The 50,325-nt window shown below is 71.8% G+C and carries 48 protein-coding genes and 1 riboswitch; of the genes, 23 read left to right on the top strand and 25 right to left on the bottom strand.

Going from position 1 to position 50,325, the window contains the following annotated elements; translation table 11 throughout:
• From RR3_RS11310 to RR3_RS11325, 4 genes are all read left to right on the top strand, one after another.
• Nucleotides 1-243: 4-hydroxyphenylacetate 3-hydroxylase C-terminal domain-containing protein (locus RR3_RS11310; protein WP_304363083.1), on the top strand; the 243-nt coding region annotated here is incomplete at its 5' end.
• A 19-nt stretch (nt 244-262) separates the two neighbouring features.
• Nucleotides 263-1,111 (top strand): catechol 1,2-dioxygenase, encoded by an 849-nt coding sequence (gene catA, locus RR3_RS11315; RefSeq protein WP_064066341.1) that lies wholly within the window; start codon nt 263-265, stop codon nt 1,109-1,111.
• Between the two features lie 84 nt (nt 1,112-1,195).
• Nucleotides 1,196-3,280: a phosphate acetyltransferase gene (pta, locus tag RR3_RS11320; protein WP_017681275.1), complete on the top strand. Its 2,085-nt coding sequence runs from the start codon at nt 1,196-1,198 to the stop codon at nt 3,278-3,280.
• Nucleotides 3,277-4,476, top strand: a complete 1,200-nt coding sequence (locus RR3_RS11325) for an acetate kinase (RefSeq protein ID WP_017681276.1) — start codon at nt 3,277-3,279, stop codon at nt 4,474-4,476. Before pta ends, RR3_RS11325 begins: the two co-directional genes overlap by 4 nt.
• 83 nt (nt 4,477-4,559) lie before the next feature.
• Here the strand turns inward: RR3_RS11325 and RR3_RS11330 are convergent, their stop codons facing one another.
• From RR3_RS11330 to RR3_RS11345, 4 genes are all read right to left on the bottom strand, one after another.
• Entirely contained in the window at nt 4,560-5,429 is an 870-nt protein-coding gene (locus RR3_RS11330) for an endonuclease domain-containing protein (protein WP_017681277.1), read from the bottom strand.
• 163 nt (nt 5,430-5,592) lie between these two features.
• The gene (locus tag RR3_RS11335) at nt 5,593-8,001 is read right to left on the bottom strand and encodes a serine/threonine-protein kinase (protein WP_072786421.1); all 2,409 of its coding nucleotides are present in this window, start codon (nt 7,999-8,001) and stop codon (nt 5,593-5,595) included.
• Nucleotides 8,002-8,010: 9 nt separating this feature from the next.
• Nucleotides 8,011-8,976 (bottom strand): glutamate ABC transporter substrate-binding protein, encoded by a 966-nt coding sequence (locus RR3_RS11340; RefSeq protein ID WP_010592245.1) that lies wholly within the window; start codon nt 8,974-8,976, stop codon nt 8,011-8,013.
• On the bottom strand, nt 8,973-10,331 hold the full coding sequence (locus RR3_RS11345; protein ID WP_010592244.1) for a GlnX family signal transduction membrane protein: 1,359 nt from the start codon (nt 10,329-10,331) through the stop codon (nt 8,973-8,975). The genes RR3_RS11340 and RR3_RS11345 overlap by 4 nt, the downstream gene beginning before the upstream one ends.
• A gap of 128 nt (nt 10,332-10,459) precedes the next feature.
• Between RR3_RS11345 and RR3_RS11350 the strand changes: the two genes are divergently transcribed.
• On the top strand, nt 10,460-11,311 hold the full coding sequence (locus RR3_RS11350) for an NUDIX hydrolase (RefSeq protein ID WP_010592243.1): 852 nt from the start codon (nt 10,460-10,462) through the stop codon (nt 11,309-11,311).
• A gap of 66 nt (nt 11,312-11,377) precedes the next feature.
• Here RR3_RS11350 and thiE read toward each other — a convergent pair whose 3' ends face one another.
• Complete coding sequence (gene thiE / locus RR3_RS11355) at nt 11,378-12,067, bottom strand: thiamine phosphate synthase (RefSeq protein WP_010592242.1); 690 nt, start codon at nt 12,065-12,067, stop codon at nt 11,378-11,380.
• A gap of 26 nt (nt 12,068-12,093) precedes the next feature.
• A riboswitch (TPP riboswitch) is annotated at nt 12,094-12,206 on the top strand.
• On the opposite strand from thiE, the gene thiO reads away from it, so the two are divergent.
• The 8 genes from thiO to RR3_RS11395 all read left to right on the top strand — a co-directional run bounded on the left by thiO (nt 12,204) and on the right by RR3_RS11395 (nt 19,454).
• A complete protein-coding gene (thiO, locus tag RR3_RS11360; protein WP_225222524.1) occupies nt 12,204-13,262 on the top strand; it encodes a glycine oxidase ThiO in 1,059 nt (352 codons plus the stop codon). It overlaps the preceding riboswitch by 3 nt.
• A gap of 5 nt (nt 13,263-13,267) precedes the next feature.
• Nucleotides 13,268-13,483, top strand: coding sequence for a sulfur carrier protein ThiS (gene thiS / locus RR3_RS11365; RefSeq protein WP_010592240.1), 216 nt, complete (start codon nt 13,268-13,270; stop codon nt 13,481-13,483).
• Nucleotides 13,476-14,270 carry a thiazole synthase gene (locus RR3_RS11370; protein WP_010592239.1) on the top strand — a complete coding sequence of 265 codons (795 nt, stop codon included), beginning with the start codon at nt 13,476-13,478 and terminating at the stop codon, nt 14,268-14,270. Before thiS ends, RR3_RS11370 begins: the two co-directional genes overlap by 8 nt.
• Nucleotides 14,271-14,561: 291 nt before the next feature.
• Nucleotides 14,562-15,191: an antibiotic biosynthesis monooxygenase gene (locus RR3_RS11375; protein ID WP_017681282.1), complete on the top strand. Its 630-nt coding sequence runs from the start codon at nt 14,562-14,564 to the stop codon at nt 15,189-15,191.
• A 221-nt stretch (nt 15,192-15,412) separates the two neighbouring features.
• Nucleotides 15,413-16,357 (top strand): ABC transporter ATP-binding protein, encoded by a 945-nt coding sequence (locus RR3_RS11380; protein WP_026137892.1) that lies wholly within the window; start codon nt 15,413-15,415, stop codon nt 16,355-16,357.
• Nucleotides 16,354-17,163, top strand: coding sequence for an ABC transporter permease (locus tag RR3_RS11385; RefSeq protein WP_064066344.1), 810 nt, complete (start codon nt 16,354-16,356; stop codon nt 17,161-17,163). The genes RR3_RS11380 and RR3_RS11385 overlap by 4 nt, the downstream gene beginning before the upstream one ends.
• Before the next feature lie 13 nt (nt 17,164-17,176).
• A complete protein-coding gene (locus tag RR3_RS11390; RefSeq protein ID WP_199915380.1) occupies nt 17,177-18,637 on the top strand; it encodes a M20/M25/M40 family metallo-hydrolase in 1,461 nt (486 codons plus the stop codon).
• The gene (locus tag RR3_RS11395) at nt 18,630-19,454 is read left to right on the top strand and encodes an adenylate/guanylate cyclase domain-containing protein (RefSeq protein ID WP_064066346.1); all 825 of its coding nucleotides are present in this window, start codon (nt 18,630-18,632) and stop codon (nt 19,452-19,454) included. The genes RR3_RS11390 and RR3_RS11395 overlap by 8 nt, the downstream gene beginning before the upstream one ends.
• Here the strand turns inward: RR3_RS11395 and thiD are convergent.
• A complete protein-coding gene (gene thiD / locus RR3_RS11400) occupies nt 19,426-20,268 on the bottom strand; it encodes a bifunctional hydroxymethylpyrimidine kinase/phosphomethylpyrimidine kinase (protein WP_010592233.1) in 843 nt (280 codons plus the stop codon). The two genes, RR3_RS11395 and thiD, sit on opposite strands and share 29 nt — an antisense overlap.
• A gap of 211 nt (nt 20,269-20,479) precedes the next feature.
• On the opposite strand from thiD, the gene RR3_RS11405 reads away from it, so the two are divergent.
• Nucleotides 20,480-20,830: a GNAT family N-acetyltransferase gene (locus RR3_RS11405; RefSeq protein WP_010592232.1), complete on the top strand. Its 351-nt coding sequence runs from the start codon at nt 20,480-20,482 to the stop codon at nt 20,828-20,830.
• Nucleotides 20,831-20,855: 25 nt separating this feature from the next.
• Here RR3_RS11405 and RR3_RS11410 read toward each other — a convergent pair whose 3' ends face one another.
• Genes RR3_RS11410 through RR3_RS11420 form a run of 3 tightly spaced genes read right to left on the bottom strand, consistent with a single transcriptional unit; the run spans nt 20,856 to nt 23,241 of the window.
• Nucleotides 20,856-21,659 carry an exodeoxyribonuclease III gene (locus RR3_RS11410; RefSeq protein WP_010592231.1) on the bottom strand — a complete coding sequence of 268 codons (804 nt, stop codon included), beginning with the start codon at nt 21,657-21,659 and terminating at the stop codon, nt 20,856-20,858.
• Between the two features lie 9 nt (nt 21,660-21,668).
• Nucleotides 21,669-22,637 (bottom strand): N-acetylglutamate synthase, CG3035 family, encoded by a 969-nt coding sequence (locus RR3_RS11415; protein ID WP_017681287.1) that lies wholly within the window; start codon nt 22,635-22,637, stop codon nt 21,669-21,671.
• A 7-nt stretch (nt 22,638-22,644) separates the two neighbouring features.
• Nucleotides 22,645-23,241 carry a peptide deformylase gene (locus RR3_RS11420; protein ID WP_010592228.1) on the bottom strand — a complete coding sequence of 199 codons (597 nt, stop codon included), beginning with the start codon at nt 23,239-23,241 and terminating at the stop codon, nt 22,645-22,647.
• A gap of 134 nt (nt 23,242-23,375) precedes the next feature.
• Between RR3_RS11420 and napA the strand changes: the two genes are divergently transcribed.
• The 5 genes from napA to RR3_RS11445 all read left to right on the top strand — a co-directional run bounded on the left by napA (nt 23,376) and on the right by RR3_RS11445 (nt 27,630).
• A complete protein-coding gene (gene napA, locus RR3_RS11425; protein WP_017681288.1) occupies nt 23,376-23,735 on the top strand; it encodes a nucleoid-associated protein NapA in 360 nt (119 codons plus the stop codon).
• Nucleotides 23,736-23,783: 48 nt separating this feature from the next.
• Nucleotides 23,784-24,323, top strand: a complete 540-nt coding sequence (locus tag RR3_RS11430) for a LytR C-terminal domain-containing protein (RefSeq protein ID WP_010592226.1) — start codon at nt 23,784-23,786, stop codon at nt 24,321-24,323.
• A gap of 59 nt (nt 24,324-24,382) precedes the next feature.
• The gene (locus RR3_RS11435) at nt 24,383-25,033 is read left to right on the top strand and encodes a superoxide dismutase family protein (RefSeq protein WP_010592225.1); all 651 of its coding nucleotides are present in this window, start codon (nt 24,383-24,385) and stop codon (nt 25,031-25,033) included.
• A 79-nt stretch (nt 25,034-25,112) separates the two neighbouring features.
• The gene (locus RR3_RS11440) at nt 25,113-26,234 is read left to right on the top strand and encodes a glutamate--cysteine ligase (protein WP_064066347.1); all 1,122 of its coding nucleotides are present in this window, start codon (nt 25,113-25,115) and stop codon (nt 26,232-26,234) included.
• 64 nt (nt 26,235-26,298) lie between these two features.
• Complete coding sequence (locus tag RR3_RS11445; protein WP_064066348.1) at nt 26,299-27,630, top strand: phosphatase PAP2 family protein; 1,332 nt, start codon at nt 26,299-26,301, stop codon at nt 27,628-27,630.
• 31 nt (nt 27,631-27,661) lie between these two features.
• Here the strand turns inward: RR3_RS11445 and mnhG are convergent, their stop codons facing one another.
• From mnhG to RR3_RS11475, 6 genes are read right to left on the bottom strand one after another with little or no spacing between them, the layout of a single operon-like run.
• Nucleotides 27,662-27,994 carry a monovalent cation/H(+) antiporter subunit G gene (gene mnhG, locus RR3_RS11450; RefSeq protein ID WP_010592222.1) on the bottom strand — a complete coding sequence of 111 codons (333 nt, stop codon included), beginning with the start codon at nt 27,992-27,994 and terminating at the stop codon, nt 27,662-27,664.
• Nucleotides 27,991-28,248 carry a monovalent cation/H+ antiporter complex subunit F gene (locus tag RR3_RS11455; RefSeq protein ID WP_064066349.1) on the bottom strand — a complete coding sequence of 86 codons (258 nt, stop codon included), beginning with the start codon at nt 28,246-28,248 and terminating at the stop codon, nt 27,991-27,993. The genes mnhG and RR3_RS11455 overlap by 4 nt, the downstream gene beginning before the upstream one ends.
• Nucleotides 28,245-28,811, bottom strand: coding sequence for a Na+/H+ antiporter subunit E (locus tag RR3_RS11460; RefSeq protein ID WP_010592220.1), 567 nt, complete (start codon nt 28,809-28,811; stop codon nt 28,245-28,247). The genes RR3_RS11455 and RR3_RS11460 overlap by 4 nt, the downstream gene beginning before the upstream one ends.
• Nucleotides 28,808-30,397, bottom strand: coding sequence for a Na+/H+ antiporter subunit D (locus RR3_RS11465; protein WP_010592219.1), 1,590 nt, complete (start codon nt 30,395-30,397; stop codon nt 28,808-28,810). Before RR3_RS11465 ends, RR3_RS11460 begins: the two co-directional genes overlap by 4 nt.
• Nucleotides 30,394-31,002, bottom strand: coding sequence for a Na(+)/H(+) antiporter subunit C (locus RR3_RS11470; protein ID WP_010592218.1), 609 nt, complete (start codon nt 31,000-31,002; stop codon nt 30,394-30,396). Before RR3_RS11470 ends, RR3_RS11465 begins: the two co-directional genes overlap by 4 nt.
• Nucleotides 30,999-33,830: a Na+/H+ antiporter subunit A gene (locus RR3_RS11475; protein WP_017681293.1), complete on the bottom strand. Its 2,832-nt coding sequence runs from the start codon at nt 33,828-33,830 to the stop codon at nt 30,999-31,001. The genes RR3_RS11470 and RR3_RS11475 overlap by 4 nt, the downstream gene beginning before the upstream one ends.
• 231 nt (nt 33,831-34,061) lie before the next feature.
• On the opposite strand from RR3_RS11475, the gene RR3_RS11480 reads away from it, so the two are divergent.
• Nucleotides 34,062-34,484, top strand: coding sequence for an NUDIX hydrolase (locus RR3_RS11480; RefSeq protein ID WP_010592216.1), 423 nt, complete (start codon nt 34,062-34,064; stop codon nt 34,482-34,484).
• A gap of 11 nt (nt 34,485-34,495) precedes the next feature.
• Here the strand turns inward: RR3_RS11480 and RR3_RS11485 are convergent, their stop codons facing one another.
• From RR3_RS11485 to RR3_RS11510, 6 genes are all read right to left on the bottom strand, one after another.
• Entirely contained in the window at nt 34,496-35,662 is a 1,167-nt protein-coding gene (locus RR3_RS11485; RefSeq protein ID WP_072786423.1) for a hypothetical protein, read from the bottom strand.
• 2 nt (nt 35,663-35,664) lie between these two features.
• Nucleotides 35,665-37,842: an AAA family ATPase gene (locus RR3_RS11490; RefSeq protein WP_040270749.1), complete on the bottom strand. Its 2,178-nt coding sequence runs from the start codon at nt 37,840-37,842 to the stop codon at nt 35,665-35,667.
• 21 nt (nt 37,843-37,863) lie between these two features.
• Nucleotides 37,864-38,715 (bottom strand): CDP-alcohol phosphatidyltransferase family protein, encoded by an 852-nt coding sequence (locus tag RR3_RS11495; protein WP_003937424.1) that lies wholly within the window; start codon nt 38,713-38,715, stop codon nt 37,864-37,866.
• Nucleotides 38,716-38,774: 59 nt separating this feature from the next.
• A complete protein-coding gene (locus RR3_RS11500; protein ID WP_010592213.1) occupies nt 38,775-39,488 on the bottom strand; it encodes a phosphatidylserine decarboxylase in 714 nt (237 codons plus the stop codon).
• Between the two features lie 74 nt (nt 39,489-39,562).
• Complete coding sequence (locus RR3_RS11505; RefSeq protein WP_048772203.1) at nt 39,563-40,030, bottom strand: SRPBCC family protein; 468 nt, start codon at nt 40,028-40,030, stop codon at nt 39,563-39,565.
• Between the two features lie 54 nt (nt 40,031-40,084).
• Nucleotides 40,085-40,597: a DUF1707 SHOCT-like domain-containing protein gene (locus RR3_RS11510; protein WP_048772206.1), complete on the bottom strand. Its 513-nt coding sequence runs from the start codon at nt 40,595-40,597 to the stop codon at nt 40,085-40,087.
• Nucleotides 40,598-40,720: 123 nt separating this feature from the next.
• Between RR3_RS11510 and RR3_RS11515 the strand changes: the two genes are divergently transcribed.
• Both RR3_RS11515 and hutH read left to right on the top strand, forming a co-directional pair.
• Entirely contained in the window at nt 40,721-41,341 is a 621-nt protein-coding gene (locus RR3_RS11515; protein ID WP_225222509.1) for a PadR family transcriptional regulator, read from the top strand.
• A gap of 150 nt (nt 41,342-41,491) precedes the next feature.
• Nucleotides 41,492-43,039 carry a histidine ammonia-lyase gene (gene hutH / locus RR3_RS11520; RefSeq protein WP_064066786.1) on the top strand — a complete coding sequence of 516 codons (1,548 nt, stop codon included), beginning with the start codon at nt 41,492-41,494 and terminating at the stop codon, nt 43,037-43,039.
• A gap of 3 nt (nt 43,040-43,042) precedes the next feature.
• Here hutH and RR3_RS11525 read toward each other — a convergent pair whose 3' ends face one another.
• From RR3_RS11525 to hutU, 4 genes are read right to left on the bottom strand one after another with little or no spacing between them, the layout of a single operon-like run.
• Nucleotides 43,043-44,281 (bottom strand): NAD(P)/FAD-dependent oxidoreductase, encoded by a 1,239-nt coding sequence (locus tag RR3_RS11525; protein ID WP_040270761.1) that lies wholly within the window; start codon nt 44,279-44,281, stop codon nt 43,043-43,045.
• A gap of 37 nt (nt 44,282-44,318) precedes the next feature.
• Entirely contained in the window at nt 44,319-45,314 is a 996-nt protein-coding gene (gene hutG, locus RR3_RS11530; protein ID WP_064066787.1) for a formimidoylglutamase, read from the bottom strand.
• Nucleotides 45,311-46,495: an imidazolonepropionase gene (gene hutI, locus RR3_RS11535; RefSeq protein ID WP_064066788.1), complete on the bottom strand. Its 1,185-nt coding sequence runs from the start codon at nt 46,493-46,495 to the stop codon at nt 45,311-45,313. Before hutI ends, hutG begins: the two co-directional genes overlap by 4 nt.
• A 4-nt stretch (nt 46,496-46,499) precedes the next feature.
• The gene (gene hutU, locus RR3_RS11540; protein ID WP_048772219.1) at nt 46,500-48,182 is read right to left on the bottom strand and encodes a urocanate hydratase; all 1,683 of its coding nucleotides are present in this window, start codon (nt 48,180-48,182) and stop codon (nt 46,500-46,502) included.
• A 198-nt stretch (nt 48,183-48,380) separates the two neighbouring features.
• Between hutU and htpG the strand changes: the two genes are divergently transcribed.
• Entirely contained in the window at nt 48,381-50,312 is a 1,932-nt protein-coding gene (gene htpG / locus RR3_RS11545; RefSeq protein ID WP_010592203.1) for a molecular chaperone HtpG, read from the top strand.
• The last annotated feature ends 13 nt before the right edge of the window (nt 50,313-50,325 follow it).

Consider the following 50,325-nt stretch of genomic DNA (forward strand, 5'->3'; position numbering starts at 1 on the left):
ATGAAGGCGCTGTGGGACTCGATCGGCTCCGAATTCGGCGGCCGACACGAGCTCTACGAGCGCAACTACGCCGGCAACCACGAGAACGTCAAGGCCGAGCTGCTCTTCGCGGCGGAAGGCCGCGGGGACGTGTCCTCGATGAAGGGCCTGGCCGAGCAGTTCATGAGCGAGTACGACCTCGACGGCTGGACCGTGCCCGACCTCGTCGGCAACGACGACGTGTCCCACTTCCGCCGCGCCTGACCACTTCCCGGGAGACACCATGACCATCACCGAAAGCCCCACCGCCGTCGCCTCCGGCAACGCCGCCACCGACAAGTTCAAGGGCGAACGCTTCACCGCCGACACCTCACCGGAGCGGTTGTCCGCCATCGCGACCGAAGCCCTCGCGGGATTCAGCGCGCTGATCCAGAAGCATGCCGTCACCTACGACGAGTACCGCGTGCTCAAGCAGTGGCTCATCGACGTCGGCGAGGGCGGCGAGTGGCCCCTGCTGCTCGACGTGTTCGTCGAGCACGAGATCGAGGACGTCAACTCCCGGCGATTCCGCGGCACCAAGGGCAGCATCGAGGGGCCGTACTACGTTCCGGGCGCCCCCGAACTACCCGCACAGTGCACCCTCCCGATGCGCGACAAGGATCGCGTCCATGCCCCGCTGGTCCTGCGCGGGCAGGTCACCGACCTCGACGGTCGGGGCCTCGACGGCGCACGTATCGAGATCTGGCACGCCGACGACGAGGGCTACTACTCGCAGTTCGCCCCGCACCTGCCGCAGTGGAATCTACGTGGCACCGTCGTCGCCGACACCGAGGGCCGTTACGCGATCACCACCATCGAACCGGCCCCGTACCAGATCCCGACGGACGGGCCCACCGGCCGGTTCATCGAGGCGGCCGGCTGGCACCCGTGGCGCCCCGCCCACCTGCACCTGCGGGTGACCGCGCCCGGCCGGCACCCGATCGTCACCCAGCTGTACTTCGCCGGCGGTGAGTGGCTCGACGACGACGTCGCGACGGCGACGAAGCCGGAACTCGTCCTCGACCCCCAGGCCGACGACACCGGGCGCAGGGTCGCCACGTACGACTTCGCGCTCGACCCGCTCGCCGACTGACACCGCCCCGCCGCCGGTGTGTCTTTCGGGTTGCTCCCGCAGCCCAAAGGACGCACCGGCGGCGAGCGGCCTATCGTGTGAGCCATGAGCGCCGCCGCCGAGTCCGTGTCGAGCATCTACATCGCCGCCCCGGAGGGCGACACCGGCAAGTCCACCGTCGCGCTCGGCCTGCTCCAGGCGCTGTGCGCCTCCGCCGCGCGGGTCGGTGTCTTCCGCCCCATCGCCCGCTCCGACGGCGACCGCGACTACATCCTCGAACTGCTCCTCGAACGCATCACCGTCGACCTCGACTACGACGAGTGTGTCGGCGCCACCTACGACGACGTGCACGCCGACCCCGAGGCCGCCCTCAGCGAGATCGTCGTCAAGTACCACGCCGTCGCGGACCGCTGCGACGCCGTCGTCATCGTCGGCAGCGACTACACGGAGATCGCCAACCCCAGCGAACTCGGTTACAACGCCCGCATCGCCGCGAATCTCGACGCGCCCGTCCTGCTCGTCCTGCGTGGCTCGCGGCGCACCCCCGACGAGGTGGCGCAACTGACCGGCGTGTGCACCGCCGAACTCGCCGCCCAGCACGCCCACCTGACCGGCATCGTCGTCAACCGCTGTCCCGCCGACCGGCTCGACGAGATCGCTGCGGCCGTCGGCGACCGGGGGGTGCCGCTGTGGACGCTGCCGGAGGTGCCGATCCTCGTCGCGCCGACCATGGGGGAACTGCTCACCGCGGTCGACGGCGAACTCTACAGCGGTGACCCGGAACTGCTGCACCGCGAAGCGCTGCGCGTCATGGTCGGCGGCATGACCGCCGAGCACATCCTCGAACGCCTCACCGAGAGCGTCGTGGTCATCGCTCCCGCCGACCGCTCCGACGTGCTCCTCGCCCTCGTCAATGCCAATGCGGCCGAGGGGTTTCCGTCGCTGGCCGGGATCATCATGAACGGCGGGCTCCTGCCGCACCCGGCGGTGGCGCAGCTCGTCGCCGGGCTCAAGCCCAGCCTGCCGATCCTGACGACGAGCCTCGGAACCTTCGACACCGCGTCGGCGGCCGACCGGACGCGTGGCCGCATGGCTCTCGGCGCGCACCGCAAGATCGACACCGCCGTCGCGCTGATGGAACAGCACGTGGACACCGATCAGCTGTTGAGCCGCCTCGACGTGCCCCGTCCGTCCGTCACGACCCCGCAGATGTTCGAGTACCAGCTCATCGACTGGGCACGCCGCCGGCGCCGGCACATCGTGCTGCCCGAGGGCGACGACGATCGGATCCTGCGCGCGGCGGGCCGTGTCCTGCAACGCCGGATCGCCGACCTGACGATCCTCGGCGACGAGACCCAGGTGCGGCGCCGGGCCACCGAACTCGGCGTCGACCTGAGCGCCGCGGAAGTGCTCGATCCCAGATCGTCCGACCTCGCCGAGCAGTTCGCCGAGGAATACGCCCGGCTGCGTGCCCACAAGGGAATGACGATCGAACGCGCCCGCGAAATCATGAGCGACATCTCGTATTTCGGCACGATGATGGTCCATCTCGGCATTGCCGACGGCATGGTCTCCGGTGCCGCGCACACCACCGCCCACACCATCCGGCCGTCCTTCGAGATCGTCAAGACCGAACCCGGCGTGTCCACGGTGTCGAGCATCTTCCTCATGTGCCTGTCGGACCGGGTGCTCGCCTACGGCGACTGCGCGGTGGTCCCCGACCCCACCACCGAACAGCTCGCCGACATCGCGATCTCCTCCGCCGCCACCGCCGCCCGTTTCGGCATCGAACCGCGCATCGCGATGCTGTCCTACTCGACCGGCGAATCCGGGTCGGGCGCCGACGTCGACAAGGTCCGCGCCGCCACCGCCCTGGTGCGCGAACGCCGGCCGGATCTGCCGGTGGAAGGACCGATCCAGTACGACGCCGCGATCGAACCGTCCGTCGCCAGCGCCAAACTGCCCGGCTCGGAGGTCGCCGGCCGGGCGACCGTGTTCATCTTCCCGGACCTCAACACCGGCAACAACACCTACAAGGCCGTGCAGCGCAGCGCCGGAGCCGTCGCCGTCGGGCCGGTACTGCAGGGCCTGCGCAAGCCCGTCAACGACCTGTCGCGGGGGGCGCTGATCCAGGACATCGTGAACACGGTGGCGATCACCGCCATCCAGGCGCAGGAGGCCGACGAATGAGCGCCCGGACGGAAGGCACCGTGCTGGTGCTCAACTCGGGCTCGTCGTCGATCAAGTTCCAGCTCGTCCACCCCGGGACCGGGGAGTCGGTGGCGCACGGTCTCATCGAGCGGATCGGCGAGCCGGAGGGCCGGGTCGTGTTCCACCACACCACCGGAACCGAGGAACACGTCGGTCCGATCGAGGACCACCGGGCCGGACTGCGGATCGTCCTCGACTGGGTGGAGGGACTGGGCCGGCCCCTGCGCGAGGCCGGCATCATCGCCGTCGGCCACCGGCTCGTCCACGGCGGTGAGGTGTTCCACGAGCCCACCCTCGTCGACGACGACGTGGTGCGCACCGTCGAGGAACTGTCCGTTCTTGCGCCGCTGCACAATCCCGCGAACGTCATCGGCATGGAGGTCGCGCGCGAGGAACTGCCCGACATTCCGCACGTCGGGGTGTTCGACACGGCGTTCTTCCACGCCCTGCCCGCCGCAGCCGCGACCTACGCGATCGACCGGGACGTCGCCCGGGCACACGGAATCCGGCGGTACGGGTTCCACGGCACGTCGCACCAGTACGTGTCCGAACGTGCGGCGCGGTTCCTCGGACGCGAGCTGTCGGAGCTGAACCAGATCGTGCTGCATCTCGGCAACGGTGCGTCGGCCTCCGCGATCGCCGGCGGCCGGCCCGTCGACACGTCCATGGGACTGACCCCTCTCGAAGGTCTGGTGATGGGAACCCGGTGCGGTGACATCGATCCCGGCGTGCTGCTGCATCTGAATCGCAGCGCGGGGATGGACGTCGACACCATCGACGGCCTGCTCAACCGGCGCTCCGGGCTCAAGGGCCTGTCGGGTGTCAACGACTTCCGGGCGCTGCTGCGGCTCGTCGCCGAGGGTTCCGAGGACGCGAAGCTGGCCTACGACGTCTACGTGCACCGGCTGCGCAAGTACCTCGGCGCATATCTCGTCGAACTCGGCGGCGTCGACGTCGTCGTGTTCACCGGCGGGGTGGGCGAGAACAACGTCGACGTCCGCCGCGACGCCCTCGCCGGCCTCGAACGCCTCGGCATCGTCGTCGAAGACGCACGCAACGTCGCGCCGGAGCGCGGCGAGCGACGCATCTCGGCGGACACGTCGCAGGTGGAGGTCCTCGTGATCCCCACCGACGAGGAGCTCGCGATCGCGCGGGCGGCCGCGGCGCTGGTGTAGGCGAGAGGGACGTTTCCGCGCCGAGCGGGAGGTTGTCGTCGAGGCCACTCGGCCGATACCGCGAGATCCTCCCGCTCGCTTCCTCACCACCGGGCGCCGGCCGCCCGCAACGCCGCCCGTACTCGCTCGAGCACGACGTCCGGGCGCTCGGCGAGCAGTCGAGCGTCGACTCGGACGACCCGCCGTCCCGCGGACTCGAGCAGCGCGTACCGGTCGATGTCCCGGGTGCGCTGGGCGGGGTCCGTCCAGTGGTGTCCGCCGTCGTACTCGACGAGAACCCGCCAGGATCGCCACCCCAGGTCGGCGCGGGCGAGCAGTCGTCCGTCCGCGGCACGGACGTGGATCTGGGTCTCGGGAACAGGAAGCCCGCCGCGCACGAGCAGCAGGCGCGTCCGTGTCTCGGGCGGGGACTCGGCGCCGCCGTCGACGAACTCGAGCACCTGACGCAATGCGGACACCCCACGCGCTCCCGCGTGCCGGCAGGCGAGCTCGCGGATCTCCGCAGGCTTCACGCCGGTGGCGTGACACAAGGCGTCGAGGAGTTCGACAGCACGGTCCCCTTTCGCAGTGCGGCCGAGGTCGAACCCCGTCCGCGCCGGACTTGTCACCGTCATTCCGTCCACGCGGCACAATTCGTCGTCGTCCGGGATGCCTTGCCGGACGACGATGCCGGAGGGCGCACGCACGTGACCGGCCCGAAGCAGCTCCGCCGGGGCGGAGCCGTCGATCCACTTCGTCCCGTGCAGCGCCGCGGCCGACAGTCCGGCGAGCGTTCCCCTGCCCGCCGACCACAACCACGCCGCCCGGGCCCTGTTGCGTGCCGTAGGCGCGACACCTCGCCGCACGTAAACAGCGCGGTGCAGGCGGACGAATCCGTGCCGCAACTCGTAGGCGGTCAGCGCACCGGACGCGATAGCCTCGGTGCCCCGGAAGGGAGCGTCGAAGGAATGCACGGACGCACACGATGCAGGGCGTCCGGCCGTTGCGGAACCCACCTCGCCGGACTGTGGACAACTTCGGAGTTGTCCACAGGGACGGTGAGCGGGCGACCCCCGCGCCGAGCGGGAGGTTGTCGTCGAGGCCACTCGGTCGATGCCGCGCGATCCGCCCGCTCGCTCACAGCAGGCTGCGGGGGCGGATGGCGTTGGCAAGGTCGACGAGCGTGAAGCGGTGGGCGCGCGTCGGCGCGTTGCGGGCCAGGTCCCGCAGACCGGTCTCGGTACCGCTGCGAAGACCCCTCTCGTCGAACGGGACGTCGAGAATCGGGTCCGATTCGCGCCGTGCCGAGTGCCCGGCGCGGACCCAGTCGAGAGCGATCGAGAGCACCAGGGTGCGCATCTGCAGAAGCCGTCCCTCCTCGGGCGACAACGTCGCCACCCGCCGCGCGGCCTCGCGCAGGTCGGCCTCCTCGATCTCCTCGACCGGACGGTCGTGCAGCAGGATCAGCACGGTCGTCATCCGGGCGACGGCGTGGTGCCGGGAACTCGGCGGCACCTGGTCGAGAGCGGCGATCGCGGCTGCCCGCTCGCCGCGGAGGGTGAGTTGCCGCGCCAGACCGAACGCGGCACTCACCACGTTGTGGTCGGTGCGCCACACGGCGCGGTAGTAGTTCTCGCAGAACGCGCGCCAGGCACCGGGATCGTCGCTCTCCCAATGCTGCAGGATGAGTTCGGCCGTGGCCGCCAGGGCGAGCTTGGGTGCGGCCTCGCCGGGCGTCGCGGCGAGCACCTTCTCGAATCTGCCGAAGGCGGACTCGTATTCGCCGTTGATCAACTCGGCGAGACCGGCGTACCAGTCGATGCGCCAGTCCGCTCCCAGGTCACGTTCGAGCTTGCCCAGGATCTCGGTGGCGCGCACGCCGTGCCCGAGGTCGAGATGGGCGCGGACCTCGGCGAGGGTGATCTCCCGGGAGAACGAGACGTCGGCCGTGCCGACGACGCGCTCGATGCCGTTGTCGCGCGCGTGGCGCAGCGCGTCGAGGGTCTGCTGAGGTTCGCTGTGCACCGCCGCCGCCAACAGTGCCGCGCTCGGATCGAGCGGGTCGAGCAGCGGAACGGGCAACGCCGCCGCCACATCACGCGCCGCGAGGTTCTCGTCCCGTTCGACACCGTCGACGATCGAATCCGTGCGCCCGACGGCCTCGTCCGTGCCGAACGTCGTCCGCTGCCGGCTGAACACCGACGACAGCCCCGGATGCTCCTCGCCGGTCTGCTGCGACAGGATCTCGCGCAGGACACCGGTCAGCTGGCTCGCCATCTCGTCGGCCGACTCGAACCGCCGCTGCGGATCGGAATCGGTGGCCCGCAGCAGCAGCCGGTGGTAGGACTCGTACTCCGCCAGCAGCGGCGCCTCGGCCGGCGTGGGGAGGCCGTCGGCCGGACGCCCCTGCTTCCACGGCATGTCGAGGGTCAGCACGGCGAGGGTCCGGCCGACGGTGTAGATGTCGGACGCCACGGTCGGGCCGGTGCGCACGATCTCCGGGGCCTGGTAGCCCGGCGTGCCGTACAGGTAGCCGTAGTCCTCGATTCCGGTGACGGCACCGAGATCGATGAGCTTGAGTTGCTCCTCGGTGACCATGATGTTCTCGGGCTTGAGGTCGTTGTAGACGAGCCCGACCGAATGCAGATAGCTCAGCGCCGGCATGATCTCGAGGACGTACGCGACGGCCTGCTCGACGGGCATCCGCGCGGGCTTGGGGCAGGTGTCGAGCACCTCGCGCAGCGAGTGCCCGCCGACGTATTCCATGACGATGTAGCCCATCGGGCTGCCGTCGGGGCGAGGGTGTTCGACGAAGTTGAAGATCTTGACGATGCTCGGATGCGTCACCTCGGCGAGGAACTGCTTCTCGGCCAGCGCGACGGCCTGCGCCTCGGCGTCTCCCGAGTGCAGCAGACCCTTCAGGACCACCCAGCGATCGCTGACGTTCCGGTCGATCGCCAGGTAGATCCAGCCGAGACCACCATGGGCGAGACAGCCCTGCACGACGTACTGTCCGCCGACGACGTCGCCGACCGCGAGCATCGGAGTGAACTCGAACGGGGTTCCGCACGAAGGGCATCGGCCCGACGTCGCGCCCGGTCCGTTGGGGGTGCTGCGGCCGACCGGCTTGCCGCACTTCCAGCAGAACCGTTTGCCCTCGGCGACATGCGGGTCGCGCAGGACGACGGACTCGGGATCGACGGGGGTCGGGACGGGGATGTCGACCATACCTGCGAGACGTCGCCGCGACGGCAGCCGCGACCGGGAGCGGCGCGAGGACGACCGCTGCGACGGCACGCTCGCCTGGCGGCTGCGCTGTGTTTCCGGACCGATGCTCGGTGCTGTTTCCGGACCGATGCTCGGTGCTGTTTCCGGACCGGCGCTCGGTGCCGTTCCCGGACCGGCGCTCGGTGCTGTTCCCGGACCGGCGCTCGGTGCGGTCGCCGGACCGGACTCCGGGGGGGCCGCCGGTGCAGTGGCCGGACCGGAATCCGGGGGTGCCGCGGGCGCTGTCGCCGGTCCGGTGTCGTCGTCGGTGTCGGACATGCGTTCTCTCTAGTCCACGTACGTCGGGGGCGGCGGCGCCGGGGCGGGCCCCAGGACGGTGAGCCAGCGGTTGTAGATCTGCGTCCACGTGCCGTCCCGACGGATCCGCTCCAGGGTGCCGTTGACGAACCGCACCAGATCCTCACGGCCCTGCGCGATCCCGATGCCGTAGGGCTCGGTTCCGATCGGCGCCCCCACCAGTTCCAGGTACGGGTCCTGGGAGGCGAGCCCGGCGAGGATCGTGTCGTCGGTACTGACCGCGTCGACCTGGCGCTGCTGCAGCACGACGAGACAGTCCGCCCACGACGGGACCGTCAGGATCGCCGCGGACGGCTGCAGTTGCCGCAGACGCATCAGCGACGTCGTGCCGCGCACGACACACACCCGCCGGCCGGCGAGATCGGCGACGTCCCGGACGTCGGAGCCCTGGACCACCAGGACACGCTGCTGGGCGACGAAGTACACCGTGGAGAAGTCGACGCGTTCACGTCGGGCGCACGTGATCGTCATCGTCTTCGCGACGATGTCGACGGTGGAATCCTGCAGGGCCTGCTCCCGGTCCGCGGAGTTCAGGATCCGGAAGTCGAGCAGGTCCGGGCTGCCGAGCAGATCCCGGGCGATCTCGCGGGCGATGTCCACGTCGAACCCGGCGATCCGGCCGGTCGAGGGGTCGCGGAAACTCATCAGGTTGCTGCCGGTGTCGAGCCCGACGACGAGGCGCCCGCGCGCCCGGATCGCATCGAGGGCGGGCCCGGTCGTCGCCCCGTCGGGACGCAGCCCGGCGGTCGGGTCGCCGCAGTCCGGCTCCGGGGGGATCGGCACGTCGGTAGGCGCGAGTGCGGCGCGCTCCGGCAGCGGCGGCTCGGTGTAGGACACGTCGGGGCCGACGACGATCTCCGGCTGCGACGTCGCGCACCCACCGGTGAGGACGGCCGCGGCGACGACGGCGGCGAGGAGGGCGTTGCGGATGTTCACAGGTACTCCCGGATCCGTGGCGCCAGTCCTCCCACGACGCCGATCCCCGCGAGCACGGTCAGCACCCACGCGGCCGGTGCGAGCGCGGACAGCGTGTCCGCGGCGCGGACTTCGTTGCCGCGGAGTTCGGCGCGCGCGAGGTCGATGCCCCGTTCGAGGGCGCGGTCGACGGCGTGGAACTGGGCCGCCGCCTCGTCGGGCCCGGGGCCGGTGGCGAGGATCGCGGCAGCCGGGTAGTCGCCCCGGTCGAGCGCCGCCTGCACGCGGTCGTGCGATGCCAGCCAGGCCGTGCGCGCTTCGGCGGCGCGGCCGGCGGGTTCGGCCTGGGTCTCCACGTCGGCCGCCGCGGAGCCGGTGAGCAACTCGTCGAGACGGTCCATGCTGCCGTCGAACATCGCGTCGTATTCGCCGGTGACGTCCCGCCGGACCAGCTGCAGCGTCTCGGCGGTCCGGGCCTGCTGGGCGAGGATCCGGCTGTCGGTGAAGACCCCGAGCGGTTCGCCGCCGCGCTCGACGGCGTTCCGGGTGGCGCTCGACGAGATCAGTCCCGCAACGAGGAGCCAGCACAGCAGGATCCCCGTCGAGGCGATGGCCGCGAGCAGACCGAGGTTCAGGGTGCGGCGGCTGATCCGCGAGACGATCACGTGCACGCCGGTCAGCGCGACGACCGTCACCAGCAGCATCCCGATCGACGTCCACGGCGGCTGCACGGCCGCACGCTGGGTGGACGTGACGGCGGACGAGCTGCGTTCGTACAGTTCCTGCGCCATCGGCAGCAGTTCGGACTGCATCAGGTGCGAGGCCTCGCCCAGGTAGGCGGCGCCCACGGGGTTTCCGACGCGGTTGTTCGCACGAGCCGTCTCCACCAGGCCGGTGTAGACGGTGAGCCGACCGGCGATGTCCGCCACCAACCGGGCGCCCACCCTGTCGTCCGCGGCGATTCCGCCGGCCGCGGCGACGAGCTGGGTGGACGCCTCGCCGACGGCCTGGGTGTAGCGTTCCCGCACCTCCTCGGGTTCGATACCGCCCGCGATGAAGCCGGTGGCGGCGGCCGCGTCCGCGACGGACAGGGCACTGTAGAGACTCTGGGCGGCGTCGGCGAGGGGTTCGACGGAGGTGAGCAGCCGACTGTGCGTGGCCTGCCGGCTCGTCACGGTCTGACCTGCGACGATGCCGGAGACGATGAGGAGGATCAGCAGCAGGGCGCCGAGCGTGAAGAGTGCGACGGGGGTGGATCGGAGCAGGGCGCGCCAGTCGTCGGCGCGGCGGTCGTGGTCGACGACGGGACCGGACACGTCGCCGCGCTGGAGGCGACCCCCGACCGCGCCGAGCGTGGGGGTCACGCGCACGTCCACGAGAGCACCCCTTCCGATGTGGCACTGTGTGTGGCGAGCATATAAGCAGTACTGGGATGTTGTTGCCGTCCGAGGACGGTGGACGCCCGGCTCGCGGCCTGCGACCGGGCGGCAGGGAGGCGGACGCGATGCGAGGTGACGGGGACGGCTGGGCCGTCGGACCCGACGGTGGTCGCCGGTGGGGCAGATTCGGCGCGGCCGGGCTGCTGCTGCGTGCACCGCTGCCCGACGGCACCCCGGCCGTGTTGCTGCAGCACCGCGCGGCGTGGAGCCACCAGGGCGGCACGTGGGCGCTGCCCGGCGGCGCCCGCGACAGCGACGAGAGTCCCGTCGTCGCGGCTGTACGGGAAGCCGAGGAGGAGACCGGGATCGACCCGGCTGCCGTGAGCGTGCGCACCGAGCGGGTCACCTCCGGCGTCGACGGAGGATGGACGTACACCACGGTCGTCGCGGACACCCCGAGCCCGATGGAGACGACCCTCAACGGGGAGAGCACCGAACTGCGCTGGGTGCCGGAGGCGGACGTCGAGACCATGCCCCTGCACTCCGGGTTCGCGGCCGCCTGGCCGGACCTGCGGACCCGGGCGGTGCGGATGCTGCTCGACACGGCCAACGTCCTCGGCGCGCGGCCGAACGGCTGGTGGCGTGACCGGCCGGGCGCCACCGCGCGACTGCTCGCGGAGCTGGCGGAGTCGGTGCCCCGCACCGTCGAGCTGCCCGGCGGCTCGTTCGGCTGGGTGAGCCGCATCGAGGCGGTCCTCGAGGGGCAGGCCCGCGCGGCGGTGATCGACGACGACCGCACGCTGGTGCACACCGCCGCCGGCAGCGGAGACGACGAACTGGCCGTCCTGGCGAAGGGCACGTCGGCGGTCCTGGACCAGGTGCTCACCGTGGTGGTGACGGCCGACCGGGGACTGCGCGCCCGGCTGCCCGGGGATGTGCCGACCCTGGCGCCGTCGACGGTGCTCGACTGGCTGTGACGGACCGTCAGCGGGCGGCGCCGCCAGTGCGGCCGCCGCGGGTGCGCGGCCGGCTGTGACGGACCGTCAGCGGGGCAGCGCGGCCCTCAGCGCGGCCGCCGCGGTCCGCGGATTCGGTGCCGCGGTGATGGCGCGGACCACCGCGATGCGGGTGGCGCCGGCGTCGAGCACCTCGGGCAGCCGCTCGGCATCGATGCCGCCGATGGCGAACCACGGCCGCCGCGGCTGCGACCGGGCCACCTCCCGCAGCACTTCGAGGCCCGCTGCGGTGCGGCCCGGCTTGGTGGGGGTCTCCCACACCGGTCCGTTGGCGAAATAGTCGACGCCGTCCTCGATGTCGGCCAGGCTGGCCTGGGCCCGGCTGGCGGTGGAGCGGCCGATCACCACGTCGTCGCCGAGGACCTGCCGGGCGTACCGCACGGGCAGGTCGCCCTGCCCGAGGTGCAGGATGTCGGCGCCGGCGGCCAGGGCGATGTCGGCGCGGTCGTTGACGGCCAGCAGGGCCCCGTGCCGGTGGCAGGCGGCGGCGAGCACCTCGAGCGCCTCGAGCTCCTCGCGGGCCTCGAGCGGGCCGAACTTCTTCTCGCCTGCCGAGCCCTTGTCGCGGAGCTGGACGATGTCGACACCGCCCGCGAGTGCCTCCTCGACGAATCGGGCCAGGTCGCCGGTGTCGCGACGGGCGTCGGTGCACAGGTAGAGCCGGGCCTGCGCGAGGCGTTCCCGGGGGGCGGGACGGTTGCCGCGGTAGGTAGTCACGGCGGAGACGGTAGTCTCTGCTCTGAACGAATCGACACGGGAGTCCCGGGGATCGCGGGGCTGAGAGGGGGCCTGCCGGCCCCGACCGTCAGCACCTGAACCGGATCATGCCGGCGCAGGGAGTGAGGTGGACGAACTGTTGGGAACCGTATCCGTCGTCGGCGGAGGCGTGATCGGGCTGTCGATCGCCTGGCGCACGGCCCGGGCCGGCTGGACCGTGACCGTGCACGACCCGTCCCCGGGAGCGGGGGCGTCGTGGGTGGCCGGGGGGATGCTCGCACCGTTGTCGGAGGGCTGGCCGGGTGAGGAACACGTCCTCGAGCTGGGTGCCGCGTCGCTGGCCCGCTGGCCGGCGTTCGGTGCCGAACTGCTCCGGGAGACCGGCCTCGACCTGTTCACCTCCACCGCCTCGCTGACCGTCGCGCTGGACGCGGCCGACGCCGCCGACCTGCGCACGATCGCCGAGTGGGTGTCGGCGCAGGGGCACGAGATGCGCGTGCTCGGCCGCGCCGAGGTGCGCGAACTCGAGCCGTCGCTGGGGCCGCGCATCCGTCTGGGTCTGCTGGCCCCGGACGAGCTGGCCGTGGACAACCGGGTCCTCGTCGACGCGCTGCGACGGGCTGCCGCCGGGGCCGGGGTCAGCTTCGTCGACGAGCCGGTGCGTGACGTCACCGAACTGGACGCCGACCGGGTCGTGCTCGCGGCCGGTGCCGCCTCGGCGCGGTTGTGGCCGGGCCTGCCGGTGCGGCCGGTCAAGGGGGAGATCCTGCGGCTGCGGACCCGGCCGGGCGCGGCTCCCGCCCCGCACCGGACGGTCCGCGGCAGCGTGCACGGCCGGCCCGCGTACCTGGTGCCGCGCGCGGACGGACTCGTCGTCGGCGCAACCCAGTACGAGGCCGACGACACGCAGGTCACCGTCGCGGGGGTGCGGGATCTCATCGCCGACGCCGAGGCGCTGTTCCCGGCGATCGGCGAGTACGAGCTGTACGAGGCGAGTGCGGGGCTGCGACCCGTGAGCCCGGACAACCTGCCGCTGATCGGCCGGCTGTCCGAGCGGGTGATCGCCGCGACCGGGCACGGCCGCAACGGCGTGCTGCTGACCCCGGTCACGGCGGACGCGGTGGTCGCGGAGCTCGCGGACGAACCACTTGCTGTGGCGAAATATGCTGATCCGCAACGATTTACCGAGGAGTGAGTGTGATGAACGGTGCGCCGACGGTGGGAGTCACGGTCAATGGGGAGGAGCGCTGGTTCGCCCAGGCGCCGACGATGGCCGAGCTGCTGAGCGGACTCGGCCTCCCCGACCGGGGGGTCGCCGTCGCCGTGGACGGTGCCCTCTTCCCCCGGGGACGGTGGTCCGAGCGCGTCGAGAAGGGCTGGCAGATCGAGGTGCTGACGGCGGTGCAGGGTGGCTGAGCGCAACCCCGGCCACGACCCCGGCCACGACCTGCCGCCCCTGACGATCGCCGGACGCAGCTTCGCCTCGCGGCTGATCACCGGCACCGGTGGGGCCGCGAATCTCGCCGTGCTCGAGGAGGCCCTCGTCGCCTCCGGCACCGAACTGACCACCGTGGCGATGCGCCGGGTGGACGCGGCGTCCGGGACCGGCGTGCTCGATCTGCTGCGCCGCCTCGACATCGCGCCGCTGCCCAACACCGCCGGCTGCCGCGGCGCCGCCGAGGCGGTGCTCACCGCGCAACTCGGTCGCGAGGCGCTCGGGACGGACTGGGTCAAGCTCGAGGTCGTCGCCGACGAACGCACGCTGCTGCCCGACGCGATCGAACTCGTCTCGGCCGCCGAACAACTCGTCGACGACGGGTTCGTCGTGCTGCCCTACACCAACGACGATCCGGTGCTGGCGCGACGGCTCGAGGACGTCGGCTGTGCCGCCGTGATGCCGCTCGGCTCGCCCATCGGCACGGGGCTGGGCATCTCCAACCCGCACCACATCGAGATGATCGTCGAGGCCGCCGGGGTGCCGGTGATCCTCGACGCGGGCATCGGTACCGCGTCCGACGCCGCGCTCGCGATGGAACTCGGGTGCGACGCGGTGCTGCTGGCGACCGCGGTGACCCGGGCGAAGGACCCGGCGCTCATGGCGTCCGCGATGCGCCACGCCGTCGAGGCGGGCTTCCGGGCCCGGCACGCGGGCCGCATCCCGAAGCGGTTCTGGGCGCAGGCCTCGTCGCCGCTCGAACCCTGAGGCGACCGGATGTGAGGCGGTGACGGTCGGTTTCTCGACGGACCCGGGGGTGCCGCACGCGTCGCGGCACCCCCGGCCTCGTCGAGGGCGGAGAACGGTCGTGCACGGGGGGCACTGCCCGCGCTCGCAGGGCGGCAGCGGCGGCGGACGAAGGTCGTGCGAAACCGGTCGCCGCGCAATGCCGGCGCCCGCCGCCCGCCTATTGCCTCCAGCGGATCGGGGGAGCAAGGTGAAACCCGGGGGGACGACAACGACCGGCGGCGCCGCGTCGGCACCGCCCTGAGGAGAAGGGTGCCGATCGTGTTCGCACGCTCGACCACAATTCACGCGCATCCGTCGTACATCGACGCCGGGATCCGGCACGTACGCGACACCGTGATGCCCACGCTGGCAGACATCGAGGGCTGCCTCGGCATGTCCCTGCTCATCGATCGCGGCACGGGCCGGTGCATCGCGACCAGTTCGTGGCGGGACGAGGACTCGATGCGCGCCAGCGAGGACCCGGTGCGCATGCTCCGTGACGACGCGGCCAGGATCTTCCACGGCACCACGGAGGTGTCGCGGTGGGAGATCGCCGTCGTGCATCGCGACCACCGTTCGGATCGCGGGGCCTGGTGCCGGGTCACGTGGGTCGAGACCGATCCGGCGCACATGGACCGCGGCGTCGACCTGTGGAAGATGGGCGCACTGCCCGAGCTGGAGGAACTCGACGGGTTCTGCAGCGCCAGCCTGATGATCGACCGCGCATCCGGCCGCGGGGTGTCGTCGGTGACGTTCGACAGCGCCGAGGCGATCGAACCCCACAGGGAACGCCTCGACGGTATCCGGGCCGCAGTGACTCGCGAGGCGGGCGCGGAGATACTCGACACCTGCGAATTCGAGCTCGCCATCGCGCACCTGCACGTCCCCGAGACGGTGTGAACCGCAGGCTCGGGACCGGTCGTCCTCGATCCGGCGAAGTCTCGTCGCCGGCCGAAATGTCGCCCTGGCCGGAGTGAGCGCGGTGCGGGGTCTTCGGTCCGGACGGACCTGCGCGGTCGCGGGTGGGACTCGCGCCTGCTGAACCGTGGCGGTGGGTGAGTGTCGGGGCGGAGGACGACCCCGCGCGGCGCGATCCGGCCGAATCGGGCAGGCTGTGGGTCATGATCGAAGTGACCGGACTGACGAAGACCTTCGGTTCCACCGTCGCCGTCGACGACGTGACGTTCACCGTCCGGCCGGGGATCGTCACCGGATTCCTCGGCCCCAACGGTGCCGGGAAATCCACGACGATGCGGATGATCCTCGGCCTCGACCGGCCCACCGCCGGGACCGCGCTGATCGGCGGCGTCCCCTACCGCCAGCTGAAGCGGCCGCTGCGGACCGTCGGTGCCTTGCTGGATGCGCGCTGGGTGCACCCGAACCGGTCGGCGCGGGCCCACCTGCGCTGGCTCGCCGCATCCAACGGGCTGCCGAACTCGCGGGTCGAGGAGGTGCTCGCGCTCGTCGGCCTGACCGAGGTGGCCGACAAGCGCGCGGGCGGCTTCTCGCTCGGCATGTCGCAGCGGCTGGGACTGGCCGGCGCGCTGCTCGGGGATCCGAAGGTGCTGTTGTTCGACGAGCCCGTCAACGGCCTCGACCCCGAGGGCATCGTGTGGATCCGCCGATTCATGCAGGCCCTCGCGGCGGAGGGGCGCACCGTGCTCGTGTCGAGCCACCTGCTGTCGGAGATGGCGCAGACCGCGGATCATCTGCTGGTGATCGGCCGGGGCCGGCTCATCGCGGACACGTCCGTCGCGGAGTTCGTCGAGCGGGCGTCGGAGGCGACGGTGCGGGTGCGCAGCCCGCAGCTCGACACCCTCCGCACGGCACTGGCCGGGCAGGGCCACGCCGTCCGGGACGACGACGGCGCGCTGATCGTCAGCGGCGTCACCACCGCGCAGGTCGGGGAGCTCGCCGCCACGCACTCGGTCGTGCTGCACGAGCTGGCGAGCCGGAACGCATCGCTCGAGGAGGCGTTCATGAAACTGACCGGAGACGACGTGGAGTACCAGGGAGCCGTGGCCGGAGACCCGGCCGTGCAGCCGATGAAGGGGGAGCTGCGATGAGCGTGGCCGTCGACAACACCGGGGCGGCGAGCGTGGCCGTGGACACCGTCAAGGCGGAACGGATCAAACTCACCTCCACCCAGTCGCCGTGGTGGTGCACCGTCGTGATCGTCGCGCTCGGCCTGGGCCTCGCCGCGATCCTCGGCGCCGCCTCCAAGGCGAGCATGTCCGTCGACGACGAGATGGGCCGGTTCTACCCGACCGTGGACGTCGCGGTCAGCGGCGTCGCCGGCTTCGGCGTGCTCGTGCTGATGATCCTCGCGGCGCTGTCGGTGACGAGCGAGTACCGGTTCGGGGTCATCCGCACCACGTTCCAGGCGATGCCGAACCGCAGCGTCGTGCTCGTCGTCAAGGCGCTGCTGATCGGGCTGTTCGGCGCGGTGCTCACCGGCGTGCTGGCGCTCGCGTCGTTCGCCCTCGCCAAGGCCCTCGCGGGCCCGGAGGCCGGGCGGGAACTCGTCCTCGAGGGCGACCAGGCCTGGCGGTCGATCTACGGCGTCTCGATCTACGCGCTGCTGTGCGCAGTGCTCGCCGTCGCCGTCGGGGCGCTGCTGCGCCAGTCCGCCGGCACCATCGCGCTGCTGTTGCTGTGGCCGCTGCTGATCGAGTCGCTGTTCGCCTTGTTCGGTTCGTTCGGCCGGCAGGTGCAGCCCTTCCTGCCGTTCGCCAATGCCAACCACTTCCTCGGCAGCGATCAGGGCATCGACTTCCACTGGGGACCGTGGGGTTCGCTGGTGTACTTCGCGGTGTTCGTCGCCGTGGTGTTCGCGGCCGCGCTGCTCGTGGTGAACCGGCGCGACGCGTGAGTATCCTCGGCGGATGAACCGGGGAGCGCGGGTACGGGCCGGGGGCGTCGCCGCAGCGATCGTGCTGCTGGCGGCGGCATGTTCGGAGGAGCCACCGCCACCACCACCGGTGGATCCGGCCGCGCTGGCGCAGGCCGTGGGAATCGATGCGGTGGTCGGGCATCTCACCGAACTCGACCGCATCGCCACCGAGCACGACGGCAACCGCGCCGTGGGCACCGCCGGCTACGACGCGAGCGTGGACTACGTCGCCGGCCGGCTGCGCGAGGCCGGATTCGACGTGCAGACCCCGGAGTTCGACGTCCGCAGTTTCGACGTCGAGGTCGAGACCCTGACCGTCGCCGGCGCGCCGGTGCCGGTCCGGGCCCTCGAGTTCTCGCCGTCGACCGGTCCGGACGGGCTCACCGCCCGCCTCGTGCCGGTGCCCGCCGACGACACGCCCGGGTGCGAGGCCTCCGACTACGAGGGGCTCGACGTCTCCGGTGCCGTCGTGCTCGTCACCCGCGGGGTGTGCCCGTTCTCCGTCAAGCAGCAGGTCGCTGCGGAACGGGGGGCGGCGGCGCTCCTCGTCGCCAACAACGAGGACGGTGCGCTCACCGGCGCGACGCTCGGCGAGGAGGGCGACGACCGCGTGCCCGCCGCGGGGATCAGCGGCGCCGACGGCCGCGCGCTCGCCGCTGCCCCCGCCACCGTGACCCTCCTCCTCGACACCCGCATCGAGAGCGTGCGCTCGCGCAACGTGCTCGCGCAGACCGCCACGGGCTCGACCGACGACGTGGTCGTCGTCGGCGCCCACCTCGACAGCGTCCCGGAGGGCCCGGGCGTCAACGACAACGGCACCGGCGTCGCTGCGGTGCTCGAGACGGCGCTGCAACTCGGCAGCGAACCGGGCGTCACCAACGCGGTGCGGTTCGCGTTCTGGGGCGCCGAGGAGGTCGGGCTGGTCGGCTCCACCGACTACGTGGCCTCCCTGGACGACGCCGGCCGCGAGGACATCGCCCTGTACCTGAACTTCGACATGCTCGGCTCGCCCAATCCGGGATACCTCGTCTACGACGGCGACGACTCCGACGCGGTGGGCACCGGTCCGGGACCGGAGGGCTCGGCGGGCATCGAGCGCACGTTCCTGGCCTACCTGACCTCGCGCGGCATCGCCGCCGACGGCACCGATTTCGACGGGCGCTCCGACTACGGGCCGTTCGTGGACGCGGGCATCCCCGCGGGCGGTGTGTTCTCCGGTGCCGACGACCGCAAGACCCCGGAGCAGGCGCAGAAGTGGGGCGGCACGGGCGAGGAACCGTTCGACCCGAACTACCACAGCCCGCAGGACACGCTCGCGAACATCGACCGGGCGGCACTCGCCGTCGCCGCCTCGGCCGTCGGATACGGGGTCGGCACGTATGCGCGGGCCGTCACGGGACCGGACGGGGTTCCGGTCGGACCGCAACGCACCGAGGTCCGATCCGATGGATGAGACACCGGGGTTCGGTCGTCGCCTCGTGGACCGATTCGCGGCCGTCGACCGGCGGCCCGAACTGGTCCGGCTGGCCCGGCGGCTGCGACGCACCCTGCCCGGCGACCCCGGCTTCGGCGATCCGTTGTCCACGGCGGGGACCAGCGGGCCGCAGGCGGTCGCGCGGCTGGCCGGGAGGTGGCGAGACGTCGACGAGCCGAGCGCGGTGCACGAACTCGGCTTCGGCGTGCTGCAGGCGTGGCAGGCGCTGCTCGAACGCACCGGCGCCGGGCGCGGCGACCGGGAGGTCACCGTGGTCTTCACCGACCTCGTGGGATTCTCGACGTGGTCCCTCGCCGCGGGCGACGTCGCCACCCTCGACCTGCTGCGGCGCGTCGCCTGGGCACTGGAGCCGGCGTTCACCGACCGTGGCGGCACCATCGTCAAACGGCTCGGCGACGGTCTGATGGTGGTGTTCGACCGGCCGGAACGGGCGCTGGAAGCGATCTTCGCGGCCCGCGCCGCCCTGACCGAGGTGACCGGGGGCGGCTACCGGCCGCGGATCCGGGTGGGCGCGCACACCGGCCTGCCCCGGCGGATCGGCAGCGACTGGCTGGGCGTCGACGTCACCGTCGCGGCCCGCATGATGGAGCTCGCCGGGAACGGGCACGTGGTGGTGTCGTCCGCGACGCTCGACGCCTTGCCGCCCGGCGCGGTCGACGCGCTCGGTCTCGAGGTGCGCCCGCATCGGCGTGGGCTGTTCACCTCGGCCCCCAAGGGTGTGCCGCCCGAACTCGGGATCTGGCGGGTCAGGACTGCAGTCGCCACAGGGGGTTGACCGGGCCGTGCCCGGCGCCGAGGTCGTACGACCACTCGAGGCACCGGGTGACCCACTCCTTGCCGAACGCGACGGCGTCGGGCACCGACCACCCGTGGGCCAGGGCCGACGCGATCGCCGCGGCGAGCGTGTCGCCGCCGCCGTGGTCGTTGCCGGTGTCGATGCGGGGACTGGTGAACTCGAGAAAACGATCCCCGTCGAACAGCAGGTCGGTGCTGACCTCGGAGGTGCGCAGGTGCCCGCCCTTGACGACGGCCCACTGGGCGCCGAGGTCGTGCAGCGCCTCGGCGGCGCGCCGCGCGGAAGCGTCGTCGACGACCTCGATACCGGTGATCAGCCGCACCTCGTCGAGGTTCGGCGTGACCACGGTGGCCTGCGGGATCAGGGTGTGCCGCACCGCGTCGAGGGCCTCCGCGTGCAGCAGGGGATCGCCGTGCATCGACGCGCACACCGGGTCGACCACGAGCGGTACCGGCCGGTCCCGGCCGATGCCGACCTCGGTGCACACCGCGGCGACCGCCTCGATGATCCCGGTGGAGGCGAGCATGCCGGTCTTGGCGCCCGAGACCCCGATGTCCTCCACCACGCAGCGCACCTGCGCGGCCACCGTCTCGGGCGGGATCTCGTGAAAGCCGCTGACGCCCACGGAGTTCTGCACGGTCACGGCCGCGACGGCGACGCAGGCGTGCACGCCGCACATCGCCATGGTGCGCGAGTCGGCCTGGATCCCGGCCCCACCCCCCGAATCGGTGCCGGCGATGGTGAGGGCACGGACCGGGGTTCGGCCCTTCGGGGGCAGGGGCAGCAGCTTCACGGCTGCGACCCTACCGATCCGGTCCGATTGCCGGCCCGGCCCCCCGGCTCGGATCCCGGCCGCGCGTGCGGCCGCCGATGTGCGCTGCCACACCGGCGCGGCACCGTCCCGGGGCAACGTCCAGTTTTGTCTCACACGTCTCGGCAGATGCACCCTGCATGCTCTATAGTGGCGTAGGTCACAGTTCGGTTACGGCACCACGGAGGGGATCATGCTCGTCAACTCGCCGCGCACCGAGGTGACCGACAACAAGGATCAGAACCGCTTCGAGCTACGCCTGAACGGGGATCTTGTCGGGATCCTCGGGTATTTCGACACGGATCGTCCCTCCGGCGTGCCCGGACGCAACCATCCCGTCGTCGATTTCCTGCACACCGTCATCGTCGAGGACTTCGGGCACCGTGGGCTCGCGGGCGTTCTCGTGGGCCGCTCCCTGGATCTCGCGCGCGAGCGGGGCTGGCGGGTCCGTCCCGTGTGCACCTATGTGCAGCGCTTCCTCACCGCCCACCCCGAGTATCGGGACGTCGTGCTGCCCCTCGAGCCGGCCGCCGGTCGTCGCTGACGCGCCGGGCCGGGGACCGGACGTCTCAGTCCGCGAGGTCGACGACGACCGGCGCGTGGTCGCTCGCCCCCTTGCCCTTGCGCTCGTTGCGGTCGATCTCCGCGCCGGCCACACGCGCCGCGAGCGCCGGGGAACCGAGGACGAAGTCGATCCGCATGCCCTGACGCTTCGGGAATCGGAGCTGGGTGTAGTCCCAGTAGGTGTACACCCCCGGGCCCGGGGCGTGCGGGCGCACCACATCGGTGAAGCCGCTGTCGAGGAACGCGCGGAACGCCTCCCGTTCCGGCTCCGACGTGTGGGTCTTCCCCTCGAAGAACGCCGGATCCCACACATCCTCGTCGGTGGGCGCGATGTTCCAGTCGCCGACGAGCGCGATCTGCGTCTGCGGGTCGGCGGCGAGCCAGGCCTGGGCGTCGGCGCGCAGCTTCGCGAGCCACTCGAGCTTGTAGACGTAGTGGGGATCGGCCAGTTCGCGGCCGTTGGGCACGTACAGGCTCCACACCCGCACCCCGCCGCACGTCGCGCCGATCGCCCGGGCCTCCTGCGCCGGGTCGGCGTCCGGGTCCTTGGTGAATCCGGGCTGGTCCTCGAACCCGATCTGCACGTCGTCGAGACCGATGCGGGAGGCGATGGCCACGCCGTTCCACTGGGAGAGCCCGACGTGTGCGACCCGGTAGCCGAGCTCTTCGAACCGCTCGTACGGAAACTGCTCGTCCTTGCACTTGGTCTCCTGCATGGCGAGCACATCGGTGCCCGACCGCTGCAACCAGTCGAGGATCCGGTCGGCACGGGCACGGACGGAGTTCACGTTCCAGGTAGCAAGACGCACGGTCCCACTCTAGGCGAGCGGGCGGACAGGTTCCGTCGCGTACCGGTAGCGATGGTGCTCGACGAATCCGAGCGCCCGGTACAGGCCCCGGGCGGCGTCGTTGTCCGCTGCGACCTGCAGGTATGCGTGGGTGGCGCCGTGGTCGCGTCCCCACTGCAGCAGGGCGCCGCACACGAGCGTGCCGAGGCCGCGCCGGCGGTGTGCGGCGGCCACCTCCACGGCGGTCAGCCCCACCCAGCGCCGCCCGTCGGGGGCATCGGTGACCGCGGCACGGGCGATCGCCAGGGTCGCGGTGTCGCTGCCGATACGGCCGAACCCCAGCGCGCCGCCCAGGACGGACTCGACGACCGCCCGGCCCTCGGCGGGCACCGGAGCACCGCGATACCGGTACAGCGACAGCCAGCCGGCGTCCGGGCGGGGGCTCACGGCCACGGGAGTGGTGACACCGGGCAGTGGCACGTTGTCGAGGTCGGCGGCCAGCACCTGCACCTCGTCGCTCGGGGTCCATCCGTGCGGGATGCGCGCGAGCCGGTCCGGCAGCAGGAGCCGCAGCGGCAGGCCCCGTTCCGCGAACCACCCGCGCATCCGGGCGTGCACGTCCGGGTCGAGGGGGTCCGCGACCGTGCCCGGGTCGCCCAGCGGCGTGGCGGAGTTCGCACGACCGGTGAAGCCGGCGCCGGCCCGCAGGAGCCAACCGTCGATCCACCCCTGCTCGAGCCCGGGCCAGGCGGCGGCTGCGGCGTTCTCGAGGGCGCGGATCTCGCCGGTGCGGATCGGGCGGGCGCCGAGTGCCTTGAGCGCCACCACGGCGTCGGGCGCGACCTGCACGAGACGGCTGTCGGCGGTGCGGACCACCACCGCCGGGTCGAGGGCGACCAGTTCCCCGATCACGTCGGTCATCGGGTGGCTGTACCCGGCGGGCAGCCGGTAGCGCAGCACCACCCGGGTGCCGACGGGCACGGGCTGCTCGGTCGTCACCGGGGCGTCAGTCCTCGTCGTCGTGGCCGAACGGGTCCTCGACCGTTCCCGGCACCCAGCTCAGGCCGGGCACGCCCCATCCGGCCCGCTTGATGGTCTTCTTCGCGGCCCGGGCGTTGCGACCGATGAGCTTGTCGACGTACAGGTAGCCGTCGAGGTGGCCGACCTCGTGCTGCAGCATCCGGGCGAAGAAGCCGTGGCCCTCGATCTCGACCGGGTCGCCCTGGGCGTCGGTGCCGGTGACCTTCGCCCACTCGGCGCGCCCGGTGGGGAACTGCTCGCCGGGGACCGACAGGCATCCCTCGACGTCGTCGTCGGGGTCGGGCATGGTCTCGGGGATCTCCGACGTCTCGAGCACCGGGTTGATCACCTCGCCGCGGCGGCGGACCACGGTGCCGGACTCGTCCAGGTCGGGGCAGTCGTAGACGAACAGCCGCAGGTCGACTCCGACCTGGTTGGCGGCAAGGCCGACGCCGTTCGCCGCGTCCATCGTCTCGTACATGTCGGCGATCAGCTGGGCCAGTTCGGCCGGCGACTGGGTGACCGGTTTCGTCGGGTGATGCAGGACGGGGTCACCGACGATCCGGATCGGAAGTATTGCCATGGTGCAAGAGGATAGTGGGCGGGACTCGCCCGTCCGTTGAGCCGGTACCTGTCGTACCACCGTGGTTGAATTGCCCTCGGAAACACCCGGGTCCGATCGGATGCCGGTGTGATTCGAGGCAGTCGAGGAGTGAGATGGACGGCGCAGCAGCGCATATCGGTAACGAATCCGAGCAGGTTTCCGACCGGAGCAACCACGCCGAGAACAACCCCGCCGTCGTGGATCCGGCGGGCACGGACGGTCTGTCTCGCCGCGAACGCGACATCCTCGCTTTCGAACGGCAATGGTGGAAGTACGCGGGTGCCAAGGAAGAGGCGATCAAGGAGCTCTTCGGTCTGTCCGCGACCCGTTACTACCAGGTCCTCAACGCCCTGGTGGACCGACCGGAGGCCCTGGCGGCGGACCCCATGCTCGTCAAGCGGTTGCGGCGCCTGCGCGCGAGCCGGCAGAAGGCCCGGGCCGCCCGCCGGCTCGGGTTCGAGATCACCACGTAGTGCGAGTACGACGGTGCTCCGGCGGACGCGGCAACTAAGGTCGACAGCGTGAGCACAACCTCGGAATCGTCGGGTCCGCCGCTGCGAGCGCTCGCGATGGTGCTGATCTCTCTCGCCATCCTCTTCGCGGGCCTCGGCCTGGCCTCGCTCGGAAGCTCCGATTCCGAGGGCTCTGCTCCCGAGCCTGCGACCGAACCGGCCGCCGCGCCGGCGACCACCTCCGTGACGTCGGCGCCGTTCGCCGCGACCTCGGCGCGGACGACGACCGCCGGCGCGACGACGACGGTCTCCGCCACCACCTCCCCCGGGACTGCCGCCGCACCGGTACGGGTGTTCAACAACAGCAACGTCTCCGGGCTCGCCGCCCAGACGGCCGGCCTGCTCGAGGACGAGGGATTCACCGTCTCGGAGACGGGCAACTACAGCGACGGCGTGATCGAATCCACGTCCGTGTACTACGGCACGGGTCCGGGGGAGCGGCAGACCGCCGAGGCGGTGGCCGAGGCGCTGGGGGTGACGGCGCAGCCGCGCTTCGCCGGGATCGAGGACTCCGCGCCCGGGGTCATCGTCATCGTCACCTCGCCGTGAGGGCGTCCGCCGCCCGGTTATGATCGGGTGACTTTTCGCCACTTCGAAGGAGCGGTTTGATGGCCTCGAGTTCCACCCGTCGCATGTCCTGGCGTGCCCTGGCCCCGATCGTCGCGATCGCTGCGGTGGGCCTGAGCGCGTGCTCGAACAGCGAGGAGCCGAGCGACACCCCCGGCACCACCCCGCCGGTGTGGACGGGTTCCCCCGCCCCGGAGGGTGCCGACGAGGCCCACGGCGGCGGCGCCGTCCCGGGCGAGGCCACGGCGGGCGCATCGGGTAGCCACGGCGGCGGCGCGGACAACTCCGCCGAACTGCGGACCCCGGCCGGCGAGGCCGCCGGCACGGTCACCTTCACCGAGGTCGACGGGGGTATCGAGGTCACGGTCGACCTCGAGGGCATGCCGGCCGGCTACCGCGGCGTCCACGTCCACGAGGTCGGCAAGTGCGAGACCAACTCCACCGCACCGACCGGAGGCGAGCCCGGCAACTACCTGTCCGCGGGCGGGCATCTGCAGGCCGGCGGCAACACCAGCGTCCCCGAGAGCGGGGACCTCGGCGCGGTCGTGGTGCGCGAGGACGGCACCGGGTCGCTGACCGTCACCACCGAGGAGTTCACCCTCGACGACCTGCAGGGCGGGGACGGCACCGCCGTCGTCGTCCACCAGGAAACCGCCGCGGGCGAGCGTCTCGCCTGCGGCGTCGTCTCCTGACGGCGACCTCCCGACACTGCTATCCACAGGGCCCCGGCGACCGGCGACGGTCACCGGGGCCCTGTGGTTGGATCGACTCGTGCCCGTACCGTTTCCCGGTTCGCCCCGCCCGACCCTCGGCGTCGAGTGGGAGATCGCGCTGGTGGACAAGAAGACCCGCGACCTGTCCAACACCGCCGCCGTCGTCTTCGACGCGGTCGAGCGGCGTGCCGGTCAGACCCCGCGGCTCACCAAGGAGTTCCTCCGCAACACCGTCGAGCTCGTCACCGATGTGCACGGCACCGTCGCCGAGGCCGTCGACGACCTCGCCGAGTCCCTCGACCTGTTGCGCACGGCTGCCGATCCTGCGGGTGTGGATCTGATCTGCGCCGGCACCCACCCGTTCGGGCAGTGGACCGACCAGGTCGTCACCCGGTCCCCGGACTACGACGAGATGATCGAGCGCACCCGCTGGTGGGGCCGGCAGATGCTCATCTGGGGGGTGCACGTCCACGTCGGTGTCTCCTCCGCCGAGAAGGTCATCCCGATCCTCAACGCGCTGCTGGTGAAGTACCCGCACATGCTGGCGCTGTCGGCGTCCTCGCCGATCTGGGCGGGCGTGGACACCGGTTACGCGAGCAACCGTGCCCTGATGTTCCAGCAGCTGCCGACGGCCGGGCTGCCCTACCACTTCGAGAGCTGGGCACAGTACGAGAGCTTCATCGAGGATCAGCTCAAGTCCGGTGTCATCACGAAACCGGGCGGCATGCACTGGGACATCCGTCCGTCGCCGAGGTGGGGCACCATCGAGATCCGGGTGTTCGACGGCATCACCAACAAGGCCGAGCTGGCCGCCCTCGTCGCGCTCGTGCACTCGCTCGTCGTGTACTACGACGAACGGCTCGAGCAGGGCGAGCAGCTGCCCACCCTGCAGCCGTGGCACGTCAAGGAGAACAAGTGGCGTGCCGCCCGCTACGGCCTCGAGGCCGAGGTGATCCTCGACCCGGTGTGCCACGAACGGCTCGTCACCGACGACCTGAACGATCTGCTCGAACAGCTCACCCCCACGGCTGCGCGGCTCGGCTGCGCGGACGAACTCGCCCAGGTGGCGCAGATCCCCGTGCGGGGGGCCTCCTACCAGCGGCAACGCCGGATCGCGGAGCAGACCGGCGGCGACCTCGTCGCCGTGGTGGATTCACTGGTGGAGGAACTGCGGGCCTGACCCGGCGGCCGCGTTCCCGCGCAGTTCACGCGCTGTTTACCATGTGTCGGTGTCGATCCGAGAGGTGGAGCGCCCGAAGGCGCAGCCGGCGCATGTGCCGCAACTGTTCGTTCCCCTCGCTCTGATCGGCGCGATTCTCGGGGTCCTCGTGGCCGAGGCGGTCGCGCGGTACAGCGGGTTCCCCGGGCCCATCCCGGGACTCGTCGGTGACGTCGTCGGCGTCCCGACGTCGGCGTCCGTGCCGTGGGCCGGTCTCGCGCTGGCGATGGTGGGGCTGACCACGCGCCTGCGGGTCGTCTCCCTCACTGCCGCGGTGCTGCTCGACGCGGCGTTCGCGGCCGAACGGTACCTCACCGGTGGACCCCTGACGGCGGGGAACGGGCCGACGATCGTGCTCGTGCTGCTCGCCGGATACGCCGCGGTCGCGTTGCAGGGCGGCCCCCGGCGAGGTGCGCTGCGCGGCATCGCCCTCGGTGTGCTGCTCGTGCTCTCCGTCAAGATCGGCGACACCTGGCTCGAGCTGACCGCGCGGACCCGGCCGGAGGTGCTCGACGAGTACGTCCAGCTCGCCGACCACGCGCTGGGCAATCCGTCGTGGCTGGCCGGTCAGGTCCTCGAATGGCTCGGACCCGGGGTGTACGCCGTGCTGCACTGGGTGTACATCGAACTGCCCGTCGCGGCGATCGTCGTCGCCGTCTACCAGCTCCGCCACGTCGGCGGGGGCCGCCCCTGGCCCGCGCACCACCTGGTGCGCACCTTCCTGCTCATCGGCCTGGTGGGCCCACTGATCTACATGCTGTTCCCGGTGGTGGGCCCGATCTTCGCATTCGGCGACCACGGTGAGGGCTGGCAGGTGGGGACCTTCTGGCCGGGTGCGGTGCCGTGGAATCCCGACCCGCAGCCGATCCCGTTCGACACGATCACCCCGCGCAACTGCATGCCGAGCCTGCACACCGCGTGGGCGCTGGCGCTGTTCCTGCACACCCGCGGCGGCCCCGGCTGGCTGCGGCTCCTCGGCACCGGATGGCTCGGGTGCACGCTCGCCGCCACGCTGGGCTTCGGCTACCACTACGGCGTGGACCTCGTCTCCGGCGCGGTGCTGTGCCTGACACTCGAGGCGGCGCTGCGCGACCCCGACCGCGGATGGGGCTGGTTCCGCATCAGGCTCGTCGCGGGCGGTACGGCGGTGCTGGCCGCGCAGCTGGCGGCCTACCGGTACCTGCCGCACCTCATGGCGGAGCACGCGCTGCTCGCCGGGCCCCTGCTGATCGGTTCGCTGGTGGTGATGGCGGTGGCCTTCCACGTCACGTTCGCAGGCACCGGCGCGTACCCCGAGGGCGCTCGATCCGGATCCGATGCACCGTCCCGGGCGGACAAGACGAACGAGGCCGCGTGACGTCGGCGTCGACCCGAGGGCCGGGTGGGCGTCACTCCGAGGGCAGTTCCTCCGGCATCGGGAGGCCGTCGCGACCGAGTTGCTCCCGGTAGGCCACCCGGCCCACCCGGTGCGCGACGACCGGTGCGGTCAGCACCATGAACATCGACGCGAGCACCAGCATCCAGATGTCGACGCTCCCGCGCAGGTTGAGGATGGCCCCGCTCAGCACGAGCAGGACGCCCACCACCTGCGGCATCGTGGCGGGGTGCATGCGTGCCAGGGTGTCGCGGAAGCGCACGACGCCGATCGCCCCGGCCAGGCAGACCGCCGAGCCGAGGAGGATGAGGATGTGTCCGACCACTTCCAGGATGTCTGTGATCATTCGTCACGCACCCGGAAGCGAGCGATGGACACCGAACTGATGAAGCCCACCAGGGAGAAGGCCACGAGCGCAGGAACGATGCTGGTGTCGCGGCTGTAGACGGCCCACACCGCGATCCCGCACAGCGTGAGGGCCAGGACACAGTCCATGGCCACCAGCCGATCGAGGGAACTCGGTCCGGCCAGAGCCCGGAAGATCAGCAGCGCGGCTGCCGACGCCAGCAGCACGCCGGACAATGCCAGTAGCACGGTCATGCGATGTCCTCCACGTTCGCCGAGGTCCGGTCCCGGTACCAGGGACTGGGTTGCCATTCGGAGTTCCGTTCGAACGTCGAGATCAGCAACCGCTCGATCCGGCGCGCCGACCGGTAGAACTCGGCCACCGCCCGGTCGCTGCTCAGGTCGAGGACGTGCACGTAGACGATCCGTCGCACCCGGTCGATCTCGAGCACCATGGTTCCCGGGATGTTGTTCATGATGTCGGTCCACAGGGTGAGGACCAGGTCCGACTTGATGATCAGCCGGCAGCGCAGGACCCCGGTCAGTGGACCGGGTCCCGGCCTGATGCTCAGCCAGGCCACCGACGCGGTGCTCCTGATCGTGTCGCCGAAGATGACGAGCGCCAGTTTGAGCAACGAGAACAGGTGGACCCGGCCCTCGACGGGCACCCTCGGCAGCGGCAGCAGGAACATGATCGCCAACGCGACGACGAGGCCGCTGAGGGCGTTCGCGACGGAGAAGGTGCCCCACAGCAGCACCCAGACCAGGACCATCCAGGCAAGGACGAGGAATCGGAGCAGCGATGCGCGACTGGTCATTCGGGGACTCCTCCCAGGACCGCCTCGACGTAGACGGAGCGGTCGCGTAGGTTCTCCGCGGCACGATCGCTGATGTCGATCAGCGGCCCGGCGAAGACGGTGAGACCGAGGCCGACGAGCGCGAGACCCACCGTCGGGACGAGCATCGCGGGGGGCATGCGTCCCACGTCCGCCCGGTCGCCGAAGGCGATGTCCTCCTCGGAGCGGTCGAGCAGGGCGGACGGCGCCGTGTCGGCGAGGTCGCCCTCGGGTGCGTCGGCACGCGCGCGCCAGAACGCCTTCGTCCACACGCGGGCCACCACGTAGAGGGTGAGCAGACTGGTGGCGGTGCCACCGGCCACGAGCACCCACGCCAGTACGGAGCCCTCGGATGCGCCGGCCTGCAGGAGAGCGACCTTCCCGATGAATCCGGAGAACGGCGGGATGCCGCCCAGGTTCAGGGCCGGGACCAGGAACACGATCGCCAGCAGCGGGCTCGCCAGGGCCAGCCCGCCGAGACGACGCAGGGACGCCGATCCGGCCTGGCGTTCGATCAGCCCCACCACCAGGAAGAGGGTGGTCTGGACGAGGATGTGGTGCGCGACGTAGTACACCGCGCCGGACAGCCCGGCCTGTGTCGACAGGGCGATGCCGAACACCATGTAACCGATGTGACTGACGAGGGTGAACGACAGCAGGCGCTTGATGTCGTTCTGCGCGATGGCCCCGAAGATGCCGACGAGCATCGTGAGCAGGCCGGCGATCAGCAGGACGTCGTCGAGTTCCCCGCCCGGGAACAGGAGGGTGTGCGTGCGGATGATCGCGTACACACCGACCTTGGTGAGCAGGCCGGCGAACACGGCCGTGACCGGTGCCGGGGCGGTGGGGTAGGAGTCGGGCAACCACGAGGACAGGGGGAAGACGGCGGCCTTGATACCGAATGCGACGAGGAGGACTCCGAAGATCGCCGCCCGCGTGCCGGCGGGCACGTCGTCGAGACGCAGGGACATCTGAGCCAGGTTCAACGTGCCGGTGGCGGCGTAGGCGAGCGCGATCCCCGCGAGGAAGATCAGCGACGAGACCATCGACACCATCACGTACGAGACGCCGGCGCGCACCCTGTCGGCGCTCGCCCCCAAGGTGAGCAGCACGAACGACGCGGCGAGGAGGACCTCGAACCCGACGAACAGGTTGAACAGGTCTCCCGCCAGGAACGCGTTGCACACGCCTGCCGTCAGCGCCAGGTACGTCGGCAGGAAGATGGACACGGGTTGCTGCTCGGTGCCGTCGTGGATGCCCTGACCGACCGCGTACAGCATGACGGCGAGCAGCACGATCGCCGACACCACGAGCATGAGGGCGGACAGACGGTCCACGACCAGCGTGATCCCGATGGGCGCCTCCCACCCGCCGACCTGCAACGTCGCGATGCCGTCCCGATCCGCGAGATACAGCAGCAGGCCCGCCACGACGAGCACCGCGACGAGGGATACGACCGTGACGGCACGCTGGGCACGCGGCCGGCGCCCGAGGATCAGGGTGGTGGCCGCCGCGAGCATCGGAATGAGGACGGGCAGCGGTATGAGGGCGGCTGCGGACAGGGTCATCGGGTCCCTCCTCGCGGGGACGGCGCATCGTCTCCGCGTGCCGGCTCACCGTCGCTGTAGGCGGAGTCGGTCTCGTCGTCGAAGTCCCCGTCGTGCAGGTCCTCGTAGCACTCGAGATCCTCGATGTTGGTCAGCTCCTCGAGGGGGATGGGGTTGCCGGCGGAATCGAAGGCGTCGCCGATCTTGCTCGGCTCGCCCGTGACCGGATCGTCCGAGCGGTCCCGGTCCGGGGCGTCGGCGCGCGTCCGGCGCTGGGACACCTTGGTGTCCTCGGGGTCGTTCTCGACCTCGTCGCGCGCGCTGAGCGTGAAGGACCGGTACGTCAGGGCGAGCACGAACGCCGCGACACCCATCGTGATGACGATGGCGGTCAGGATCATCGCCTGCGCGAGCGGATCGGCCATCTCCTCGTGGAGTTCGTTGCCGAATCCGATGATCGGCGGTTCGCCGGCGGGACCGGCGAGCCCGATGATCAGCAGGTTGATGCCGTTGCCGATCAGCAGGAGCCCGAGCAGCATCTTGATGATGCTGCGCTCGAGCAGGAGGTACACCCCGGAGGCGACGAGCACCCCGGTGGCGATGAGCAGCGTCAGGTTGACGGTCATCGGCGTTCACCGACGATCTCGGCGTCGAGCCGGGCCCCGAGGCTGCGGAGCACATCGACCACCAGGCCGACCACGATCAGATACACACCGAGATCGAAGAACAGGGCGGTCACCATCTTGACGTCTCCCAGTAGGGGCAGAGTGAGTTCGAGTGTCGCCGAGGAGAGCGCGGGCGCCCCGAGGAACAACGAGACGAGCGCGGTGCCCGCCGAGAAGGTCAGGCCCAGGCCCAGGATCTTGCCCGCGTCGATCGGGACGGCCTCGCCGAGTTCGTAGCGACCACCGGCGAGATAGCGCAGCACCAGAGCCAGGCCGGCGGTGAGCCCACCGGCGAAGCCGCCGCCCGGGGCGTTGTGGCCCGCGAAGAAGAAGTACACCGACAACACCATCATCGTGGGGAAGACCAGCCGGGTCGTGACCTCGAGGATCAGCGACCGGTGTCGCGGATCGATCAGGTCCCCACCCCGGAGCCAGGTCGTCTCGGTGCTGGCGGCCACGGCATCGAGTTGCGCGGCGGGGGCGTCGGCGACCCGGGGGGCCGCTCCGAACCGCCGGGTACGGAAGACCAGGCTCGCCACGCCCGTCGCGGCCACGAGCAGCACCGAGATCTCCCCGAGGGTGTCCCACGCCCGGATGTCGACGAGCAGGACGTTGACGACGTTCTTGCCGTCGCCCAACTCGTAGGCGGCCTGCGGGAGGAGCAGGGCGATCGGTTCGGTGCTGCGGGCCGCGACGGCGAAGGCCCCGATTCCGGTGACCGTCGCGCCGACGGCCACCCCGAGGAGGGCTCGGCGGAGGCGGTTCCCGGCGACGTGCCGGTTCTCGGCCGGCAGCTTGCGCAGCACCAGCACGAAGATCACCAGCGTCAGGGTTTCCACCAGCGCCTGCGTCAACGCGAGGTCCGGGGCGCCGTGGAAGGCGAAGAGCAGGCCGCAGCCGTATCCGGTGAGGCCGACGACGAGCACGCCGGCGATCCGGTTGCGCATGATCGCGGCGGCGAGGGCACCGCCGATGATCGCGAGCACCACCACGAACTCGAACGGGCTGTCCCACCAGCGCAGCCGGGGACGTTCCGCGACACCGAACACGAACAGCAGGATCGTGGGGAGCAGGACCAGCGTCACCAGGATCGTCGCCTGGGTCAACGGCAGCGATCCCCGCTGGAGGAAGCCGGTCAGACGCATCGACACGGTGTCCATGAGCCGCAACGTCTCGTCGTACATGCGGTCGGCGTTGCCGAGCATCGGACGTTCGAACTTCAGGCGCGAGATGGTGCGGTGTGCGAGGTACAGCGTGGTTCCTCCGACCACGACGACGGCAGTCAGCACGAGGGGGAGTCCGACGCCGTGCCACAGCGCGAGGTGGTACGGCTTGTCCAGGGTGCTGGGCAGCGTGTCCGCGTAGGGGGAGAGCAGCGTGTCGATCCACGGCGCGGCGAGTCCGGCGGCCAGCCCGCCGAACGCCAGGACGGTCGGAGAGAACAGCAGCAGTGGCCCCGGCTCGTGGAAGCTCTGCACGGCCGGACTCGGGCGCTTGAGTTGCTTGCGTCCGAAGGCGCCCCACACGAAACGGATGCTGTATGCCAGGGTGAGGATCGATCCGACGACGATCGCGGTGAGGACCGCGATCCGCGCGCCCGGACTCAGCAGGGTCGTCACCTGCACGGCCTCGAGGGCGGCCTCCTTGCCGACGAACCCGATGAACACGGGCAACCCGCCCATGCTCATCGCGGCGACGGCCGCGACGGCCGCGAGGAACGGCGTCCGTTTCCCGAGGTGCGCGAGCTTGCGGATGTCGCGGGTGCCTGCGCCGTGGTCGACGATGCCCACCACCATGAACAGGCAGGCCTTGAACATCGCGTGGGCCACGACCATGGCCATGCCCGCCAGCGCTGCCTCCCGGCTGCCGATCCCGACGAGCGCGATGAGGAAGCCGAGCTGGCTGACGGTGCCGAAGGCCAGGATCAGCTTCAGGTCGAAGGCCCGGAACGCGCGCCAGCCGGCGAGCAGCATCGAGGCCAGGCCGAGGGTGACGACGATGGGCCGCCAGGGCGCCGCATCGGCGAACGCCGGAGCCAGCCGCGCGACCAGGTAGATGCCCGCCTTCACCATCGCGGCGGCGTGCAGATACGCGGAGACGGGCGTCGGGGCCGCCATCGCCCCGGGCAGCCAGAAGTGCAGCGGTACCACCGCGGATTTCGACAGGGCGCCGACCAGCACCAGGGCGATGCCCACCCCGGCCAGCCAGCCGCTCGGGGCGGCCGCGATCACGTCGGAGAGGTTGTAGCTGCCCACCAGTTGCCCGAGCACGATGACGCCGACGAGCATGGCGAGGCCACCGGCGGTGGTGACGAGCAGGGCCTGGGTGGCCGCGCGGCGGCTCGACGCCCGCTCCGCGTAGTGGCCGACGAGCAGGAACGACAGGACCGTCGTCAGTTCCCAGAAGATGTAGAGAACCAGCATGTTGTCGCTGGTCACGAGACCGAACATGGCCCCGGCGAAGGCGACCATCTGGGCGGCGAAGATCCCCAGGCGGGGCTCGTCGTCGGTGAAGTACCGGGCGCAGTAGAGCAGAATGAGCGCGCCGATGCCCAGCACCAGCGCCGACATGATCGCTGCGAGGGAGTCGAAGCGCATGTCGATGTTCATCGACAGACCCGGAGCCCAGGCGATCTGCAGGGTGCGTTCGGTGCTCCAGTTGCCGATCACCCAGCCGAGACTCGCCAGCGGCACCAGCGCGAGCGGCAGGAACGCATTTCTCCCCATGACTCTGACCAGAGGCGGCGCGACGAGCGTGGCGACCGCGTGAGCGATGAGTATGGCGAGCAAAAGGCACTCCGTCGGGGTCGGGCCTGGCGGCGGGGTGTAACAGGCTTGCAATTGGTGGGCCCCGCCCGCAGGGGACGATGCCCGAACTGCGCGGAACCGGGAAAGCCCCGGCACACGCGCTGCCGTGCAAATGGACAAATCGGATTGGCCCGAAGTCTACCGGCATCGTTCGCAACGTTGCGAACGGACCGTCGACGCCCAGGCGTCCGCCTCCCATCGTAGAGTCCCTCCATGCCCGACACCGGCTCGATCCGTACCGCCGCGCTCGCGTACGTCCGTGACGGACGCCTCTTGCAGACCCGTTCCGTCGGCAAGACCACCTTCTACATGGCGGGCGGCAAGATCGACCCCGGCGAGACGCCCGAGCAGGCCCTGCACCGGGAGATCCGCGAGGAACTCGGCGTCGACCTCGTCGACGGCACCGTGGCCGAGGTGGGGATTTTCGAGGCCGATGCGTTCGGCCATCCGCCCGGCACCCGACTGCACATGACCTGCTTCACGGCCGAACTCGCCGGCGAACCGCGTCCGGCGGCGGAGATCGCCGAGCTCGGCTGGTTCACGGTCGCCGACTACGCCGCCCTCCCCGAGGTCGCGCCGGGCTCGATGCTCGTGTTCGAGCACCTGCACGCCCTCGGTCTCGTCCGGGCCCGGTGAGAGCGGCGACGTCAACCCCGGCAGCGCCAGGCACACACCGCGCCGGTTGCGACCAGCGCACCGGTGAGCATCCGCTGGTCGGCGGGTAGGGCCGCCACCGCGGCGACCGTGGCCGCCGTGAACGGCAGCGCCAGACCCATCGCGGCGACCGGCGCCGCCCGCGGCAGCGCCGCCCCCAGCGCGAGACCGGTACCCGCGGCGACCAGTGCGACGCGCACCAGCAGCTGCGGGCCGTCCGCCCCGACGCCCGGCCACAGCGCAACGGTCAGCGTGACGATCAGGGCCACCCCCAGTCCCAGGTCGACCCGCGGCACCCGCCACGCCAGCGCCGCTCCCGCCGCGACGGCCAGCAGCCCGGTCGCGGGCACCCACGCGGACACTTCCGTCCCGGCGAGATCGTCGACGAGCGGGTACGCCGCGGCCGTCGCCCCGAGCGCGGCGACGGGGAACCGGCCGTCCGCGAAGGGCAGGACACGCGCGACGGCCTCGACGCCGAGCACCGTCGCGGCGAGCGCGCCGACGGCGACCGGCCACATCCACGCCCCTGCCGCGTGCTCGCCCACCCAGCCTCCGAGCACGTGCAGACCGACGACGAGCACCGCGGTCGCTCCGACCGCGACGATCGGCAGCCGGGCATCCGGCCGCTGCACCCGGGCTCCGGGCCCCGCGACGAGCGCGGCGAGCACCACGGCTCCGGCCCCGACGGCGAGCGGCCACTGCAGCGGCGACGGCAGCGCCGACGACTGCAGCGACGTCCCCGTCGGACCGGCGACGAGGAACACCGCCCACGTCCCGGCGACCACCGCCCACTGCCCGATCGGTTCCCCCCACGCCGCGGCGACCGCCGCCCCCAGCAGGATCCCGGCCGCCCCCGCCCCGGTCAGGGCCAGCGCGGTGAGGGTGTCGACGTCGGCGGCCGGCACCGCGAAGCGCACCGTTGCGAGCACCACCGTGCAGCCGGTCGCCAGCAGCCACGCCGTGCGGCGCGAGCCGGAGCGTTGCAGCCCCGCGACCGCCAGCACCGCCGCCACCGCGAACACGATCGGTGCCGCCGCGCTGCCGGTGCCGGCGGGGAGCGCCACCACGTCCGCCGACACGGCGAAGCCGGCGAGAGCGCCCGCACACAACGCCGCGAGCCCCGCGACGGGTTCGTCCACCCGCACCGTCACCGCCGGCATCGTCAGCGTCCCTCGGCGTAGGCGCGCAGGTGTTCGACCTGTGCGGGGTCCAGCGAGGGGCGCACCGCCTTCCGTGCCGTCGCCACATCGTCGGCGGTGACCGCCGCGGCGTCCACACTGCGGCGCATCGCCGCGAGCGCCGCCTCCCGCAGCAGCGCCGCACAGTCCGCCGCGGAGTACCCGTCGAGGTCGGCGGCGAGGGCGCCGAGGTCCACGTCGTCGGCCAGCGGCACCGACCGGCCCGCGGTGCGCAGCACCGCCGCGCGGGCCTCGGCGTCCGGCGGCGGCACGAACACCAGCCGCTCGAGCCGGCCGGGGCGCAGCAGAGCCGGATCGATCAGGTCGGGCCGGTTGGTGGCGCCGAGCACCACGACGTCGCGTAGGGGTTCGACCCCGTCGAGTTCGGTGAGCAGCGCGGCCACCACCCGGTCGGTGACCCCGGAGTCGGAGCTCTGCCCGCGCCTGGGGGCGAGCGCGTCGATCTCGTCGAGGAACACCAGTGCCGGTGCGGAGTTGCGGGCCCGCTGGAACAGCTCCCGCACGGCCTTCTCCGAGGCACCCACCCACTTGTCCATCAGCTCGGCGCCCTTGACGGCGTGCACGCTGAGCTGTCCCGAGCTGGCCAGTGCCCGCACCAGGAAGGTCTTGCCGCACCCCGGGGGCCCGTAGAGGAGCACACCGCGTGGCGGCTCGACGCCGAGGCGCGCGAAGGAGTCGGGGTGCTGCAACGGCCACAGCACCGCCTCCGTGAGCGACTGTTTGGTGTCGACCATGTCGCCGACGTCGTCCAGAGTGACGCTGCCGATGGCCAGCTCCTCGGTGCCCGACCGCGACAGGGGGCGGATCACCTCGAGGGCACCGAGCAGGTCGTCCTGGGTCAGCTTCGGCTCGGTGTCGTCGCGACTCGCCCGCGCCGCCGCCCGCAGGGCCGCCTCCCGGCACAGGGCGGCCAGGTCGGCGACGACGAAGCCGGGTGCGCGGGCGGCGACGGCGTCGAGGGCGAGGTCGCCGGTGGGCACCCGGCGCAGCAGCACGTCGAGGAGGGCGCGGCGGGTGGCGCCGTCGGGCAGCGGCAGGGCCAGTTCCCGGTCGCAGATCTCGGGGGACCGGACCCGCGCATCCACCTCGGTGGGGTGGGCCGTGGTCGCGACGAGCGCAACCCCGACGGTGTCGACGGCGCGGCGCAACTGGTCGAGGATCAGCGCCGACACCGGTTCGGGGTCCGCGGGCAGCAGGGCATCGATGTCGGTGACCAGCAGGACCCCGCCGGCGGCCAGGTCGGCGACGGCGGCCGTGACCCGGCGCAGCCGGTCGTCGGCGGCGGTGGCGCCCACCCCGGGCCCGTCGAGTTCGACGACGCGACGGGAGGCGAGCACCGCGCGGGCGAGGGTGGCCTTGCCGACCCCGGCGGGCCCGGTGATCAGCACCCCGAGGTGGGGGGAGGCGCCGAGGGTGCGCAGCAGTTCGGGCTCGTCGAGGGCCAGCTTCAGCCACTCGGAGAGCTTGCCGGCCTGGGTCTGCACGCCGACGAGGTCCTCCACCGGTGGCGGCGGCGGTGCGGGAGCCGGGGCCCGGACCGACCGCACGGCGTCCGGGGCCTCGGCGACGAGTCGTCCGGCCGGGGCGCTGCCCCAGCGCACCGCGGTGTTCGGCTGCACGCTCACCGGTGCACCGGGGTCGACGGCGGTGACGGTGAGCAGTTCCGTGGTCCAGGCGATCCCGAACGTGCGGGACAGCGTGCGGGTGGTGGGGGCGGTGCTCGTGCCCGGTCCGAGGTCGCGGGGCAGCAGGGACACCGCGTCGCCGACGGTGAGGACCTTGCCCAGCAGTGCCTGACGCAGCGTGACGTCGTCGATCGTGTGGGTGGCGAGCGCCGATCCGGTGACCGCGACGGTGCGGGCGCCGCGGACGACGACCGGGCCGACGAGGACGGTGGCGTCCTCGCGCAGCCCCACGTTGGACAGTGTCACGTCGTCGAGCAGGATCGTGCCGGTGGGGGTGCCGGCGGGGGCGAGGCCGGCGACGGCCGCGGTGCGACGCCCGCCGATCAGGCCGATCGCATCCCATTCGCGCAGGCCCAGCGCGGTGAGCACCTCCGGGTGCACGCGGACCACGCCGCGGCGTGCATCGGCCGCGGAGGTGTTCAGACGGACGGTCAATGCGAGTTCGGGGCTGCTCACCCCGCCGAGCCTAGAGCGTCGTCAGCGTCCGCGGGGGCGGCGCAGACCGAGCCGCGCGGCGGACTGCCGGGGCTGGGGGGCGCGCCGGATCCCGACCCGGCGGGGCCGCAGGGCGCGGTGCTCGGCGCGCAGGGCGCGCCGCTCGGACGGTTTGATGTTCCAGGTCTCCGGACGCGCCGCCACCCAGCGCTTGGAACGGACCGCGAACGGGATGTGCGCCAGGTACAGGCCGACGAGGACGAGCATGAGCACGTACGGGTAGGTGACCAGCGCGGCCGCCGCGACCGCCACGAGTACCAGCAGGACCACCGCGTAGCGCGGCGGGACGGACACCGACTTCATCGCCAGGGTCGGGATCTGACTGACGACGAGGGCGGCGGTGAGCAACGTCCAGACGGCCACCACCGGGTAGGAGTCCCACCAGCCGTCGCCCCACTGGACGTGCGCGGCGACCGGTGCCAGGGCGACGAGGGCACCGGCGGGGGACGGCACGCCGACGAAGTACTCGCGTGCGTACGCGGGCACCGTGTCGTCCTCGAGCAGCGTGTTGAACCGGGCGAGGCGCAGCACGATGCTGACCGCGTACAGCAGGGCGACGATCCAGCCGAAGGGGCTGCCGTCCAGCAGCGTCACGTACAGCACGAGGGCCGGCGCCACGCCGAACGCGACGGCGTCGGACAACGAGTCCAGTTCGGCGCCGATCTTGGTGGTGGCGTCGAGCAGGCGGGCGATGCGCCCGTCGAGGGAGTCCAGCACGGCCGCCGCACCGATCATGCCCAGCGCGGTGCCCAACTGGCCGTCGAGGGCGAACTTCACCGCCGACAGGCCGGCGGAGAGCGCGAGGATCGTGATGACGCTCGGCAGCAGCCGCACGGCCTGCGGACGCCCGCGGCGTCTGCGTTCCGGGGCTGCCTGGGATGCTGCGGACCGGCTCACGGGAGCTGAGCGATGACGGTCTCGGCGCCGATCGTCTTCTGCCCGCGCTCGACGAGGAGAGTGCTGCCCGGGGGCAGGTAGGTGTCGACGCGGGAACCGAAACGGATCAGGCCGTAGGTGTCGCCGATCGGCAGCGTGTCACCCACCTGGGCGTCGCACACGATGCGGCGGGCGAGCAGCCCGGCGATCTGGACGACGGCCACGTCGGCTCCGTCGCGGGTCTCGAGCAGCATGCTGTTGCGCTCGTTGACTTCGCTGGCATCGGCGAGATCGGCCGAGAGGAACTGCCCCGGCCGGTGCACGACCTTGGTGACGGTGCCGCCGACGGGACTGCGCTGGACGTGCACGTCCAGCACGGAAAGGAAGATGCTCACCCGCGGCCGTGGTTCGGTACCCATCTCGAGTTCGGCGGGTGGCACCGCCGTGTCGACGAGGGCCACCTCCCCGTCGGCGGGCGCCACGACGACGCCGACCCGGTTCGGCGGCACCCGGTGCGGGTGCCGGAAGAACCCGGCGGTGGCGGCGGCCGAGACGAGGCCGGCGCGACGGATCCACTTGCGGTTGCGGCCGAGCGCCGCGACGGCGAGGGGCGCGGCGACGAAGGGGATGCCGGCCGGGTGGAGCGGTGGAATCGTCTTCCGGACCAGTTCGAGTACGTGTTCGACGCTGGTGGGCGGTGGGGTTCCGGGGGGTGTGGGCTTTCGGGCCACGGCTCCTCTTAGTGTCGCGCGGTGTGACCCGCGGGCGTGCGGCCCGCGGGCTCTCACAGCCTACGCGAGGAGGGTCACCGGGCGAGGGCCGCGCCCTCCGCCTCCCGCTTGATGCGCGCGAGGGTGGCGTTCATGCCGACCACCATGTCGTCGTCGAAGGCGGTGGCGCCACCGAGAACCTTGTCGATGAGGAACTGCGAGACCTTGCTGGTGCCGTTGGGGGCTTCCCGCCTCTGGATCACGCGGGTGCCGGTCTGCGTCGGTTCCAGCGCGAACGACCAGACGGTGCCGTTCTCCGCGACCCGGAAGCGGAGCAGGCGGCCCGGCTCGAACGAGAGCACCTTGGCGGTGGTGGGCCACACGAGCAGGCCCTTGCGGTTGATGTTGATCGTCTTGGTCCCCGCGCCGACGGGTCCGCCGAGGACGACCATCTTCCGGCACTGCGGGCTCCGCTCGCCCATCCGCTTCAGGTCGGAGATCACCTGCCACACCTGCTGCGGCGATGCGGTGATCTCGACGGTGGCTTCGAGGGTCTTCGACACGGGGGTCCTCCCTGATCCTTCGCGTAACCGCGAGTTACAAGTAATTCCCGTCGATCATAGCCGAGTTTGTGATGCGCACCACCGGAGGGTGTGCCGCCCGTCGAGGCCGGGGCCCCTCGGGAGGGTGGTGCCCTCTCGACCGGCGAGCGTTCGGCCGAGCAGTACCAGTCCCCACGGTCCGATCACCCAGATCGGCCACGGGTACACCGTCGCGCCGACGGCGATCGACACGATCGCCCAGATCACCAGGTTGATCGTCCCGGCTGCAGCCCACGCCGCCCACTCGATCCGCTGATGCGCGGGGAGTCGGGGGGCTGCGGTGCGGGCGGGGGTGCGGGCGGGAGTGCGAGCCGGGGCGCGGACGGGTGCGGGGGCGGGTGGGGGTGCTGCGGGAAGGTCGCTCAGCACGCGGCGCGCCTCGTCGGTGGTGACGGATCGGTACACCGCTCCGACGCGCTGGTCGAACTCGCCGATCGTGAGCCGGCCGGCGGTGAGGTGCCGGCCCAGCTCGTCGACGAGGCGTTCGCGTTCGGAGTCGGAGATGCGGATGCCGTCGGCGTAGTCCATCGCTGCCTCCCGGAGGGGTCGAAGCGACCGAGGGTCTGCGGATGGAGGTTCCACAATGGAAGGTCGCTATCACCATGGTGGATATGCCACAGTGGAATGTCAACCCCCTGGAAGGTGCCGAATATGGCCGATCGCCCGTCCGAGGTCCCCGCGGCCCGTCCGCACGAGGTCCCCGCGGCGCGCCCGCTCGATGCCACTGCGGCGCGCCCGCTCGAGGCCACCGCGGCGCGCCCGCTCAATGCCACCGCGGCATCGCTGCTGGGATTCCTGCACGAAGGGCCGAAGACGGGGTGGGACCTGGTGGTGACCGCGCAGGAGCGGATCGGGAAGTTCTGGTCGATCACGACCAGCCAGGTGTACCGCGAACTCGCCGCGATGGAACGGACCGGTCTGGTCGAGGCCGGCGAGGTGGGCCCGCGCGACCGCAAGCCGTTCGCGCTCACCGGCGCCGGCCGGGCCGCGTTCGCCGAGTGGATCGAACGCGAACCCGGGCCGGAGAACATCCGCTACCCGCTGCTGCTCACCGTCGCGTTCGGCAGGCACCTGCCCCCCGGCAGGCTGGCCGAGATGCTCGCCGTTCACCGTGTCGCCCACCAACGCCGGCTCGCCGACTACGAGCGCGCGGCCGCCGAGTGCGGTGCGGACCCGTACTCGTCGGCGACCCTGGACTTCGGCATCGTCTACGAACGAGCCGTGCTCGAGTGGTTCGACCGGGTCGAGGGCTCGTTGGGGGCGGACTCGTGAACCCGGACGCCGTGTGAACCCGAGGCAGGCGACCGCGCCCCCGATCGAACCGGACCTGCCTCGGTCACCCAGCCGGCCTTGTCGCCGCGATTCCGCGGCGCACCGGCCGGTGCCCGGGACACAATCCGGATAGCGCGTATCGATCGGGAGGTGACCGTGGCCGGGGAGGTCGTCGTCGGGGTCGGTCCCGTCGCCGCGGACGACGTCCTGCGCGTGGCGCGGTCCGGTGTGCCGGTCCGGATCTCCGCGGAGGCGCTCGCTCTCGTCGGCGCCGCCCGCGCAGTGGTCGACGCGCTCGCCCACGACCCCCGGGCCGCGTACGGCATCACCACCGGCTTCGGCGCGCTCGCCACCCGCCACATTCCGCCGGAATCACGAATCGATCTGCAGCGCAGCATAATCCGATCCCACGCCGCCGGGACCGGCCCCGAGGTGGAACGGGAGGTGGTCCGCGCGATGATGCTGCTGCGCCTGTCGACCTTCGCCACCGGGCACACCGGGGTCCGTCCCGGGACGGCCACGGCCTACGCCGCGATGCTGAATGCGGGCATCACCCCGGTGGTGCCCGAGCACGGCAGCCTCGGCTGCTCCGGGGATCTCGCGCCCCTCGCCCACGTGGCCCTCGCACTCACCGGCGAGGGCGACGTCCGCGACGCCGCGGGCAGGCTCGTACCGGCCGCACAGGCTCTCGCCGCGGCGGGCCTCGATCCCGTCGTGCTCGCCGAGAAGGAAGGACTCGCCCTCGTCAACGGCACCGACGGGATGCTGGGCATGCTGGTCCTCGCGTGCCACGATCTGCGCGCCTTGCTGCGGCTCGCCGACGTCACGGCCGCGATGAGCACCGAAGCGCTGCTCGGCACGGACCGGGTCTTCGCCGCCGACCTGCACGCCCTGCGGCCGCACCCCGGCCAGGCGGTGGCCGCCGCCAACATGACCCGGCTCCTCGCCGGTTCCGCCGTCGTGGCCAGCCACCGCACCCCCGACTGCCCGGTGGTGCAGGACGCCTACTCGCTGCGGTGCGCCCCGCAGGTCGCGGGAGCGGCCCGCGACACCCTCGTCCACGCCGAGCAGGTCGCCGCGCGCGAACTCGCCTCCGCGATCGACAACCCCGTCGTCACCGGCGACGGCCGGATCGAATCGAACGGCAACTTCCACGGCGCCCCGCTGGCGTACGCCCTCGACTTCCTCGCGATCGTCGTCGCCGACGTCGCGAGCATCAGCGAGCGCCGCACCGACCGGCTGCTCGACGTGGCCCGCAGCCACGGCCTGCCGCCGTTCCTCGCCCACGACCCCGGCGTCGACAGCGGGCACATGATCGCCCAGTACACCCAGGCCGCGCTCGTCGCCGACCTCAAACGCCTCGCCGTGCCGGCCAGTGTCGACTCCGTTCCGTCGTCGGCCATGCAGGAGGACCACGTGTCGATGGGCTGGTCCGCTGCCCGCAAGCTGCGCCGCAGCCTCGACGCACTGACCCGCGTCCTGGCCATCGAGGCCCTGACCGCGGCGCGCGCCCTGGACCTGCGTGCCCCGCTTGCTCCGGCGCCCGGGACCGGCGCTGTCGTCGCCGCACTCCGCCGGTACGTGGCCGGGCCCGGCCCGGACCGGTGGCTCGGTCCCGAGATCGACGTCGCGGTCCGGCTCGCCGCGAGCGGGGAACTCGTCGCCGCGGCGGAGGCGGCGATCGGGGCGCTGGACTGATCGTCAGCGCAGCGGATCGAAGTGCCGCAGGACCGCCGCCGGCGTACCGGTCATCGCGTCGGCCAGCAGCCGCCCGGTCAGCGGGCCGAGCGCCACCCCCCACATGCCGTGACCGCCGGCGACGAACACGCGCGCCGAGCGGGTCCCCCCGACCAGTGGCAGACCGTCCGGGGTGCAGGGACGCGAGCCCACCCATTCCTCCGTGCGGGCGGACCAGTCGATGCCGGTGAGCAGCGGCCGTGCGGCGTCGACGATGGCCTGGATCCGGCGCGGGTCGAGCGGGGCGTCGGGCCGCCGGAACTCCATCATCCCGGCGATGCGGAACCGGTCGTGCAGCGGCGTGCACGCGACCCGCTGGGCCGGGAAGTAGATCGGGTTCTTCGGCAGGTCCGCCGGGCGCACGCTGAAGCTGTACCCGCGGCCGGCCTGAACCGGCGTCCGGACCCCGAACGGCCGGGCCAGGTCGGTCAGCCGGGCGCCGGTGGCCAGCACCACCGCATCCGCCGTCCGGTCCGTGCCGTCGGTACCGACTACCCGCACACCCCGGGCGTCGTCCCGGACCGCCTGCACCTCGCATCCGGTGACGACCGCACCGCCGCGGTCACGCACCGAGTCCGCCAGTGCGGCGACGAACCGCGGCGGATCGACGAACCGCTGCCCCCGCAGCCGGATCCCGGCCCGCACCCCGTCGCCGAGCAGTGGTTCCAGAGTGCGGATCGTGTCCCCGTCGAGCAGGTCGAAATCCACCTCGCCGCCGGCCGCCACCACCTGCCGGAACTCCTCGACGAGGACGCGACGGTCGTCCTCGGACGCGAACGCGGCCAGGAACGGATCCGCCGGGCGGGTCTGTTCGACGACACCGCCGCGGGCCAGATCGTCGTAGGCGCCCAGCGCGCTCCGGTTCACCTCGGCGAACACGGTCATCGCCGCCCGCCACCGGCGGGGGGTGCAGTGCCGCGCGAAGCCCACCAGGAACCGCCACAACCGCAGGTCGACCGCGGGCGGCACGTACACGGGCGACGACGGCGTGAGCATCGATCGGATCCCGTACCGCAGCACCGCCGGTTCCGGCAGCGGCAGCGTCAGCGCGGGCGCCAGCCAGCCGGCGTTGCCCCACGACGCATCCGCCGCCACCCCGGTCCGGTCGAGCACCGTGACCTCGACGCCGCGCTCCTGCAGGAACCACGCCGTCGACAGGCCGGCGAAGCCCGCCCCGACGACGACGACCCGACGAATCGCCATGACGCACTCCCGATCTCGAGGTACCCCATCACCTCCATCATGGACCGCCGGCGGGTTCGGTGCCCGCGAACCGAGGGTGGCCGTCGTCCGGCCGGCCCGTGACGATCCGGTGGATCAGCCGCGCCGCCGCCCGCGCCGTCCGCCCGTCGACGTCGAAGGCCGGCGCCAGTTCGGCGACGTCGACGAGCGCGAGCCGGCCGCTGCGCGCCACGACGTCGCACACGTGCTGCACCACCTCGAACGCGACCCCGCAGGCCGCCGGGGCGCTCACCCCGGGCGCCACCCAGCCGGGCAGCACATCGAGATCGATCGTCAGATGCACCGCGTCCAGCTCGCGGACGAACTCCTCCACGAACGTCTCCACGACGGGCAGGTTCGTGGCGCGGCACTCGTCGTCCAGCAGGTACCGCGCCCCGATCGCGTCCGCGGCGGCGAACAGCGCGGCCGTGTTGCTCGGCTGCGCGATGCCCACCACCGCGTAGCGCAGCGACCGGCCCTGCTCGCGTTCGCGCTCGGCCATCTGCCGGAACGGGGTGCCCGACGTCGCGACGGGCGCGGCCCGCAGGTCGAAGTGCGCGTCCAGGTTCAGCACGCCCCACCGGGCCCCGGCCCGCGCGGCCGCGGACCCCGCCCAGCCCAGGTAGCTGCCGAAGGCGACCTCGTGCCCGCCGCCGAGAACCACCACCGCGTGCTTCGCGTCGAGCAGCGCGGCGACCGCGGCACCGAGACGGCGCTGCCCGTCGTCGAGGGCGCCGCCGCGCACCTCGATGTCACCGGCATCGTGGATGACGGCCGGCGCGGGCAGCGCCAGCGACGCCAGGGCGCGCCGCAACGCGACCGGCCCGTCCACCGCGCCGGCCCGCCCCTGGTTGCGGCGCACGCCCTCGTCACTGCGGAATCCGATCAGGACCTGAGCCCGCGCCGCGTCCGCCGGCAGCGGCGAGACCACGCCGTGCCAGCGCAGGTGTTCGACACCGGGCCCGTCGTCGCGGCCCGTCCACGGCACCGGCGGCACGTCGACCGGAATCGTCACATCAAAAGTCCCTCCAGCCAGACCTCACGGATCAGCTGCACACCCGGCCGATACGCCAGGTGCAGATACGACGGGGCGTCCAGCGCGATCAGATCTGCCCGTGCGCCCTCCCGGACGACGCCGACATCGGTGCGGCGCAACGCCGCGGCGCCACCGGCGGTCGCCGCACCGACCGCCTCCTCCGGGCTCATGTGCATCTCACGCACCGCCAGCGCGACGCAGAACGGCATGCTCGTCAGGTACGAGGTGCCGGGGTTGCAGTCGGTGGCCAGGGCGACGGTCACGCCCGCGTCCAGCAGTGCCCGCGCGTCCGGATACCGGTTGCGCGTGCAGAAGTCGGCGCCCGGCAGCAGCGTCGCGACCGTGCCGGAACCGGCGAGCGCCGCCACGTCCGCCGCCGTCGTGTACGTGACGTGGTCCACCGACGCCGCGCCGAGCTCCACCGCCAGCTGCACGCCGGGCCCGGGACCGAGCTGGTTGCCGTGCACCCGCGGGGTGAGGCCGTGCGCCATCCCCGCCTGCAGCACGGCCCGGCACTGATCGGCGTCGAACGCGCCCCGCTCGCAGAACACGTCGATCCACCTGGCGTGCGGAGCGCACGCGGGAACCATCTCCTCGCACACCAGCCGGACGTAGTCGTCGGGGCGGCCCGCGAACTCCGGCGGCACGACGTGCGCGGCGAGCAACGTCGTCTCGGGTGTGTACACCTCGGCGATCTGCAGGCTGCGCAGTTCGTCGGCGACGGACTGGCCGTACCCGGACTTGCACTCGACCGTCGTCGTCCCGGACCCCCAGCCCTCCGCGACGAGCCGCGACGCCGTCGCCGCGAGCGCGCGATCGGTCGCCGCGCGGGTCGCCGCGATCGTCGTGGCGATCCCACCGGCCGTGTAGGGCACACCGGCCATCCGGGCGGCGAACTCCTCGGCGCGCTCACCGGCGAACACGAGATGGGCGTGACTGTCCACGAACCCGGGCAGCACGGCTCGGCCCTGCAGGTCGTGCCGGGTCTCGGCGGCGCCCTCGGGGATCCGTGCGCTCGGCCCCACCCACCGCACCAGACCCTCGCCGACGACGACGGCGGCGTCGACGAGCACCCCCAGCGGGCCCCGGCCCAGCTCCGGGTCGTTCGTGACGAGGCAGCCGATGTTGTCGAGCAGGGTCCAGTTCCGTCCGGGCGACATGGCGTCAGCTCTCCCGCATCGGGATGCGCAGTCCGCGACGCGCCGCGACCTCGGTGGCCCGGGAATACCCGGCGTCGGCGTGCCGGAGGACGCCGGTGCCGGGGTCGTTCGTCAGCACCCGCTCGAGCTTGCGCGCGGCGAGGTCGGTGCCGTCGGCGATGCACACCTGTCCGGCGTGCAGCGACCGGCCGATACCGACCCCGCCGCCGTGGTGGATCGACACCCACGATGCCCCGGACGCCGTGTTGACCAGGGCGTTGAGCAGCGGCCAGTCGGCGATCGCGTCCGAACCGTCGGCCATCGCCTCGGTCTCGCGGTACGGCGAGGCGACCGACCCGGCGTCGAGGTGGTCCCGGCCGATGGCGATCGGAGCGGAGAGCTCTCCGGCGGCGACCATCTCGTTGAACCTCAGGCCCGCCCGGTCCCGTTCGCCGTAGCCGAGCCAGCAGATGCGGGCCGGCAGCCCCTGGAACGGCACCGCGCGTCCGGCCAGCGTGAGCCATCGGGCGAGATGCTCGTTCTCGGGGAACAGTTCGAGCACGGCGCGATCGGTGGCGGCGATGTCCGCGGGATCGCCCGACAGCGCGACCCACCGGAACGGTCCGCGGCCCTCCTCGAACAGCGGACGGAGGTACGCGGGGACGAAGCCGGGAAACGCGAACGCCCGGTCGAAGCCGCCCTTGCGGGCCTCGTCGCGGATGGAGTTGCCGTAGTCGAACACCTCGGCGCCGCGATCGAGGAACCCGACCATGGCTTCCACGTGCCGGGCCATCGACCGGCGGGCCTGCTCGGTGAACCACACGGGGTCCTTCGCCGCGAGGGTGGGCCACTCCTCGACCGTCACCCCGCGCGGCAGGTAGGACAGCGGGTCGTGGGCCGAGGTCTGATCGGTGACGATGTCGATCGGGGCCTGCATCGCGAGCAGCTCCGGCACGACGTCGGCGGCGTTTCCGACCACTCCGATCGAGCGTGGTTGCCGCGCATCCCGTGCCGCGAGCGCCTCGGCCAGCGCCGCTTCGACGCCGTCGGCCTTGGTGTCGAGGAAGCCCTGCGCGAGCCGGCGGCCGACCCGGGCCTCGTCGACCTCGACGCAGATCGCCACACCCTCGTTCATCGTGATCGCCAGCGGCTGCGCCCCGCCCATGCCGCCCAGGCCCGCGGTGAGGGTGACCGTTCCGGCGAGAGTGCCCCCGAACCGCGCGCGGGCGACGGCCCCGAACGTCTCGTAGGTTCCCTGCAGGATGCCCTGCGAGCCGATGTAGATCCAGGACCCGGCGGTCATCTGCCCGTACATCGTCAGTCCCAGCGCCTCCAGGCGGCGGAACTCCTCCCAGTTCGCCCAGTCGCCGACCAGGTTCGAGTTGGCCAGCAGCACGCGCGGTGCCCACTCGTGGGTGCGCAGCACCCCGACGGGTTTGCCGGACTGCACGAGCAGCGTCTCGTCGTCGCCGAGGGTCTCGAGGGTCCGCACGATCGCGTCGAATGCGGCCCAGTTGCGGACCGCCCGGCCGGTGCCGCCGTAGACCACCAGGTCGTCCGGCCGTTCGGCGACGTCGGGGTCGAGGTTGTTCATCAGCAGTCGCAGCGCGCCCTCCTGCTGCCAGCCCCGGCACCGCAACCCGGGGCCGCGCGGGGCGCGCACGGGCCGCGGTCCGGGCCCGGGGGAGGGGGTTGTTCCGGTGGCCATGGGGCCTCCTCTCGACACCGGCGCGCCTTCGCCTCACTCCATGACACTGCGGTGGAGCACCCCACGACAACAGGTCCGGGCGGATGTGTCGGATCCGAGACCGAGTGCCGCCCGCGGCCCGGGCGCGGCCCCTTGGAACAGTGGACCGGACCGGTCGTACGATTTCGTCGAACGTTCTGCTGTCGAAGGGAACCATCCATGACTACGGGTATCGAACAGCTCGAGTTCCAGGCGGAGACTCGTCAGCTGCTGGATCTGCTGATCCACTCGGTGTATTCGAACAAGGACACCTTCCTCCGGGAACTCGTCTCCAACTCGTCGGACGCGCTGGACAAGCTCAAGCTCGAGGCATTCCGCAACAAGGACCTGCAGGTCGACACCTCGGACCTGCACATCGAGATCGAGGTCGACAAGGAGCAGCGCACCCTCACCGTCCGCGACAACGGCATCGGCATGTCGCGGGACGAGGTGGTCGACCTGATCGGCACCCTCGCGAAGTCGGGCACGGCGGAACTGCGGCGCAAGCTGCGCGAGGCGCAGGAATCGGCTGCGCCGGCAGAGCTCATCGGGCAGTTCGGCGTCGGCTTCTACTCGACCTTCATGGTCGCCGACAAGGTCACCCTGCTGACCCGCAAGGCAGGGGAGCACGACGGCACCCGGTGGGAGTCGAGCGGTGAGGCGACGTACACGATCGAGACGGTCGAGGGCGCACCCCAGGGCACGTCGGTGACGCTGCATCTCAAGCCGGAGGACACCGAGGACCACCTGTTCGACTACACGGCCGAGTGGAAGATCAAGGAGATCGTCAAACGCTACTCGGATTTCATCGCGTGGCCGATCCGGATGCAGGTCGAACACACCGAGCCGGCCGAGGGTGAGGGGTCCGTCGCCGAGGTGGTCCGCGAGACCGAGACCCTGAACTCGATGAAGGCGCTGTGGGCGCGCTCGAAGGACGACGTCTCCGCCGAGGAGTACAACGAGTTCTACAAGCACGTCAGCCACGCGTGGGACGAGCCGCTCGAGGTCATCCCGATGAAGGCCGAGGGCACGTTCGAATACCAGGCGCTGCTGTTCATTCCGTCGCAGGCGCCGTTCGACCTGTTCATGCGTGAGCGCAAGACCGGGATCCACCTCTACGTCAAGCGCGTGTTCATCATGGACGACTGCGAGGAACTGGTCCCGGAGTACCTGCGCTTCGTCAAGGGCGTGGTCGACGCACAGGACCTGTCGCTCAACGTCTCCCGCGAGATTCTGCAGCAGGACAGGCAGATCCGCGCGATCCGCCGGCGGCTCACCAAGAAGGTGCTGTCGACGATCAAGGACATGGCGGCCACCGAGCCGGAGAAGTACCGGACGTTCTGGTCGCAGTTCGGCCGGGTCCTCAAGGAGGGTCTGCTCTCGGACTTCGACAACCGCGACACCCTGCTCGCCGTGTCCTCGTTCGAGTCCACGCACAGCGAGGACGCGACGACGACGCTCGCCGAGTACGTCGCGCGGATGCAGGAGGGCCAGGACGAGATCTTCTACATGACCGGCGAGTCCCGGCAGCAGATCGAGAGTTCGCCGCACATGGAGGCGTTCCGCGCCAAGGGGCTCGAGGTGCTGCTGCTCACCGACCCGGTCGACGAGATGTGGGTGGGGTCCGTCCCCGAGTTCGAGGGCAAGCGGTTCCAGTCGATCGCCAAGGGCGAGGTGGACCTCGGTACCGAGGACGAGAAGAAGGCCGCGGAGGCCGAGCGCGAGGAGCGGGAGAAGGAGTACGCCGACCTGCTGTCGTGGCTCGGCGAGACGCTCGACGAGCATGTGAAGCAGGTGCGGTTGTCGTCGCGGCTGACCACGTCGCCCGCGTGCCTCGTCGGCGACACGTTCGCCATGTCGCCCACCCTCGAGCGGATGTACCGGGCGTCGGGCCAGCCCGTCCCGCACACCAAGCGCATCCTCGAGCTCAACCCGGACCATCCGTTGGTCACGGCCCTGCGCGACGCGCACGCTCAGCGCGCCGACGATCCGACGCTCGGTGAGACCGCCGAATTGCTGTACGGCACCGCGCTGCTCGCGGAGGGCGGCGAACTCGACGACCCGGCGGCGTTCGCCCGCCTGCTCGCCGATCGCCTCGCGCGCACGCTGTAGCCGCTCACCCTTC

This window comes from Rhodococcus ruber NBRC 15591 (assembly GCF_001894945.1).
Classification (GTDB): Bacteria; Actinomycetota; Actinomycetes; order Mycobacteriales; family Mycobacteriaceae; genus Rhodococcus; species Rhodococcus ruber.

Coding starts and splice junctions, on each gene's coding strand:
- RR3_RS11395 (WP_064066346.1), top strand. CDS start 18,630: ATGGATGAGACACCGGGGTTCGGTCGTCGCCTCGTGGACCGATTCGCG.
- RR3_RS11420 (WP_010592228.1), bottom strand. CDS start 23,241: ATGGCAATACTTCCGATCCGGATCGTCGGTGACCCCGTCCTGCATCAC.
- catA (WP_064066341.1), top strand. CDS start 263: ATGACCATCACCGAAAGCCCCACCGCCGTCGCCTCCGGCAACGCCGCC.
- RR3_RS11470 (WP_010592218.1), bottom strand. CDS start 31,002: ATGACCGTCAACCTGACGCTGCTCATCGCCACCGGGGTGCTCGTCGCC.
- hutU (WP_048772219.1), bottom strand. CDS start 48,182: ATGGCCACCGGAACAACCCCCTCCCCCGGGCCCGGACCGCGGCCCGTG.
- RR3_RS11350 (WP_010592243.1), top strand. CDS start 10,460: ATGCGAGGTGACGGGGACGGCTGGGCCGTCGGACCCGACGGTGGTCGC.
- RR3_RS11335 (WP_072786421.1), bottom strand. CDS start 8,001: ATGTCCGACACCGACGACGACACCGGACCGGCGACAGCGCCCGCGGCA.
- RR3_RS11405 (WP_010592232.1), top strand. CDS start 20,480: ATGCTCGTCAACTCGCCGCGCACCGAGGTGACCGACAACAAGGATCAG.
- RR3_RS11390 (WP_199915380.1), top strand. CDS start 17,177: ATGAACCGGGGAGCGCGGGTACGGGCCGGGGGCGTCGCCGCAGCGATC.
- RR3_RS11385 (WP_064066344.1), top strand. CDS start 16,354: ATGAGCGTGGCCGTCGACAACACCGGGGCGGCGAGCGTGGCCGTGGAC.
- RR3_RS11435 (WP_010592225.1), top strand. CDS start 24,383: ATGGCCTCGAGTTCCACCCGTCGCATGTCCTGGCGTGCCCTGGCCCCG.
- napA (WP_017681288.1), top strand. CDS start 23,376: ATGGACGGCGCAGCAGCGCATATCGGTAACGAATCCGAGCAGGTTTCC.
- RR3_RS11325 (WP_017681276.1), top strand. CDS start 3,277: ATGAGCGCCCGGACGGAAGGCACCGTGCTGGTGCTCAACTCGGGCTCG.
- RR3_RS11380 (WP_026137892.1), top strand. CDS start 15,413: ATGATCGAAGTGACCGGACTGACGAAGACCTTCGGTTCCACCGTCGCC.
- RR3_RS11480 (WP_010592216.1), top strand. CDS start 34,062: ATGCCCGACACCGGCTCGATCCGTACCGCCGCGCTCGCGTACGTCCGT.
- RR3_RS11485 (WP_072786423.1), bottom strand. CDS start 35,662: ATGCCGGCGGTGACGGTGCGGGTGGACGAACCCGTCGCGGGGCTCGCG.
- RR3_RS11455 (WP_064066349.1), bottom strand. CDS start 28,248: ATGACCGTGCTACTGGCATTGTCCGGCGTGCTGCTGGCGTCGGCAGCC.
- RR3_RS11525 (WP_040270761.1), bottom strand. CDS start 44,281: ATGGCGATTCGTCGGGTCGTCGTCGTCGGGGCGGGCTTCGCCGGCCTG.
- hutI (WP_064066788.1), bottom strand. CDS start 46,495: ATGTCGCCCGGACGGAACTGGACCCTGCTCGACAACATCGGCTGCCTC.
- pta (WP_017681275.1), top strand. CDS start 1,196: ATGAGCGCCGCCGCCGAGTCCGTGTCGAGCATCTACATCGCCGCCCCG.
- htpG (WP_010592203.1), top strand. CDS start 48,381: ATGACTACGGGTATCGAACAGCTCGAGTTCCAGGCGGAGACTCGTCAG.
- thiS (WP_010592240.1), top strand. CDS start 13,268: ATGAACGGTGCGCCGACGGTGGGAGTCACGGTCAATGGGGAGGAGCGC.
- mnhG (WP_010592222.1), bottom strand. CDS start 27,994: ATGATCACAGACATCCTGGAAGTGGTCGGACACATCCTCATCCTCCTC.
- RR3_RS11465 (WP_010592219.1), bottom strand. CDS start 30,397: ATGACCCTGTCCGCAGCCGCCCTCATACCGCTGCCCGTCCTCATTCCG.
- RR3_RS11510 (WP_048772206.1), bottom strand. CDS start 40,597: ATGGACTACGCCGACGGCATCCGCATCTCCGACTCCGAACGCGAACGC.
- RR3_RS11515 (WP_225222509.1), top strand. CDS start 40,721: ATGGCCGATCGCCCGTCCGAGGTCCCCGCGGCCCGTCCGCACGAGGTC.
- RR3_RS11460 (WP_010592220.1), bottom strand. CDS start 28,811: ATGACCAGTCGCGCATCGCTGCTCCGATTCCTCGTCCTTGCCTGGATG.